We start from the raw sequence: 54,550 nt of genomic DNA on the forward strand, positions 1-54,550 counted from the left end.
TGGCGGCACCCACCCAGCGCCCGCACCCCCGATGAGCACTGACCTGGGGTACGCCCTGACGGGCCGACACCCCGCGGGGTGTCGGCCCTTCGCTTGTCAGTGTGTGCGTCAGTCCCGGGCCGGCGACAGGCCGGCGGCGGTGAGCGAGCGGCGTACCGCGGGTTGGACCCGGGTCAGCCGCAGCGGCACCCCGGTCCGCTCCGCCGCGTCCCGGCCGGCCATCAGCGCGGCGATCCCACCGGCGTCGAAGCCACCCGCGCCGACCAGGTCGACGACCACCTCACTGGGCTGGCCGGTGACCGCCTCCAGCATGGCCCGGCGCAGCTGGTCCGCGCCGTCGCGGTCGATCTCGCCGCCGACCTCGACCACCACCGAGTCGCCGTCCTGCTTGACCGAGATCCGGGTCTTGCCCGGGTCGGGTTCGGCGGCGCCGTTCTGCCACGGCGGCGGCGCGTCGGCGAGCATCGCCTGGCGCAGCCAGGTGAGCGCCCGCGACAGCAGCCGGGACACGTGCATCTGCGAGATGCCGAACCGGGCGGCGATCTCCGCCTGGGTCTGGTTGCCGTAGAAGCGCATCGCGAGGATCCGTCGCTCACGCCAGGGCAGTCGGTGCAGCAGGCCGCTCACCGTCACCCGGTCGTCGACGGACTCCAGCGCATTGTCGGATTCGCCGACAAGGTCCCCGAACTCGGCGGAGCTCTCCCCACCCACCGGCGCGTTCAGCGAGGCCGGGCTGTAGCCGGCTGCCGACTCCAGGGCGGCGAGGATCTCCTCCTCCGGGGTCTCCAGCCGGGCGGACAGCTCGGCCACCGACGGGGCTCGGGACAGCTCGCTGGTGAGCGCGGCGGTGGCCTGCCCCACCTCGAGGATCAGGTCCCGGAGCCGACGGGGCACGTGCACGCCCCAGGTTCGGTCCCGGAAGTGCCGTTTGATCTCGCCAACGATGGTGATGGCGGCGTAGGCGGTGAACGAGCCCCGTTCCGGGTCATAGCGGTCGACGGCGTTGACCAGCCCCAGTCGGGCCACCTGCTCCAGGTCCTCCAGCGGCTCCCCCCGCCCCCGGTACCGGCGGGCCAGCCGACCGGCGAACGGCAGCGCGAAGCGCACCAGGTCGTCCCGGGCCTCCCCGCGCCGCTCCGGCGGCAGCCCGGCGATCCGGGCCGCGTACGCCATCGCCGCCGCGTCGAGATCCTCCAGCCCTCGGTCGTTGGGTGGTGGTGGGGTCGTGGTCGTGGTCGTGCTCGTCTGTCCGAACATCCGCGCCTCCCTCAGGAAGGTCCCCCGCCCGGATCGGGAAACCGGTCGTGCGCGTGGTCGAGCCACGCACCGGGCCGGAAAGTGGGTCAGTGACTGGGATGCCAGCGGGCGACACCGCCTCTACGCAGCGCAATTAGGCCGTCGCAGCCAGCGATGTTCCCGCTCCGTAGGTACTCAATCACGGGACCCCGGGTTCGCGAGGATGTTTCGGCGTCCTCCGTCTCAGGAGACCAACAACCCCTGGTGGCCGCCGCTGTCGCGGAGCACCGCGAGGGCCTCGGCGACAGCCAGCGGGGGCGGCGCGGGCAGGTCGTACGGCTGGGCGCGCAGCACCTCGGTGGCCCGGCGGGTGGGCACCGAGGTCACCGGGTAACCCCGCGCGGTGGTGCGGTCCAACGCCCGACGCCGCCGACCGAACCCGGCGACGGCCAGCCACTGCGGCAGCCCGGCCAGCGCGGGTGAGCGCACCCCGGGCGGCTCGGGCAACACGTCCACCGAGCTGAACGCCTCGCTGCCGGCCAGCCACCACTCGGCCTCGTCGACGCTGCGTCGGGTGGCGTTCTCACACCAGTACGGCACCAGCCCCGCCCGCACCACCTGCCACGGGTCGAGCAGTCGACCGCACTCCACCACCAACCGGTCACCGGTCTTGCCGGCGCGCCGCAGCCATCGCCGGTACAGGTCGGCCACGCCCGCGCTCAGCGCCGACGGCCGGGGCACCAGCACCCGGTGCAGGGGGTGCTGGTGCCGGGTGGACCAGTCCCGCGCGGCCAGCTCGAAGCCCGAGTCGACGCCGTGCTCGGCGTACGCCGACGGCACTGACACCTCCGGCGGCTCCCACCGGGTCGCGTCGCCGCCGACGGAGCGCAGCACCTGCCGCAACGCGTGGCTGTCGGGGTGGAAGTCGACCGGGTCCAGCCCGCTTCCCGGGCAACCGACCTGGAAGCTGTGCGCCGCTCCGCGCTCCAGCACCGGCCAGGTGCGAGCGTCGCTGACCAGCAGCACTGGGGCACCCGGCACCAGCCGGTCGGCCAGGAACCGCGTGTACGCGGCCGGTAGGGCCCTCCACGCGGCGGTCAGCGAGACCGTCGCCCCGGTCAGCGCGCCACGGCTCGCCGGGCAGTGCACCTGGCGCAGGTGCAGGTCGGCGTTGCCGGCGAGCAACCGGGTGGCGAGTGCGGCGCCATGCTCCGCGGCGTCCGCCGGGCGGTCCACCCCGCCGTCGGACCAGTGCACCGTCATCTCGAAGCCCGCCGGTAGCCACGGCACGCCGAGGGCCACCGCGAGGTGAGCGGCCGCGCCGTGCGGAGAGCCGATCAGCACCCCGGGGTAGCGCCGACGGGGGTACTGGTCGACGAACCAGCGGGCCACCCGGGCGGCGTCCACCTCGTCGGTCTGGGCCACGGTGAGCGCGACCCGGCCGGCGGCGCGGGTGACCGCGGCACGGCGTACCGGCTCGGGGGCGCCGGGGAACCGCGACGTCGGCCCGGTCTGCCCGAGGTCGGCGCAGTCGACTCCGCGCAGTGCCCGGGCGGTGGCGGCGACCAGCACCCGGGCGGAGCTGCCCACGGCCACGACCCGGTCGCCGGCGAGACCGGCGCCATCGGCCGTGAGCCCCTTGTGCACCTTGTGCACCGGCCCCACCTTGCCTCGTTCGCTCACCACGCGGCCCGGCTTCCCGTCCCGATGGGGTTCAAACGGGGCATCACCCACCCGGCGGCACATTCTGCTGGTCAGCGGGGTGCCCCGGTCATCACCGGCGTTCGGCGGCTCGGGTTTCGCCAGGGCCAGGACGGGCACTTCCGGGGCCATGCGCACCGACGACACCAGCGAGCCAGCCGCAGCCACGATCACCCCGTACGAGGACGGACCGCTGCTGGTCCGTGGCGACTTCGCGTTGGTCACCCCGGACGGCGAGCGCATCGACGCGCGGCGGGGCACCGTGGCGTTGTGCCGGTGCGGCAAGTCGGCGCTCAAGCCGTTCTGCGACGGCACCCACAAGGCGACCAACTTCCGCGCGGGCACCTCCCGCGAGGGCTGATCCCGCGAGGGCTGATCCCGCGAGGGCTGATCCCGCGAGGGCTGATCCCGCGAGGGCTGATCCCGCTCCTTCGCCACGCCTCGTGACGAAGGAGCGGGGACGAGAGGCCCGTCGCGGCCGTCAGACGACGACGGTCCGAACCGGCGGGGCAACCGCGGCGCACGCGGCCACGGCGAGCGAGACGGTCGGCGGCACGGTCGGCGGGGCCGGCGGGCGCAGCGAGCTGCGGCCGGCGGCCCAGCTGTCCAGCAGGTGCGCGGCGAACAGCCGGTCCACAGCGAGCCCGGCCGCCGCACCGAAGAGCACATCGGAGGCGAGGGCCGGCTCGACGCGGACCAGGCCGCCGCACATGTCGTGCGCGGCGATCTGCTCGTGCACCGCGTCGGCCTCGACGTGCTCGTCGTAGAAGCGGGTGGCCACCTCGTCGAAACCGAGCCGGCGTAACCCGTTGCCGTAGCGACGGTTGGGCAGCGAGGAGGTCATCTCGAACGCCGCCAGGTGCCCGAGCAGCGCGCCGCGCAACCGTCGGTGCAGCCCGAACAGCGACATCAGGTTGTTGGTCGCCAACGTCACCGCCGGCGCCACGTCGATGTGGGCCCCGTAGCCGGTGTCCAGGCCCAGCCGGTCGAGGGTGCCCCGGAACAGCTCGGCGTGCATCCGGTCCAGCCGCCCGTTGCCGTACTCGTCGGTCTGGATCTCCACGAGAGCTGCCTTGGCCGGGCCACCGAGGCGGGGCAGCGCCCAGCTGTGCGGGTCCGCCTCCCGCAGGTGGTAGACGGAGCGGTGGGCGGCGAACTCGCGGAACTGGGTGAGGTCGGCGCGGCGTTGCAGCGTCGCCGCCAGCGCCGGACCGTCGTCGGCCGCGACCAGCTCGGCCAGGCCGGCCGCCACCCCGGCGGCGGGCACCGACGGCACACCGACCAGCCGGCGCAGCGCCGCCTCGAAGACCCGTTCGCAGCGGGCACGCAGCGCCAGTAGCGTCGGCTGCCACTCCCACGACTCGTCCACCCCGGCCCAGCCCCGGTAGTGCAGCTCGTAGCAGAGGAACAGCGTGAGCTGCAGGTCCTCGTCGGTGAACGGGTCCGGCGGGTAGACGTCGACGCCGAGATCGACCGGCAGGTCGTGCGGCGGGTGCCGCAGAGCCTCCACGACCGCTGCGGAGAGCGGACCCCGTGCCGTCGGCAGGGTCGCGGGACCGTAGCGGCGGTCGGCGGGCTCGGACATGGGACCTCCAGCGTCGTCGGGCCGCTACTCATGCCCTGGTCCGGGGTGGCTAAACGAAGTCGTCGGCGTTAGCGCTGACCTCCACCTGCTCGCGGACCTTCCGGGCCGGAGCGCCCTCGGCGTACAGGCCGCGCAGGTCGGCGAAGGCGGGCTCCGGCGGCGCCAGCGACACCGCCGGGTCGACGACCGCCTCCAGTACGCAGGGGCGGTCCGCGGCGAGGGCCTCGTCCCAGGCCGCGCCGACCAGCTCCGGACGGTCCACCCGCACCCCGTGCAGCCCCAGCAGCCGGGCCCACCCGGCGTACGGCACGTCGGGGCGGCGGTGGGTCGGGTCGGACGACGGTTGTCGCCCACCACCCATGCCGTTCTGGTCCCGGTTGTTGAGCACCAGCACCACCAGCCGCGGGTCGCGCCACTGCTGCCAGAGATGCGAGACGGTGATCAGTTCGGCGAGCCCGTTGAGCTGCATCGCCCCGTCTCCGACCAGTGCGACCACCGGCTGGTCGGGGGCGGCGAGCTTGGCCGCCACCGCGTACGGCAGCGCGCAGCCCATCGAGCCGAGGGTGCCGCACAGCTGCGCGTTGACCCCCGGCGGCAGGGTCAGGTGCCGGGCGTACCAGTAGAGGACCGACCCGACGTCGACAGCGACCGCGCCGGTGCCGGGCATCCGGGCGGACAACTCCTGCAGGACGAGCTGCGGGTTGACCGGGTCCGCGGCGGCGGCAGCCCGCTCGGCGGCGACCTCCCGCCAGCGGTCCACCGAGCTCTCGACTGTGGCACGCCACTGCTGTTCGGACCGGCCACGCAACCGGCTCAGCAGCGCCCGCAGCGTCTCGGCGGCATCGCCGACCAGCGGGACGTCGGCCGGGTAGCGGGTGCCGATGCGTCGGCCGTCGATGTCGATCTGCACAGTGCGCGCCTGCTCGGGCATCGGGAAGTAGTCGGTCCACGGGTCGTTGGTGCCGATCATCAGCAGCGTGTCGCAACCACCCATCAGCTCGGCCGCCGCCGGGGTGCCGACCTCGCCGAGCACCCCGGTGTGGAACGGCAACCGCTCGTCGAGCACCGGCTTGCCGAGCAGCGAGGTGGCCACCCCGGCCCCCAGCCGGTCGGCGATCTCGATGATCTCGGCGGCCGCGTCCCGACCACCCTGGCCCACCAGGATCGCGGTCCGCTGGCCGCCGCTGAGCAGCTGCGCGGCGGCGTCCAGGTCCACCTCGTGCGGCAGGACCCGGGCCAGCGGCTCGCCGGGGGTCGCCGTGATCACCCCGGCGCCGTACGACTGCAGGTCGGGCACCAGCGCCTCCTGCAACTGTCGGGGCAGCACCACGCACGTCGGGCTGCGGGTCGCCGCCGCCGTCCGGAACGCCTGGTCCAGCAGCGCCCCCACCTCGTCGGGGCTGCGGCCGTACCTGACGAACTGGTTGCACACGTCCCCGAAGAGCCGGCTCAGCCCGATCTCCTGGTGCGCGCCGCCGAGCGGCCCGGAGATGTCCTCCCCGACGATGGCCACCACCGGCTTGCTGTCCAGCTTGGCGTCGTAGAGGCCGTTGAGCAGCTGGACGGCGCTGGGCCCCTGGGTGGCGAGGCAGACCCCGATGCCGCCGGTGAACTTGGCGTGCCCGGTTGCCATGAACGAGGCGGTCTCCTCGTGCCGGGCCGGGATGAACGCCGGCTCGCCGCCGGTGCGGTCCAGCGCGTCGACCAGTGGAGCGATCGCCTCGCCCGGGAACCCGAAGGCGCGGGGCACCCGCCAGGCCAGCAGTCGTTCCACAACCACGTCCGCGACCGTGCGGTCAACCATTGCCGCGCCCGGGTGTGCTGGGGTCGACGTAGCGCAGTACCGCGCCTACGCCGTCGGCGAGGTCGGGCGCCTCGTCGGGGCCGAGCACGGTCAGGGCCGCGTCGGTGCCGACGAGAGCTCGGACCAGCGCCGCGTCGGCGCGTACCCGCTGCGGGTCGGCCACCGACATCGCGGCCAACTGCCCCGGGTCGACGGCGATCTCGGTGGGTTCCGCCCCGATCCACAATTCACCGTTCGCCGACGGGTCGTCCACGATGATCATCATGTCGACCTGGTTGCGTTGCAGGGCCGAGACGACAGCGTCGAGGCCGCCGCCCACGTCCTCCTGCACGCCGAACTTGTCCAGCGCGGCGCTGATCCGCTGGTCGGCGATCTCCGCGATGGTCTGCACGGTGAGGTCGTCCAGCATCGTCTGGTCGGCGCCGCCGGCCCGCGACCCGGCATCGGTACGGACCACCTGGTCCTGCCAGCGCTCCGGCATCTGGGCGGCAATCATCCCGGTGGCCCGAACGTCACCGGCGACCACCACCACGTCCGCGCCGACCCGGTCGGCCAGCTGCACTGTCGCCGCTGTGACGTCGCCGGCGTTCTGGTGCCACGCCTCCATGGCCGCCCGCTGATAGCGCGACTGGGACCAGCCGCCGGGCTTCGTGCGCCGCAGCGGGTACTCGTCGCGGCCGGCGACGTGCGCACGCCGGGGCACCCCGCCGGCGCTGACCGCCATCGCGTCGGCGCCGAGACGGTCGGCGACCACACGTACCCAGGCCACCTGCTCGCCGCGCTGGGCGAGCAGCGGCATCACGTGCGGCAACGGGCCGACGTTGGCCAGGTCCCGCAGTGGCGGCGCGGACAGGTACTCGGAGAGCACCACCTGGCCGTGACTGGCGAAGAGCGCCAGGCCGTAGTCCCCGACCATCGGATCATGACCTCGGACCACCCGGTCCAGCGCGGCGATGTCCGCCTCGTCCGCCCCCTGTTCGGCCAGGCTGCGTTCCAGGGCACGCCACCGCAGGTCCAGGGCGGGTTTGGCGTCCTCCGTGTCCGCGGAGGCGTCCAGATACACCGAGCACCACGGCCCGAGACGGTCGTAGAGCGGGCGCAGGAAGGACAGCTGCATGCTCGACCCCTTTCCAGCTCGACCCCTCGCTTACCCGGGTCGCGGGGGATGTCACCTCGCGGCCGTGAGCCCGTGACCAGGTTTCATTCACGTCGTTCAACCGAGGACGTCGATACGATCTGTGAACACAAGCGGACTCTCGGTGGTGGAAATGGACAGCGGACTCGACACCCGACGGATCGTGCACCCGACGGAACGAATCGTCACCGGGCGGCTGATCCGCCTGCTCGACGGCTACACCCGTGAGGTACGCATCGGTCAGCCGGTGCTGGTGGCAGTGCTCGCCGCGGCGGCCTTCGCCCGGCTGCCCGCCCTGCTGCTGCGCTCGCTCTTCTCGTTCGGCGGCGGCGGCACCCGCCGTCGCTGGAAGGAGCTGAAGCAGGGTCCGGAATACCTGGTCACCCCGGTGCGGCTACGCAACACCGCCGGTCAGCTCTGTGAGGTGGAGCTGCACGGGCACCTGCCACAGAGCGCCCTGCACCCGGCAGACCAGGTGCAGCTCACCCTGCGCCCGCAACGCGACCCGGAGCTGCCGCCCCGGATCGAGCGGATCGTCAACCTCACCACCGGGCAGCTGTTGACCCCGCGTACGGCGACGCTCTGGTCGCATCTCGGGCCGCCACTGCTGTTGCAGGCGTTTTTGGGCACGCTGCTGCTGGCCGGCATCGCGGCCTGCTCCGCGCTGACCTGATCGACCCGGGCGGGTCGGCGCTTCAGCCGACCGGGGCGGGCTCGCGGGCCGGCTGCCGGTCGACGCCGAGCATGCCCCGGCGGCGGGCCCAGCGCTCGAAGGCCAATGTGGCGAACGGCGGCACCGCGCTGGCCAGGGCCACCGCCGTGGCCAGCAGGCTCCACCGGTGCAGCCGGGCCACGGCCAGCACCAGCAGGACATAGGCGACGAACAGCCCGCCGTGGATCGGCCCGAAGATCTTGACGCCCAGCTCGTTGTCGGGCGGACCGTACTTGACCAGCATGCCGACCAGCAGGGCCAGCCAGGAGCAGGCCTCGGCGATCGCCGCCGCGACGAACAGCCGGGTCACCTTCTCGCGCATCCGCACGCCACCACCTCTCGGGCCGCAATGCTATCGGTCCCGTCTGACTGGGCTAACAGGGCGGGCAGTTGGGTAGGAAAGGGTCCTCGGGTCTTCCCCCGCCCGCCGATCACGTGCGAGGTTAGGGGGACCAGCGGTGACGGGGTGGTGACCATGGGCGAGGACGTCGGCGTACGAACCTTCAGTCGAGAGGATCGGGCCCGCTACCGCGACAAGGTCCGCCGCTGCCTGGATGTCTTCGCCGAGATGCTGCGCGAGTCCCGCTTCGACCTCGACCGGCCGATGACCGGCGTGGAGATCGAGCTGAACCTTGTCGACGAGGCGTCGAATCCGGCGATGCGCAACGCCGACGTGCTGGCGGCGATCGCCGATGAGAGTTTCCAGACCGAGCTGGGCCAGTTCAACGTCGAGATCAACGTGCCGCCGCGCCGGCTGACCGGCACCGGCACCGCCGACTTCGAGGAGTACGTGCGGGCCAGCCTCAACGCCGCCGAGGTGAAGGCCCGGGCGATCGGCGCGCACATGGTCATGATCGGGATCCTGCCGACGCTGCGCCCCGAGCACCTGACCGCCGAGACGCTGTCGGCCAACCCCCGCTACAAGCTGCTCAACGAGCAGATCTTCGCGGCCCGCGGCGAGGACCTGCCGATCGCCATCAGCGGGGTGGAACGTCTGGCGGTCACCGCCGACACGATCACCCCGGAGGCGGCCTGCACCAGCACCCAGTTCCATCTCCAGGTCAGCCCGGCCCAGTTCGCCGACTACTGGAACGCCGCCCAGGCGGTGGCCGGCGTCCAGGTCGCGGTCGGCGCGAACTCGCCGTTGTTCTTCGGCCGGGAGTTGTGGCGCGAAACCCGCATTCCGCTGTTCCAGCAGGCCACCGACACCCGGTCGGAGGAGATAAAAGCCCAGGGGGTACGCCCCCGGGTCTGGTTCGGCGAACGCTGGATCACCAGCGTGTTCGACCTGTTCGAGGAGAACGTGCGCTACTTCCCGGCGCTACTGCCGGTCTGCGACCCGGAGGACCCGGCGCAGGCCCTCGCGGCCGGTGAAGTGCCCAATCTGGCCGAGTTGCGCCTGCACAACGGCACCGTCTACCGGTGGAACCGCCCGGTGTACGACGTGTCACGGGGCCGGCCGCACCTGCGTGTGGAAAATCGGGTGCTGCCCGCCGGCCCGACAGTGCTGGACACCATCGCCAACGGCGCCTTCTACTTCGGGTTGGTGCGCGCCCTCGCCGAGTCGGACCGGCCACTGTGGTCGCAGATGTCGTTCAGCGCCGCAGAGGAAAACTTCACCAGCTGCGCCCGGCACGGCGTCGACGCGCAGGTCTTCTGGCCCGGTCTCGGTTACCTGCCCGTCACCGAGCTGGTGTTGCGCCGGTTGCTGCCGATGGCGCATCACGGCCTGGACCGGTGGGGGCTCGACCCGGCCGAGCGTGACCGGTTGCTCGGCATCATCGAGCAGCGCTGCCTGACGGGCCGCAACGGCGCGACCTGGCAGGTGGAGACGCTGCACCGGTTGGAGTCGGCCGACCACCTGGACCGGCCGGAGGCGCTGCGCGAGGTGGTCCGACACTACGTCGACCTGATGCACAGCAACCGGCCGGTGCACGAGTGGCCGATCCCGTGAGCACACCGGATGGGTAGCCCGATCGGCGCGGGGCTCAGCCTCGCGGGGTGGGAACACCGAAGAGATCGGTGATGCCGCCGGGGAGCTGGGCCAGCAGGTCGTGTCGCTCGTCGTCGTTCAGCGCCTCGGCGACGGTACGCAACACCGCCTGGGCGTGTTGACGCACCTGGTCCGCGTTCGCGACCTGTTCGCGGTCGCCGACGTTCTTCAGGAACTCGCCGACGTCCCACCGGCGGCCCTGCGGGTTGCGGGTGACGGATCCGTTCAGCCGCTCCGGTAGCTGTGCCGCCAGGTTGTCTGCCTCCTGCCCGGCGAGCCGTTCACCGAGCACCGACAGGACGGCCTGTATGGACCGCACGGCCTCGTTCTCACCGAGGCCCGCGCGCTGTCGTACCGTGGCGATCATCTGCTCGTACTCCATGCCCCGCTCCTTCGGTCTCGTCGGCATGCCGGCAGGCCTGCCTGCGGACGAACGGGGCGAGTTCCCCGGCTCCCTGGCGGCAAACGGGGTCACGCGCGAATCCGGACTCCCCGCCATCGGCGGGCGGGGCCGCACAAAACATGCCAGTCACGTCACTCGGGTCGCCGGCTGAGTCGGGTCGGAGGCTCGCCCGCTGACACAGGGCCACCGCGCGTCCGCGCCGACGGATACTGTCCTTTGTGGACCCCCATGGCGATCGAAGTCCGTCGTAGGCTTTGGCAGCTCGCACACATCGTCTGATCACGATGAGGGGACGCACGCCGATGGCCACTTCTGGAACAGACCCAGCCGCGATCCAGGAGCCCACGCGGGTTCCCCTGTCCCGTCGACACATGCTGCGGATGGGAGCGGCGGCGGCCGGTGGCGCGGTGCTCGTCGGCTCGGCGGAGGCAACGTCCGCGCAGGCCGCGCCGGCTGGCCCGAAGCGCGTCCTGCGGGCGCCGGCGCTGGCACCCGGTGACCGGGTCCGGGTGGTCTCGCCCGGCAGCACGCCCGACCCCACGAACATGACTCGCGGCATCGAGATCCTGCGGAGCTGGGGCCTGGAGGTCGAGCTGGGCAGGCACGTCTTCACCAGGTACGGCTACCTGGCCGGCACCGACGCGCAGCGGCTGGCCGACCTGAACGCCGCCCTCACCGACCCGGGCGTCCGGGCCGTCTTCGCCGCCCGCGGTGGTTACGGCACGCAGCGGATCGTCGACCAGATCGACGTGTCTGTTCTGCGCAGGGACCCCCGGGTGGTCGTCGGTTTCAGCGACATCACCAGCATCCACGGCAAGCTCTGGCGCGAGACGGGCCTGGTCACCTTCTACGGCCCCATGGTCAACTGGAGTGACGACCGCACCGGCCCCGACTCGGCCGAGGCGCTGCGCACCGCGGTGATGACCACAGCACCGGTCACGATCTCCCGGGACCCGGCCGAGACAGCCGCTTCCGTGGTGGTGCCGGGGCGGGCTTCGGGGCCTCTGCTCGGCGGTTGCCTGACGTTGATCTCCACCTCGCTCGGCGCGGAGGACTCCCCGAAGTTCGACGGCGCGATCCTCTTCTTCGAGGACGTGGACGAGGCTCCGTACAGCATCGACAGCATGCTGACCGAGCTGCGCCGGGTGGGCGTGCTGCGCAGGGTCGCCGGTGTAGTCATCGGCCAGATCACCAACAGTGTCGGTGAGCCGGGCGAGTGGGACGCGGCATCGGTGCTCAAGGACCGCCTGTACGACCTGGGCGTGCCGGTCCTGGGTGGGCTACGGCTGGGGCATGGCAACGGGCAGCTCACCGTTCCGTTGGGCTCGCGCGCGACGATCGACGCCGCGGCGGGGACCCTGACCGTGGAGCCGGGGGTCCGCCCGCGCTAGCGCTCAGGCCTGCGGCGTCGGGTCCCAGGGTGACGGGTCGTCGCGCAGCCGGCTGTACAGGTAGCCGTCGCGCCACTGGCCAGCCCGAAACTCGCTGGCCCGCACGACGCCCTCAAGCTGGAAGCCGGCCTTTTCCAGCGCCCGTTGCTCGGCGACGTTCTCCGGGTGCGTACCGGCCTGGATGCGCTGGGCAGGGCTGTGGTGGAAGAGGTAGTCGCAGAGCAACGCCTGGGCGCGCCAGCCAATGCCCCTCCCCCGCCACTGCGGCAGCAGGGCGATGCCGATCTCCCAGTACGACGCTCGGCCGGCGTAACGCCCAGCGGTGTAGCTGACGATGCCGGCGGCGGCCTGCTTCTGCTCGACCTCCACGACGAGCCGTCCGTCGTCCTCGCCGAGGTAGCCGTCGACGGCGAACCGCCGCGCCGGCGCCCCGGCGTCCCGGAAGCCGGCCCAGTCCAAACCGATCAGGCCCGGCTCCGTGCAGAACTGCCGGAACATCGCCAGGTCGGGCTCGGCAACCGGCCGTAGCCGGACAGTGAGATCGACCGAGACAGCCACCGAGATACCGCCACTCTCCATGGCGCCACGCTAGCTTGCGCAGAGCCGAAGCTGGGTTCGGCGGCGTGTGCGCACAGAGCGACCGGCGTTGGTAGCCGAGGCTCTGGTCGGCTCCTTTGGAGTTGAATCGTTGACGACATCACCCCGAGCCCGCCCCAGCCCCAGCCTGCCCCAGCCCAGCCCAGCCCACCCCAGCCCACCCGGACCAGCCCAGCCCAGCCGCCGGACTCTCTGGCAGAGGCAGCCAAACCAGCCGGGCTGAATCGTTTGCGACATCAGCTCCAAAGGCAGCGCGCGAAGAACTTCTCCGCCGGCAGACCTCGCCGCCGGTCAGACCTTGAGCAGCACCTTCGTACAGTCGTCCTGCTTCTTCTGGAAGATCTTGTAGCCCTTCGGCGCGTCCCGCAGCGGCATCCGGTGGCTGACGATGAAGCTCGGGTCGATCTCGCCGCGCTGGATGCGCTCCAGTAGCGGCCGGGTGTAGCGCTGGACGTGGCACTGACCGGTCCGCATGACCAGCGAGCGGTTCATGAACGCGCCCATCGGGAACTTGTCGACGAAGCCGCCGTACGCGCCGACGACCGAGACCACCCCGCCGGAGCGGCAGGCGAGGATCGCCTGTCGCAGCGCGAACGGTCGTTCCGTCTCCACCCGCGCGGCCTGCTTGGCCCGGTCGTAGGCGTACATGGCGGCGTTGCCGTGGTGGCCCTCCATGCCCACCGCGTCGATGCACGCGTCGGGGCCCCGGCCGGCGGTCATCTCGTTGAGGGCGTCCAGCACGTCGGTTTCCTCGTAGTTGATCGTCTCGGCGTCGATGTGCTCCTCGGCCAGCCGCAGCCGGTACGGGAACCGGTCGATGACGATCACCCGCTCCGCGCCGAGCAGCCGGGCGCTGGCCGCAGCGAGCAGCCCGACCGGCCCGGCCCCCCAGACGGCGATCACCTGCCCGGGTTTGATGTCGCACATCTCGGCGCCCATGTAGCCGGTCGGGAACACGTCGGCCAGCATCACCGCCTGGTCGTCGCTGATCTCGTCGGGCACCTTGACCGGACCGACGTCGGCGAACGGCACCCGGGCGTACTCGGCCTGGCCACCGGCGTAGCCGCCGAGCAGGTGCGAATAGCCGAAGATACCGGCCGGCGAGTGCCCCATGATCTTCTCGGCGATGCCGGCGTTCGGGTTGGAGTTCTCGCAGACCGAGTAGAGGCCACGCTGGCAGGACGAGCAGTGCCCGCAGGCGATCGGGAAGGGCACCACCACCCGGTCGCCGGGGGCGAGGTTGCGGACCTGCGGGCCCACCTCCACCACCTCGCCCATGAACTCGTGGCCGAGGATGTCGCCCTTGCGCATCGCGGGGATGTAGCCGTGGTAGAGGTGCAGGTCGGAGCCGCAGATCGCGGTGGTGCTGATCCGGACGATCGCGTCCCGGGAGTTCATGATCTTCGGGTCGGGTACGTCGATGACCTTGACGCTGTCGGCGCCCATCCAGGCGGTGGCCTTCATTCTCGGTCCCTTTCGGAGAGCTCGGGCGGTCAGCGGCGGGACGCCGGCAGCGGCTGGGCGGGTCGCTGCATGGCCTGTTGGCGTACGGAGATGCCGTTGGGACTGCCCTCGGAGCGGACGACCTCGCCGGTCTCCAGCACCTGCTTGAAACGGCGCAGGTCGTCACGGACCTGCTGCTCGGGTTCCTCGCCGAAGAGCTTCGCCACCGCTCGGCCGAGCCCGCCGGCCGGTGGCGCGTAGCGCAGCTCCACCCGCACCTCGGTCCCCCGGTCGCCGGGCGCGGGCACGAACCGGACCCGGCCGGCGTTGGGCACTCGGGTCCCCGGCAGCGACCGCCAGGTGATTGACTTGTTCGGCTGGTCGTCGATGATCTCGGCGTCCCACTCGACGCGGTGCCCGGCCGGGCCACTGGCGATCCAGTGCGAACGGCGCAGGTCGTCGGCGCGGACGGACTCCAGGTGCGCCATGAACCGGGGCAGGTTCTCCATGTCCCGCCAGAACCGGTACGCCTCGGCGGGCGACCGGTTCACAGTCACCGCGATCTGCATCCTGATCAGCCGGGCGCGGGCCCGTCCAGCCCGCCCGACGCGTACGGCGGCGAGCACGTCGACAGCGGTGATGCCGGCGATGGCGAGCGTGGTCAGCGCGACTCGGCGGCGGCGTTCGCCGCTGCGGTCGGCGAGGGCCCGCCCGAGCACTGTGAGGTCCATGGCGTCGCCGGCCACCCGGCTCCAGGCCCAGCTGGCCGGACGACGACCGCTGAGCAGGCCGGCGGCGCTGCCCAACTCCCGTAGGCCGATGGCCGGAAGCACGGACCGCGCGGCCGGGGAGTCGTCCACCCCGGTCAGTCGCGCGACGGGTCCGGGCGCGACCAGCGCGCCCACTCCCAGGGCCAGGCTCAGCAGGCCGAGCGCGCTCGGCAGCGTCGCCGGCACCGGCCGGTCCAGCTCCGGCAGGAGCACAGTGTCGACACGACTCATGTCCGGTCCCTTCCGATGGGCGTCGCCGACGGCGGGCCGGCGGAGCGGCGGTGCCGTCACCGAGACGCTATGCCGCATCTGTGAGATGTGCGCATGGTTCGCGGCAGAATGTCCGCTGTTGGCACACGGTGGCGGAGTACGCGGCGGAGCGCCGTGAAGTGCAGGTGTTTCTTTTGCCGCTTCCAGGACAGTAGGCTCAATCCGCATACCTACCGCGATGCGCTCCGGAAATTCCTCGCATTTCTCCGAAGCGCCGGGATCAGCAGATCCGGGGCGCCGATCGGGTGGGCCAATCTGGACGACAGGAGGATTTATGAAGCCGGAAGACCGCCTGCGGGACCCGAACCTCGACGGCATTCAGAAGGTGGGCGCTGCCATCGTGCGCGACGGCAAGGTTCTGGTGGTCCGAAAGAAGGATCAGCCCTCTGCGGAGTACTACATGCCGGGCGGCCGCATGGAAGAAGGCGAAACTCAGCGTGAGACTTTGTTCCGGGAGGTCCGCGAGGAACTCTGCGTTGACATCGATTACTTTGAGTACGTAGGCTCGTTCGAAGATCGGGCGGTGTTCGAAGGAACGCCGATCGTCATCCACGCCTATCTCGTGACAGTCGTCGGCGTGCCCACTGCGGCCAACGAGGTCAGGGAGTACGCGTGGATCGATCAGCATCACGAGCGGCAGGGTCTCGAGGTCAGCTCGATCATGGCGAAGCAGGTGATTCCTGCTCTGGTGAAGGCAGGCCGCCTGTAGTCAACATGCGGAGGTGGGAGTGGAGCACACTCGTCCCGGTGTCGATCGAGCCAAGCTCGAGCAGGCGCAACGGCTGATCGCGGAGGCCTTCGGTGAAGATTCACCGGAGGCTCTGGAATTCTCCGCCAGCCGTTTCGCGCGGTGGCAGGAGGCGGCGCTGTCCGCACCGCGAACCGCATACGAGGCGGACAATGTCCGCCTCTTCGCCGCGCCGGAGACCAACCACGTCGGGCTGGTGACGATCAAGGCCACCGCCTACTCCGCCTGCGAACATCACTACGCGCCGGCATGGCTCAAGGCAACGATCGGTTACGTTCCGGGCGACAACTTCGTCGGATACTCGAAGATCGTAAAAATGTTTCGGAATTTCGCCTGCCGCTACACCATGGATGAGCGCCTCTGCAATGACTTCCTCAATGAGTTCATCGCCCGTGTCTCACCTCGAGGAGTGGGCCTTGTGCTGCGCGGCAAGCACTTCTGCGTGATCTCGCGCGGCGGGCTCGAGAGCGACTTTCCCACTGTTTCGGCGATGTGGGGCGCCGTCAGGGACGACGAGCAGATCAGGAGGGAGTTCTATCAGCACTGCTTCAGTTCCTGGGAGACCGGCTCCTGATCAGTTGCCCTTTCACGGGAGGTAACGCAGGACATAGGTGCCTACCCCGCCCACTGCGCACAGCCGCATGCCGTCCGGGTGCCACGCCACCCAGGAGAGGGGACCACCAACCCGCAGGGCGCACACGCACGTCCCGGTCTTCACCTCCCAGAGCCGGATGGTCTGATCGTTGCTCACCGTCGCCAGCAGTGAGCCGTCCGGCGAGAACGCACACCGGTCCGCCCAACTCGTGTGACCGCTCAGCGCGGCGTACAGCGTGTGGTCGGTGGTCCGCCAGAGTCGGACCGTCCGGTCGCCGCTGACCGTCGCGAGGAGGCTGCCGTCGGGTGAGAAGGCACAGCTGTGAACGCCGCCGGTGTGACCCGTGATGGTCGCGGTGCGGCCGTCCCTCGGCCGCCACAGCCGCACCGCGCCCACTGCCGTCCCCGCCGCCATCCAGGAGCCGTCCGGCGAGAACGCGCAGCTACGGAAGCCGCTCGCGGCGTCGTCGAACCGTGCGCGCGGCTGGGCATCCAGCGCGGACCACAGCCGGACGGACCGGTCGGCGCTCGCCGTGGCCAGCAGGGTGCCGTCCGGCGAGAACATGCAACTACGAACCCAATCGGTGTGACCGGTGAGCGTTGCGTACTCGCTGCCTTCGCCGACGTTCCAGAGCCGCACGTCGCCCTTGCTTGTCGTCGCCAGCAGCCGACCGTCCGGCGAAAACGCGCAACTGATCGCTCGGCTGTCGTGACCGCGCAACACCCCGGTCCGGTGCCCGGTCTCGACGTCGCGCAGCAACACCGCGCCGCTGTAGTCCGTCGTCGCTACGATGCGACCATCTGGCGAGAAGGCGCAGCTGTTTACCTTGCTCGGCCCGCCAGCCAGCACCCGCAGGGTTGCCCTGTCGCTCGTACGCCAAATCCGTGCGGTCTGGTCGTTGCTCGCCGTCGCGAGCATCGTGCCGTCCGGTGAGAACGCACACGCCCACACCGCGCCGGTGTGCCCGCCAAGGACCGTCGGTTCCGGGCCGACGGCTGGACGCCACACCTGGACCATCCCGTAACTGGTCCCGGCGACCTGGGCGTCGTCTGGGGAGAACGCGCAGCTGTCGATCTCGTCACCGCGCCCATGCAGGACCGCGGCCTGCTGCCAGTCCGACGTACGCCACAGCCGGACGAGGCCAGTTGTAGCCGCGGCCAGGAGGCTCCCGTCGTGGGCGAACGCACAATCCCAGACTGGACCGCCCTGATGCGCCAGTACCGCGACGGTGGTTCCGGTGGCACTCCGCCAGACGCGCACGGTTCCGTCGTTGCTGGCAGAGGCCAGCAGGCGTCCGTCCGGGCTGAAGGCGCAGTTACGTACCTCGGCTGTGTGTCCGTGCAGCGTGGCCAGCGGCCGCCAGTCGGCGGCGCCCCAGAGCCGTACCGTCTTGTCGGCGCTCGTGCTCGCCAATAGCGTGCCGTCCGGCGAGAAGGCGCAACTACGGACCCAGTCCGTGTGACCGTAAAGCACCGCTACCGTCTCTCCGGTGGTCACGTTCCAGACTCGTACCGTCCGGTCTGTGCTCGCGGTGGCGAGCAGTGCGGTGTTCGGCGAGAACGCGCAGTCCCAGATCCCTCCCGCGTGTCCCAGGAGCACGTTCTGCTGACTTCCGTCGGCGACCCGCCAGATCCGGACGGTCCCGTCGTCGCTGACCGTAACCAGTAGGGATTGGTCGGAGGAGAAGACGCAGCCGGTGACCCCGCCGCTGTGGCCGGTCTGCGTCGACTGGTCCTCGAACGCGTCGGGCAGCGGCCATGCCGGCTCGAGTCGGGGGCGTGCTAGTCCGGCCCGATAAGGCTCCAGCAGTTCCTCAAGCCCGGTGACCTGGTGGAGTCTGCTGGCTAGCGTGGCGCCCAGCGCGGCTGGCGGCTCGATCGGTCCGAGCAGCGCCGCGGCGCGCCCGAGGTGCCGCTCCAGCAGCTTGGCGACAGGTTGGTCGGTCAGGTCAAGGTCCGCCTGGACGGCTGCCACCGAGCCGAAGCGGCGGGTCTTTTCCTCCACCCAGCGCAGGTCCGTGACGACCCGCAACAGATCGGCCGTCCGGCCGGCGCGATGCAGATGGTAGGGAAGGTAGCGCCAGAGGTAGCGTGCGCCGTCGGGCAGTAGCCACCACGGTGTCACCCCCTCCTCCGCATGCAGTTCGTGGGCGGCCGCGTCGACCAGGCGGCCGTGGGCCACCGACCACTCCCCCGCGCTGCGTCTGCTTTGCAGGAAGGCCCGCATGATGTCGTGCAGGACGAGGCGAGCCTCCGGCGCGTCGAGCCGGTAGTCCGCGACCAGCCCCAGCCCGACCAGGTCCTCGCAGAGCTGATGGACCCGTTTGCCGTCCCACAGGGCCTCCAGCACGGACACGGGAATCTCGACGTCCTCCGGGAACATGCCGAGGTCGAGGTACCGCTGCTGGTCCTCCGCCGTGAGCATCCGAAGGCTCGCGCCGACAGTCGCGCTCACCGCCTGGCTGCGATCGGCGGAGCGCGCCGGATCGAAGGTTGCCGGCCCGTCCCGAAGAAGTTGGTCGATGATGTCACGCGCCGCATCGGGCGGCGACTGCTTGCGCCGCACACGTCGTCGCAGGACACCGTTGATGAGGTTCAGCAGTACCGGCCAGCGTCCGGCGAGGGTGGCGAGGCGCTCGGCGAGATCGGTGGGCACGTTCGGCACACCGTGGACGACCAGGGTGCGGGCCTGCCGCAGAGACATCGCATCCACCACGATGCGGACTGCGCCGGCCGGCAGCAGGTCGGGTACGCGGGTGGTGACGAGGCGGGTGGTACGGCGTCCGCCGAACCGGAACGGCCGAAGCTGGGCGTCGTCCCACACGTCGTCGACGATCAGCAGAATCGGTGGCTGTTCGTCCAGTAGCCTGCCGAGTTCCGCACCGGCGGCTTCCGGATCGGCCAGGGTCGACCGCTCGCCGGTCAGCGCGAAGATCAGGTCATTGACACGTACCGCCAGATCGGCTCCCTCGACCTCCTGGCCAATGACTGTCCACAGCAGGCCGCCGGGGTAACGTTCGTTGATCTCGGGTCGATGGCACACCCAGGTAGCGAGCCTGGTCTTGCCGAACCCGCCGGCACCCTGCAACTCGGTCGTCAGGGCCACCTCGGTCGGTCTCGCCTCGGTCAGGGTGCGGAGTAGCTCGGTTCCCACGTCCGGTCGCTCGATCATGCGGTCGAGGGGTGGTGCCATCCATGGTCGGCGACGCGGAGGCGCCGGCTCGTCATCTCGCAGCCGTCTGGTCTGACGTTGGCCGACGACCGTCAGGACGAGCCCAACCACCGTCGCTGGCAACGCCAGGATGTTCGCCCAGCCGGCGGCGTCGGTGAGATTGCCGTCGGTCAGCGCCCAGAACGGCAGCGCGACGCACAGAACCGCCAGGGCGAACGCGATTGTGCTGGTTCCCAGTCGGGTCAGCCAGGACCGACCGGTACGCGGGGTGGGTCGCCCCGTGGGCGCTGCCCTGAACAGACCAAGCCGCACGCGGATCTCCTAGAACCTGCGCAGTGCCTGCGTGGCGGCGATCGTCGCCTGCTGGAGGGTCCACGCAGGCAGATCGCCCGAGATGATTCCGGCGGCGAACATCCCACACGCCGCGTCACCGGCGCCGGAGGTGTTGACGATCTCCTCGATCGGCAGGGAGATGGCTGGCATCTCGGTTCGATGCCCGTCCCAGGTGGCCACCATGCCGTCGGCGCCCCTGGTCACCAGCGCGTACGGGACGCTGGCCGCGACGCGGTCCAGCAGGCGGTGGATTCGATCATCGCCGGGGCCCAGGTCCGGGTAGAGGGCTTCGTACTCCTGAATGTTGCCGCACAGGCCGACCAGACAGCCGTCGTCGATATAGCGGCGCACCTGCTGGGCCCGGTCGCCGCCGGTCAGGATGGTGTGGTTTCCCAACGACAGAAGAACGGCGTGGCGCTTCGAGGTGATCATCCGGTCGACGTACCGGCCGAATGGATGCGGACCAAGGTTGTAGACATCGGCCAGCACGAGCGTCGGAGCCAGCCCGCCCAGGTCGAAGTCGCCGAGTTCGTCGGCGACTCCGGGAAACATGGCCAGGGTGCGATCCACCTGGGCGTGACTGCTCAACACGAAGACCACCGGGTTGTCACCGACGACGGGGACGGCGTGGTGCGCGATCCCGATCGCCTCGATTGCGGCGCGGAAGAACTGCGACAACGGATCCCACGCGTCGCCCCGAACCCCCACCGTGGACACGAATGTGCGCCGCAGACCATCGCGGGGTGGGATCACCGACAGCGCATTGGCTACCGTGGAGCCGGGTCGGATGACGACGTCCGAGGGCAGGTCCGTCTCGGTGTGCAGCAGGACGTGACTGGCGTCTGCGCCAACTATCACAGTGAGAAGCGCTCGGGCGACGTCCGCGTCGATGCGGCGCCATTCGCCAGGTCTCCGTCCGATGAGGCTGAGGCAGTGCTGCCACGTGTCGGCAGGTAGCCTCGCCACGACGTCGACGATGCTCGGGGCCAGGCCGACGATGTGCTGACCTACCCCGACTCCTTCGGGTGGCGAGGCCATTAGTGGCGAGGACATTACCGGATTGGCCGGCGGCATTGGCGGATCACCATCTGCTGAACTCTAGGCGCTGTGGCCCGGATGGCGAGAAACGGTCAGAGACCCGACAGTGGTTCCACACAATGGCATTGACCGTTTTGGATCAGTTGAATGCCGTTATCGTCGGCCCAACCCGCCACGCCGCCGGAAGGACATCCCTATGACCCGCGCTCTGCTGCGCCAGCTGACCGCCACCATCGCCGTCGTACTGCTCGTCGGGGAGGCCGCCGCGCCGGCTGCCGCGCGTACCCCCGGGTCGCCCGCGCCCGGCGGTGTCCGCACCGTGGTCCGCGACGCGACGACCGGCGCACCGGTCCCCCGGGCCTGCGCCGCGCTCGTCCCGGTGGACGCCGCGGCGTTGGCGGCGGTCACGCTCGGCGAGGACCAGCTCGGACGGTACGGGGGTTGCGCCGACGAGCAGGGAGTCCTGGTGACCGGGGACGTCGCCCCGGGGAGGTACCGGCTGCTGGTGCGCCCCTACGACACGACGGTGCACGGCTGGCAGTGGGTGGGCCGGCACGGTGGCACCGGTGAGCGTGAGCGGGCCCGGGTGGTCCAGGTACGCGCCGGTGCGGTGACCGGCGTGCCGGACATCCGGCTCGACCCGCCCGGCACCGTGGTCGGAGTGGTGACCGACGCGGCGACGGGCGCCCCGGTTCCGCGCGCCCGGGTCATGGTGGTGCCGTACGTGCCGGATCCGAAGTACGGCGACCACGGCCCGACCACCGACGACGACGGCCGCTACACGATCACCGGGCTCGGCCCGTACCACTGGCCCGTGCAGTTTGCCGCCGCCGGCCTGGCGACGGTGTGGTCCGGTGGGGTGGGCAGTCGGCAGCAGGCGCGGCCGGTGCGGGTCCGCAGCCACCAGACGGTGACCCTGAATCAGGCGCTACCCGCCGGGACGCCGCTCAGCGGGGCGGTACGGGTCGACGAGCTGCTCACCTACGCCCAGGTGATCGCGTTCGACCCGGCCACCGGGGACCTGGCCGGCGTCGCGGACGTGGGCAGCGGTTACGCCCTGCGCCTGCTCCCCGGGCAGCGGGTGAAGCTGCGCTGCGACTGCGCGTACACCCCGCCGGTCTGGCACCGCGACGCCGCCGGCTTCGACGCCGCGACCCCGGTGCGGGTCGGGCGGGCGCCGGTCGTGGTGGACTTCGACCTCGGCTGACCCGAATTCTGGCCGGCCACCGGAACCTTCTCCCGGGCCCGTTGGTGGGAATGGTGGAGAAGGGGGGTGACGGTGTCCGACGGCGATCCGATCTCCGAGCTCTACGCCAGCTGTTTCCGACGCCTGGTGGTCCAGCTGTACGCGGTGACCGGCGACCTGACCGAGGCGCAGGAGGCGGTCCAGGAGGCGTTCACCCGTGCGCTGGTGTCGCCAGGGCGGTTCGCCGGGCTGGAGAACCCGGAGGCCTGGTTGCGTCGGGTCGCCGTGAACTGGGCCCGCAGCCGGTACCGCCGCCGTCGGATGCTGGACGGCCTGCTGCGCCGGATCGGCCCGCCGCCGGCCGTCGCCGACCACTCCCCCGAGCACCTCGCCCTGCTCGCCGCGCTGCGCGTGCTACCCGAGGGGCAGCGACACGCGCTGGCCCTGCACTACCTCGTCGACCTGCCGGTGGACGAGGTCGCCGCCACGCTGGGCGTGTCGTCCGGGACGGTGAAGTCCCGGTTGTCACGGGGCAGGGTGGCCCTGGCGGCGCTGCTCGCCGACGCTACGGAAACCGGGAGGATCGATGTCCGGTCGTGAGTTTTCCGGATTCGACGTGGACACCGTCACCGAGGCCGTGTCACCGCCGCCCCTCGACGAGCTGCGCAGCACCGCCCGGTCCCGTCGGCACCGGTCGGTCGCGATGGTGGCGACCGCGCTGGTCGTACTGGCCGGGCTGGCGGTCGTACCGCTGGTGGTCGAGCCGGACCGGGCCGCGCCGGCCGACCCGCCGACACCGTCAGGTGCGCAGTTCAGCGATTTCACGCTGACCGGGCCCGACTCCGGAGTCGACGTGCGGCAGGACGGCTGCGTCCTGCGCTTCTCGTACACCGGCGACGGTGGCCGCAGTTGGTCGGACTGGGACGCGGCGCGCTTCGAGGGCACCAGATGCGCGGCCGGCACCGCGGCCGGGACGCCGGGCAGCGGCACTCACTTCTCCGTCCTCGGTGAGCGGTCCTACCTGGTCACCGACTCGGGGCTGCCCCACCTCTCCACTGACTACGGCCGCACCTGGCGGGACGCGGGTTCCGCGATCGTCGCCGTACCCACGTTTCCGGCGACGGCCCGACCGGTCCTCTGCGGATTCGGCTGCGCGCCGGTGTCGGAGCCGCTGGCGGTGGACCCGTCGAGTGGAACTGTGTACCGCCTCACCGCCAGGGCGCCCACGCAGCGTCCGCTGTTCAGCCTCTACCCGGCGGCGGACGGCAGCCTCTGGGCCACGTACCGGATGTCGAGCGCCCAGGGATCAACCGTCGCGCGCAGCGCCGACCGAGGCGCGACCTGGACCACCTGGGAGGTGGGCGACGGCGGGGACGTGATCGCAGCCGTCGGGCTCGACGACCGGAACGGGTACGCGCTGACCGAACCGTCGACGGCGGGCGGCGGGATGCGGCTGCTGCGGACCACGAACGGCGCGAAGACCTGGACGGACACCGGCGCCGAGCTGCCCGCGCAGGCGCACTACGACCTCACGGTGGGCTCGGACCGGTCCCTGCTGGCGATCACGCCCGGTACGGGCACCGAACCCGACCGTCGCGCACGGCTGCTGGTCAGCCGGGACGACGGGCGGCACTTCACTGTCGCCCGGGAGTACGGCCGGCTCGTCGGTGCGGTCAGTGTCGCGCCCGGCTACGCGTGGCTCTTCGGGCGTGACGACGGGTCGACGGGCGAGCCGGACCACGTCCTCGTCACCACGGACGCGACCACCTGGACCCGCTTCTCGCTCGCACCCTGAACAGGGGGCCGCCCGGCGTTAGGAGTGCGCGGCAGCGGGTAGCCGGCATCCGCTCTTACCAGCGCCCGAGGAGGTGGGATGTCGGCGACCAGCGCCTTCTTCGAGCGGTTGACGGTCGCTGGCCAGGATCCACGGTTCAGCAAGGTCTGTGGCAGCGTGCGATTCGACATCCGCGACGACGACAACCTGGAGCAGTGGCTGCTGGAGATCGATCATGGCCGGATGCGGGTGACCCGAAGCGGTGCCCCCGCTACCACTGTGATCCAGGTGTCCGCGCAGCTCGCTGAGGCGATGGCGCGGGGCGAGGTGAACGGGCTGGCGGCGATCACCCGGGGCGAGATCATGGTCGACGGTGACCTCGCCCTGGCGTTGCGCATCGGGCGGCTGTTCCCGCGAGAGCCCGGGCCGCTTCAGCGCGAGGATCGTGACAGTGGGACGTGACCGATGAGGGACATCGCGGGCACTGCGGCGTGCATCGACGGGAACACCTTCATGGTGTCCGACGCCAGCGGCGACGTCGAGTCGTCCCCGAGCACCCCGGTCGGCCTCTTCGCCGCTGACACGCGCTTCCTGTCCCGCTGGCGGCTCACAGTCAACGGCGAGTGCATGACCGCGTTGTCGGTGGACGACAGCCAGTACTTCGAGGTCACGTTCTTCGTGGTGCCTGGCGCGGCGGTGGACTACGTGGAGGCCGACGTGTCGGCCATTCGGCGCAGGCGCATCGGTCCGGACCTCACCGAGTCGCTGACGATCTTCAATTACGGCGAGCGGGACATGACGCTCGACGTGCGTCTGGAGGTGGCCGCCGACTTCGCCGACATCTTCGAGATCAAGTTCGACGTCGGTGAAAAGAGCGGCGCGCACTACACGCACGTCGGCCAGAACGAGTTGCGCCTGGGCTACCGGCGCGGCACCTACCGACGTGAGGTCGTCGTCTCGGCCAGCGAGCCCGCCGAGTTCGACCCGGGGGGCCTCCGGTTCACCGTCCGGCTGCGCCCCGGCCAGCAGTGGTCGACGCGGTTGCAGGCGGTCATGCTGGCGCTGCGTCCGGACGGCGTCGACCTGCGCTCCGCCCTGCGGGCCCTACGGCCGGACGACTCCACACTGCCCACCAGCGTGCGGGCCTGGGTCGCGGCGGCCCCGACCCTGGACACCGACAACGCAGCCCTTCAGCAGGTCTACCACCGCAGCCTGGTGGACCTGGCGGCGCTGCGCTTCGCCCCGCTCTCGCTTGGCGGCGCCAGCGTGCCCGCAGCCGGCCTGCCCTGGTTCATGACCCTGTTCGGTCGCGACAGCCTGCTGACCTGCCTGCAAACCCTGCCGGTCACCCCGTCACTGACCCCACCGACACTGCGGATCCTCGCGTCGCTCCAGGGCGCCCGGACCGACGACGTGTTGGAGGAGGACCCGGGCCGGATCCTGCACGAGCTGCGCTACGGGGAGTCGGCCGCGTTCGAGGAGCAGCCACACTCCCCCTACTACGGCACTGTGGACGCCTCGCCGCTGTTCGTGGTGCTGCTCGACGAGTACGAGCGGTGGAGCGGCGACACAGCGCTGGTGAGGGAGTTGGAGCAGGAGGCCCGCGCGGCCCTGGCCTGGATCGACAGGTATGCGGATCTGAACTCCACCGGCTACATCTGGTACCAGCGACGCAACCGCGCCACCGGCCTGGACAACCAGTGCTGGAAGGACTCCTGGGACAGCATCTCCTACGCCGACGGCCGGCTGCCGGGCTTCCCGAGGGCCACCTGCGAGACCCAGGGGTACGCCTACGACGCGAAGATGCGGGGGGCACGACTGGCCCGTACGTTCTGGGGTGACCCTGCCTTCGCCGATCGGCTGGAGAGCGAGGCGGCGGCCCTGTACGACAGGTTCAACCGGGACTTCTGGCTTGAGGACCGCGGCTTCTACGCCCTCGCGCTCGACCACGACGGCACCCCCGTGGACAGCCTGTCGTCCAACATCGGGCACCTGTTGTGGAGCGGCATCGTGCCACCGGAGCGGGCGCCGCGGGTGGTCGAACACCTGATGGGGCCGGCGCTCTTCTCCGGTTGGGGGGTGCGGACGTTCGCCGAGGGGCAGCGCCGCTACAACCCGCTCGGCTACCACAACGGCACGGTCTGGCCGTTCGACAACTCGTTCATCGCCTGGGGTCTGCGCCGCTACGGGTTCGGCAACGAGGCGGCCCGCATCGCCGAGGGCATCCTCTCCGCCGCCACCTACTTCGAGGGTCGGCTACCCGAGGCGTTCGGCGGGTTCGACCGCGACACCACCAGGTTTCCGATCCGCTACCCGACCGCCGGCAGTCCGCAGGCGTGGTCCAGCGGAGCCTGCATGCTGCTGATCCGCACCATGCTCGGTATCAACCCGCACGATGACCACCTGGCCGTGGACCCGGCGCTGCCCGCCACCTTCGGGCGGATCGCGCTCCTGGACATCACCGGCCGTTGGGGCAAGCGCGACGCGTTCGCCCGCCAACGCCCCGACCAGCGCTGACGGCACGGTCAGACGACGGCGGGCCCGGTGGCCCGGAAGGTGCGCCGGTACGCGTCCGGGGGCACGCCGACGGTGCGGTGGAAGTGTCGACGCAGCGTCGCGGCGGTGCCCATGCCGGCCGCCTGGGCGATGGCGTCGATGCTGTCGTCGGTCTGCTCCAGCAACTCCTGGGCGCGGCGGATCCGCTGGGTCGACAGCCACAGCAGTGGAGTGGTGCCGGTGGCCGACCGGAAGTGGCGGGCCAGGTTGCGGGAGCTCATGTTCGCCTGCCGGGCCAGGTCCTCGACGGTCAACGGCCGGTCCAGGCGGGCCAGCACCCAGGGGAACAGGGTGGCCAGCGGGTGGTCGTCACGGGCGGGCACCGGGGTGGTGAGGTACTGGGCCTGACCGCCGGCGCGGTGCGGTGGCACGACCAGGCGGCGGGCGACGGCGTTGGCGACGGTCGAGCCGTGGTCGCGGCGGATCAGGTGCAGACACAGGTCGATCGCGGCGGCCTTGCCGGCGGAGGCGAGCACGGTGCCGTTGTCGACGTAGAGCACGTCCGGATCGACCCGCACCCGGGGATGGCGGGCGGCCAGCGCCTCGGTGTGGGCCCAGTGCGTGGTGGCCCGCAGCCCGTCGAGCACCCCGGCGGCGGCCAGCACGAACGCGCCGGTGCACAGCGAGACCATCCGGGCACCCGCCCGGTGGGCCGCGCGGACGGCGTCGAGCAGATCGGGGGGCACGTCCGCGTCGACGTCCTCGACCGACGGGACGATCACGGTGTCGGCTCGGGCGAGGCGGTCCAAGCCGTCGTCGGGCGCCACCAGGAAGCGGCCGACCCGGACCGGGCCGGGGCCGCAGATCGCCACGTCGTACCAGGGGTCGGCCAGGCCGGAGGGGTCGTGGGCGAAGACCTCGCAGGCCAGGGCCAGCTCGAAGTGCAGCATCCCGTCGGTGGCGGCGATCGCGACAAGGGCCATGTCCGAAACTGTACGGGAGTTGGCGTTCCCGACACTGGTCGGCCGCCGACCGCTGCGCGAGGCTGGTCCCAGTCGATCTTTCGAGGGGGCATCCATGGGTTACCACGTGGCGGTGTTCGGGGCGTACGGGCACACCGGACGGTTTGTGATGGCGGAGCTGCGCGAGCGCGGGTTCGGTGCGCTGCCGGTGGGGCGCGACGCACGCAGGCTGGAGGCGTTCGGGGGCGACTACCGGGTGGCGTCGGCCGACGATCCGGCCGCGCTCGACGTGGCGCTGACCGGCGTGGACGCGGTCATCAACTGCGCCGGCCCGTTCGCGTCGACGGCCGCAGGTGTGATCGAGGCCGCGCTGCGCGCCGGGATCCCGTACGTGGACGTGGCGGCCGAGATCGAGGCCAACGTCGACACGTTCACGCACTTCACCGAGCGCGCCCGGGCGGCGGGTGTCGCGGTGGTCCCGGCGATGGCCTTCTTCGGCGGGCTCGGTGATCTGCTCGCGACGACGGCGATGGGCGACTGGACGTCGGCCGACGAGGCGCACGTCGCGTACGGACTGAGCAGCTGGCGCCCGACGGCCGGGACGGTCGCCGCGGGCGTCGTCTCCCGCGAGCGCCGCGCCGGCCGGCGGGTCCGCTACACCGGGGGCCGGTTGGAGTACCACTCCGGCGGGGAGCTGCCGAGGGTGGACTGGGCCTTCCCCGCGCCGCTGGGCCGGCGCACCGTCCTCGGGGAGTTCACCATGGCCGACGTCGTCACCATCCCCCGTCACCTGGATATCCCCGAGGTCCGCACCTACATGACCGTCGACGCCACCACCGACCTCGCCGCCGCGGCGGCGCCGGTCGCGGTCGACGAGCTGGGCCGGTCAGCGCAGACGTTCACTGTCGACGTCGTCGTGCGTCGCGGCGACGTGCGCCGACGCGTCGTGGCCACTGGTCGGGACATCTACGCCGTCAGCGCGCCCCTGGCCGTGGAGGCGGTTCGGCGCGTCCTCGATGGTCGGACGAGGACCAGCGGCGTCGCCTCCGCCGGCGAGATGTTCGACGCTCCTGATTTCCTGCGCGCGCTGTCGCCGGCCATCCGCGTCGAACCGGTCAGCGACTGAGGCCGACAATTCAGCCGTAATTCGGTACTGAAACGGACGGCCCCCATGCTCAGGCGTGGGGGCCGTCCGTCATCACACCCGACCTGATCGGGCCGCGACGGTCAGAGAACCATGCTGACGCCGTGCGTCTTGCACGCGGTGCTGATCTCCTTGCCGGCCTTCTCGAAGACCGGGTTGTCGGCGGCGGTCGCCGGGTCCGCCGCGGCCGCTGCCTTGGCCGCCTCGGCGGCGAACGTCCGCAGGGCGTCGGCCAACTTACCGTCGCCGGTCGAGGCGACGGTGGTCACCTTCTGCTCCAGCCCAGCCAGGATCTTCTTGAAGTCCGCCGCCGACGCGTCGCCAGTCGTGGCGACCTTGACCATCTCGGTCCTCATCTCGTCGCTGGCCTTCTTCACCGCCTCGCAGAGCTGCTTGTCGGTCGCCGCGCCGGCGGCGGGTGGCGAGGCCGGCGTGGCGGCAGCGGAGGTGGCCACGGCGGATGGGGCGGCGGACGTCGGTGCGGACGTGGTGGGTGCGGCGGTCGTCGCCTTGTCACCGTCGCCGCAGGCGGCGAGGGACGTCGAGACGGCAAGGATCAACATGGCGGAGGCAAGACGGGAAGATTTCACGGACGCGGACGATAGCCGATGTTCAAACGATGATCAATTGCGCGCCACCGATCGCTGGAACAGCGGCCACCTATGTGGACCGTGGGCTGGTAGGAAGAGGCATGTTGCCTCACCTCAGGGAGATGATCGTGGCACGTTCCTACCTGTCCCGCCGTTCGCTGCTGACCGCCGGTGGTGCCGCCGCCGTGGCGCTCGGCGGGGCCCTAGCCAGCCCGTCCGCAGGCTCCGCTGCCCCAGCCGACAACCCCGTCGACACGCCGACCGAGGCGCTGCGTCGGCTACAGGCCGGCAATCGGCGGTTCACCTCCGGCCACGGCCGGCACCCGCACCAGGGCCTGACCGACCTGCACCGGCTCGCCTCCGGCCAGCACCCGTTCGCCATCACGGTCGGCTGCGCGGATTCCCGGGTGGCTCCCGAGGTGCTCTTCGACCAGGGGTTGGGTGACCTGTTCGACAACCGGGTGGCCGGCAACATCGTCGATGACCTGCTGCTCGGCAGCGTCGAGTTCGCGGTGGAGGAGTTCGGCAGCCTGCTGATCGTCGTCCTCGGCCACGAGCGCTGCGGCGCGATCACCGCCACCATCGATGCCATCCACACCGGCGGTACGGCGCCCGGGCACATCGGCACCATCGTGGATGCCCTGCGCCCGGTCGTCGAGCCGGTGCTGGAGCAGCCCGGCGACCCCGTGGAGAACGGGGTCCGGGCCAACATCGCCGCCCAGGTGCGGGCGCTCAGCGCACGCAGCACGATCATCGCCGAGAAGGTGCACGAGGGTGCGCTGCGGGTGGTGGGTGCCCGCTACGACCTGGACAACGGGCGGGTTTCCCTGGTGGCCTGAGGCCGTCACCCGATGCTGGACCACCCGGACGGCGACGCTGGTCGGTCATCCACTGCCGCCGATCAGCGCCGCCGCTCGCGTCGCGGCCGACGGGTACGGCGGTAGTAGGACCAACCGGCCAGCGGCAACGCGACCGCCCAGGCCAGCAGGAGCGGGAGACCGATCAGGACGCCGGTCGGGGTGAAGATGTCGTCCGCGCTGGACTCCCCCAGGTCTGCGGCGAACTGCCAGGGCAGAGTCGCCGAGTACCCGATCATCAGGGCGGATCCCAGCACCGTCGGCGTCAGGGGCATCCACTGTGGCACCCGACGTCCGCGCAGCCACGGCACCCACCGGGGGAAGACCAGGCCCCAGTCCTGAATGAGCCCCAGCGCCAGAACGCCGCCGAGCCCGGCGAGGACGCACAGGAGGCCCAGGTAGAACGCGCCGGCCGGCAGGCCCAGGAAGCCGTCGACCGGGTGATCCCCGACCCCGGGTCCGCGACCGTGGTACCACTCGCGGAACGGGTCGGGATTGGCGAACAGCGGAATGCCGAGGAGGGACATCGCCTCCCCCGCCGCGGGGATGGCGTCTTTTCGTCACGACGGTCCGTGTGACGAAAGCACTTCACGCCAGCGGGCCGCGCTCCGGAGGCTGGACACCATGAATGTGACAGGGCTCGACCGACCCGGCGACGGCCACCGACAGCCCTCGCCCGGGGACACCCTCGCCCGCATCGCTGTCGTGGACGCACTGCGCGGAAGCGCGCTGCTGCTCATCCTGCTGGTGAACATCGCGTTCTTCAGCTCCGGCTACGACTTCCACCTGGTGGACGATCCGGCGCACGGCCCCGTCGACCTGCTGATCGTCGGCGCGGTGGAGTTGTTGTTCGCGATGAAGGCGTACCTGCTGTTCGCCTTTCTGTTCGGCTACAGCTTCACCCTGCAACTCGACTCCGCTGCTCGGCGCGCAGTGGCGTTCCGCCCGGCGTTCCTGCGCCGACTCTCCGGGCTGTTCGTGCTCGGCGTGCTGCACGCGGTGCTGCTGTTCCACGGCGACATCCTCACCACGTACGCGCTGCTCGGTCTCGTGCTGCTCGCGGTCCGGCGGATCGAGCCCCGCACCGCGCTCGTCGTGGCGGCGTCCATCATCGGCGGCATCGCCGTCGTGGTCGGGATCGCCGCGGTCCTCGGCGTCACGCTGGTGCCGGACGAGGCCTCCGCACTCAGTGCCGGTGCGCGTTCGACGCTGGCGCTGGGCGGCGACCTCGGCGATGTCGTCCTGGAGCACCTGCGGTCGATGCCGGCGATGATCGGTGGTCTCGCCGTGCAGGGGCCGCTGGCGTTCGCGGCGTTCCTCGTCGGCCTCGCCGCCGGCAAGCACAAGCTGCTCGCCACAGTGCCCGCCCACCAGGACCTGCTGCGCCGATGCGAACGGGTGGGGTACCCGGTCGGTCTGGCCGGCGCCGTCGTGTTCGCAGTCGGTGGTTCCACGGCGAACCTGACCGGACTGATGGTCAGCATCGTCACCGCGCCGTTCCTGGCCGCCGCCTATGCCGCGACCCTGCTGCGCCTGTTCACCCGGCGGCCGCGCCTCGCGGACGCGTTCGCGCCGGCTGGGCGGATGGCCCTGACGAACTACCTGGCCCAGTCGCTCGTGTGTGTGCTCGTCTTCACCGGTGTCGGGTGGGGCCTGGTCGGCCGCACCTCGCCGGCGCAGACACTGCTGATCGCGCTGATGATCTTCGCGGTGCAGCTGGTGGTCAGCTCGTGGTGGCTGCGACGGTTCCGGTACGGCCCCGTTGAATGGGCGCTGCGCGCCTGGACCCACCGGGCGCGCCGCCCCAACTAGGGTGCTGACATGGTCGATCGGCGCCAGGTGATGAACTTCCGGGTCCGGGCCCAGCAGCTGGACCGGGACGAGGGCACACTCGCCGACACCGCCGTCCTGGACCTCGGGGTGCAGAACACCGGTCCGGACGGCGCGCGCTGGGCGCTGGCAGTACGCGGGGTCGACGTGACAGCGTTGTCCGACGCCGATCTGGTCCTGCTGTGGACGGTGCGGGGCGCTCCCCACCTTTACCGCCGGGCCGACGTTGCGAAGGTGGCGGCCGCTGTCGAACCCTTCTCCGAGGCCGACGCGGGCAAGCGCATCTACGATGCCGCGAAACCGTTGAAGGCCGCTGGCATCGACACTCTCGCGGCCCTGGACGAGATCGCCGACCGGATGCGGGCCATCGTCAGGACGCCGACGGTCAAGGGGGACGTGTCCGGCCGCCTGGCCACCATGCTGCCCGAACCGTATCTGCGGTTCTGCCGGCCGTGCGACGCCACGCACCTGTTCGAGATGCCGTTCCGGCTCGCCGCCGTGCGGGCCGGGTTGGAGTTGCAGCTCGACACCTCACCCCCGGTCCTGCGGCGCATCACCGGGTTCAGGAAGGCAGCCGTCGCGGGTGACCGCTTCGACCTCATCCGCGGGTATCTTCGCCTGCTCGGTCCGGCCACCCCGAAACAGGTCGCCGACTACCTCGACGCCCCGGTGAAGGACGTGAAGGCGCGCTGGCCCGACGACGTGATCGAGGTGACGGTCGACCGCGAGGTGCGCTCGCTGCTGGCCGCCGACGAGGAGGCGCTGGAGTCCGCCGACGGCACTGGCACCCGACTGCTCGGCCCGTTCGATCTGTTCCTGCAGGCCAAGGACCGGGCAACGTTGGTGCCGGACGCCGCCCACGTCAAGGAGCTGTGGCCGGTGTTGGGTCGCCCCGGCGCCGTCCTGGTCGACGGCGAGCTGGTCGGCACCTGGCGGCCCCGCAAGTCCGGCAGGACGTTCACTGTCGCCGTCGAGCCGTGGCACCGACTGTCGGACGCGACGCGTAAAGCCATCACCGCGCAGGCCGAACGCCTCGCCGCGTATCGCTCCGTCTCCCTCAGCGGCGTCGACTTCGGCAGCTAGTTTCGAGGACGCTCACTGCACCGCCCACGCGATGGCGGGCGGGCGCACCCGAGCGCAGATGGGCCCACCGGTGGCATCGGTCAACCCGACCCGGCCGACCAGCGTCCCGTCGCCCTCGTGGGCGGCGCGCAGCAGCTCGGTCGGCACGTCGGTGAACATCAGCTTCGCTCGTCGGAACATGGCGAAGCCGTCCTGGGTCACCGCGCCCCAGCTCAGATAGAGAAACCGCGCCCCGGGGCGGCCGTGCACCCAGGGGCCACCGACGTCGAGTGCTCCGTCGATCTCACGGCTGGACACCTCGAAGGACCAGGTGGCGCTTGCCGCGTCGGCCGGCACCTGATCGACGACGTCGGCCTTGCGTTGAACGCCGACGTGCACGTTTCCCACCCGCAGCGCGTCGGCCTCCGCACCGGGGCGCTGACCTGGGAGATCGCTGCCGTCGATCCTGATCCGCATGGCACCGACTCTAGCTAGTCGGCCGGTTGCTCGGCGGTGTCGTCGTTCTCGCCGTACTCGCCGCGGATGGGCAGGTAGTAGGCGGGCAGGAACCCGGCGATGATGGCCACACCGGCGATCGGCACGAACGCGCCGACGAGGATGCCGGAGCCGATCCAGACCAGCGCGAGCGCGAACCGGCGACCGATGGCCCGCGCGCCGAACGGCCCGAGGCCCGGGTCCAGCAGTTTGGCGCGCCGAAGGTACGCCCACACGATGTTGAAGAGGGCCGCCGCCGTCCACAGTGTGCCGCCGTAGACGACGACCGACGCGCGCAGCCCCTGCTCCGCGCGCAACGCTTCGGCGAGCAGTGACGTGGAGAACGGCAGGAAGGCGATGACCATCAGGAGCAACGTGTTGAGGAACAGGACCCCTCGGTCGACGTGCCGGACGCGATCGAACATGACGTGGTGATTCACCCACACCTGCCCGATGAGCAGGAAGCTCAGCGTGTACGCCAGGTACGACGGCCACAGCGCACCGAGCCCCCGGGCGAGGCGCTCGAAGTCGTGGGGCGGTTGGATCTCCAGCACCAGCAGCGTCACAGCGATCGCGAAGACACCGTCGCTGAAGGCCAGCAAGCGGCCCGGGTTACGGGTCAGCCGTGAAGTTTCCCTTTTGGGAGGCACCTCACTGATTATGCTATATGTCGGCTTTCATCATGGGTAGCGCTGGCGACCGTTCTGCGCAGGTAGGTCTCGGCCAACTGACGAAGGCGTGCCCTGTCGAAACTCTCCCCGTGACCGGGATGGACGACGGACACGTCGAGGTCGACGAGGAACTCCATGCTCCGCCGGTACGCGGCCACGTCGGAGTTCGGCAGATCGTCGATCAGGGCACCCTCGTAGATGATGTCGCCCGAGTACAGGGTCCCGGTGTGTTCCTCCAGCAGGGCGATGCTCCCGGGCGTATGGCCCGGAAGATGCAGCACCGTCAGCACCCGCCCGCCCAGGTCGATGCGGTCGCCGTCGTCGAGCAGGCGGTGCAGGGTCATCGGTGCGACGCGGTAGGCAGCCGGGTCGTACCCGGGATCGGGCAGAACATCGATCATGAGCGCCGGGACGGCTTCCCCGGCGGCGTCGATGCCCAGCTTCTCGAAGAGTTCCGCGCCGTACATGCTCGCCGGTACGCCCGCCGCGAGGATCCCCGCCTCGGCGGGGTGGGCGGCCCGGTCCCCGAACTCAGCCGCCCCACCGACGTGATCCAGGTGCGCGTGGGTGAGCACGACAATCGGATCACGCTCGAACAGGCCCGGAATCGCCTGCCGCAGGGCGACGACACCGAGCCCGGCGTCGATCACGATGTCCCGATCGTTGCCCCGCAACCACCAGAAGTTCGCCGACAGCAGCTCGTTGACGTGCGGTTCCGAGATCCGGACGACGCCGCCGTCCACTTCGGCCCGTGCATACCAGTCGACCATGCCCGAGAGTCTGCCAGCGCGACGGTGCCGCTTCTATGCCTGACCGACGGCCTGAGCGATGGCGAGGGTGTGCTGGTACTCGCGCCAGTGAGCCAATTTGCCGTCTCGGGTCCGCAGCACCCCGATGAATGGTGCCGAGGCGGTCAGGCCGGTCCCCGTGTGGGTGCCGACCAGTTCGTATTCGATCACGATCACCTCGGGGTCAGCGGTCTCATGCAGGACCACGTTGCGGCAGTCGTCGAACCGGACCGGGAACATCGCCTGGCCCGCTTGCGTGTACTCAAGGACCCGTTGCTTCCCTTCGATACGCGTAGGGCGGCCGGGTGCGGCGAACGGTGTCTCAAGCACCACGTCGTCGGCGAGCGAGTCGGCCTCGTAGGTGGGCAGGTTCGCGAGCCACCGGGCGCGCATGCTGTCGAAGATCTCGCTTGGTGTCACGTCGTCCTCCTGGATAATGAGTCATGACTCGACTTACCCGTCCGAGAATAATGAGTGGAGACTCACTTTGGTAGAGGGGTCGCCGCTGCGCGCCGACGCGCAGCGCAACAGGGCACGCATCCTCGACGCCGCCGAGGCGACCTTCGCCGAGTTCGGCACCCGCGCGTCCACCGAGGAGGTGGCTCGGAGGGCCGGCGTTGCCATCGGTACGGTCTTTCGGCACTTCCCCACCAAGGACGACCTGCTCGCCGCGATCATGAAGCGACTGCTCGGGCAACTCGTCGAGGAGGCAGGGAAACACGACCTCTTCACGTTCTTCACCCACCTCGTGGCGCAGGCCGCCGGGAAGAAGACCGTCGTCGACCTGCTCGCCGGGTCCGGGGTGGACATCCGGCTTCCCGACGCGGTAGGTCACCTGGAGGAGGCGGTGGGCAGGCTGCTGGAACGCGCGCGGGCCGCCGGAGCCGTCGCCGACTCGGTACGGCTACCCGAGACGATGGCGCTCCTTACCAGCCTGTGCCAGGGCGCTCTGCATGGCGGGTGGGACCAACAGTTGCAAGCTCGTACGCTCGCGGTCGTCTTCGCCGGCCTGAAGCGCGACTGACCGCAGCGGACGGCGGGTTCGCACGACGGACCGGCGGCGAGGCCGGGGAGGGTGAATCCGTCCGCGTCGGCACGCGGGAACGCCCGATCCGCCGGTCCGAACGAGTACGCCATGAAAGACTCGCCCGGCTGGCGGAAGGGGCGGGGATGCAACCAACCTGGCTCGTAGCGCTCTCGTGGGCTTCGCTCGCTGTCGGCGTCGTCAGCTTCGCGGTGGTGCTGGCCGACACCTATCTCCGTGGAAACCGTCAGCCGGTCCGGGTCATGGAGATCGTCTGGCTGGTGACCGTCCTCTACATCGGCCCGGCCGCCGTCCGCCTCTACTGGAACTGGGGCAGGCCCGAGGCGTTCTCTCGACGGCGGCAGGAGGGGCAACCGCACCGGCCGCGCCGGGGCATCGTCGTCACCCACGTGTCCCGCTGCGGCGCCCACTGCGCTCTCGGCTTCGTCATCGCCGAGGTCGCCCTGTACGCCGTGAGATTCGACGCGGGCAAGGACCCACTGTGGGTCGCCTACGCCGGCGACTATCTGATGGCGGTGACGATCGCCGTGCTCTTCCGGTACTTCGCCGGGCCGGGTCGCCGCCTCGCAAAGATCTGGCACGCGCTGTCGAGCGTCGGCAGGATCGAGTTGCTGACCATCACCGCGTTCGAGGTGACGTTGTTCGTGTGGCTGACCCTCGCGCATCGCGTGGTCCTGCCGGAGCCATCCATGCGAGCCGACAGCCCCACGTTCTGGTTCGCCGGCCAGATCGGGCTGATAGCCGGCTTCCTCGCGGCCTGGCCCACCGCCTCCTGGCAGCTCGGCCGAGGACTGAGATTCGAGCCGCGCCGACTCCCCTACGACTGAGCAGGGCCCGGCCACCCCGACAAAAACAAGCGGCAAGGAGATCACTCTCCCTGCCACTTCTAACGTATACCGCACCTGGGGGCTTGCCGCAAGACCCCGGTCGTGGCGCAGAATCGGCGGCCGGACCAGCACAAACGAGGTAACGGGGGCGAGACGTGGGTGTGTTGTCGAGGGACGAGGACCGCGCCGACCGGGCACAGCTGTTGGATCTTCGAGAGGTCGACGAGACGCAGGTGTCGGTCGTCGGCGGCAAGGCCGCGCACCTGGGCGCGCTGTCCCGGATCGACGGCATCCGGGTGCCGGCGGGGTTCTGCGTGCCGACTGCCGCCTTCCGGCGGATCATGGCGCAGACGCCGTCGATGGACGATCGGCTCGATCAGCTGTCGCGCCTGAGCGCGGACGAGCGGGAGGCGATTCGCACGCTCAGCGCGGAGATCCGCCGCAGCGTCGAGGAGACCCCGATTCCGGGCGACCTGGCCGCCGCGATCACCGGCGCGCTCGACCGGTTCGGCGAGCAGGCCGCCTACGCCGTGCGGTCCAGCGCGACGGCGGAGGACACGCCCACGGCGTCCTTCGCCGGCCAGCAGGACACCTACCTGAACGTGGTGGGGCCGGAGGCGATCCTGCGGCACGTCAGCCGGTGCTGGGCGTCACTGTTCACCGAGCGGGCCGTCATCTACCGCCTTCGCAACGGCATCGACCACCGCACGGTTCAGATGGCTGTCGTCGTACAGCAGATGGTTTTTTCGGATGCCGCAGGCATCCTGTTCACGGCGGACCCGGTGACTGGCAACCGGACTGTCGCAACTGTGGACGCCAGCTTCGGCCTCGGCGAGGCCCTGGTGTCCGGCCTGGTGAACCCGGACGTCTTCAGGGTGCGCGACGGCGAGGTCGTCACCGGCACTGTCGCCGCCAAGCAACGCGCCGTCACCGCGCTGCCCGGCGGCGGAACGCGGGAGGTGGCGATCGAGGCGCAGCGGCAGGAGCAGCCGGCGCTGACGCAGGCGCAGGTCCTACGGCTGGTGCAGCTCGGGCGACGGATCGAGGCGCACTTCGGCCGCCCGCAGGACATCGAGTGGTGCCTGGTGGACGACGACTTCCAGATCGTGCAGAGCCGGCCGATCACCACCCTGTTCCCCATCCCGGCGGCCGACGACCAGGAGAACCACGTCTACCTCTCGGTCGGTCACCAGCAGATGATGACCGACGCCATGCGGCCGCTGGGTCTCTCGATGTGGCAGTTGACGGCCATCGCCGTGATGCTGAAGGCCGGCGGGAGGTTGTTCGTCGACGCCACCCGGCTGCTGGCCTCGCCCACGAGCCGCGCCGGCTTCCTGGAGATGGTCGGGAAGTCCGATCCCCTGATGCGCGACGCGTTGCAGACGCTCCTCGACCGCCCCGACTTCATTCCGACGCTTCCGGACGGGGGTGGTCCCGCCAGGCTGACGACCGGCGGCGCGTCCACCTCGATCGAAACCGACCCGGCGATCGTCACCGAGCTGATCGAGCGCAGCAGGGCATCCATAGCCGCCCTGCGCCGCGACATCGCGACGGTGACCGGTACGGCGCTGTTCGACTTCCTGCTGGAGGCGTTCAAGGAGCACAAGCGGGTCCTCGGCGATCCGCTGAACATGCAGGCGATCATGGCCGGCATGGAGGCCACCTGGTGGCTCAACGACCGGCTGCACGAGTGGCTGGGTGAGAAGAACGCCGCCGACACCCTCACCCTCTCCGCGCCCGGCAACGTCACGTCGGAGATGGGGCTGGCGCTGCTCGACGTCGCCGACGTGATCCGCCCCTACCCGGAGGTGGTGGCGTTCCTTCAGGACGTCGCGCACGACGACTTCCTCGACGAGCTGCCGAAGGTCGCGGGCGGGGCCGAGGCGCGCGCCGCCATCAAGGCGTACCTCGACCGCTACGGCATGCGGTGCGTCGGCGAGATCGACATCACCAGGCCGCGGTGGAGCGAACGCCCCAGCACGCTGGTGCCGGTGCTGCTGGACAACGTCAAGCTCTTCGAGCCGGGCGCGGCCCGGCGGCGCTTCGAGCAGGGCCAGCAGCGGGCACGGCAGCAGGCGCAGGAGGTGTTGACGCGCCTGCGGGCGCTGCCGGACGGGCAAGAGAAGGCCGACGAGACCGCGCGGATGATCGACCGGGTGCGGGCCTTCATCGGCTACCGGGAGTACCCGAAGTACGACATCGTCAGCCGCTACTTCATCTACAAGCAGGCACTGCTGGCAGAGGCCGAGCGCCTGGTACGCGCCGGCGTGCTCGCCGAGACCGAAGACGTCTTCTACCTCACGTTCCAGGAGTTCCACGAGGTGGTGCGCACGCACCGGGTGGATGACGAGCTGATCCGGCGGCGTCGGGAGGAGTTCCTGTCGTACCAGCCGCTCACCCCGCCCCGGGTGCTGACCTCCGACGGCGAGGCGATCACCGGGGCGTACCGACGCGACGACCTGCCGGCCGGCGCCCTGGCCGGGATGCCGGTGTCCGCCGGGACTGTCGAAGGACGCGCCCGCGTCATCCTGGACATGGCGCAGGCCGACCTCGAAGCGGGTGACATCCTCGTCACCGCCCACACTGACCCGAGCTGGACGCCGCTGTTCGTCGGCATTGCCGGCCTGGTGACAGAGGTCGGCGGGTTGATGACGCACGGCGCGGTGATCGCGAGGGAGTATGGCCTGCCGGCCGTCGTCAGCGTGCTCGACGCGACCCGGCTGATCCGCGACGGGCAGCGGATCCGCGTGCACGGCAGCGACGGGTACGTGGAGATCCTTTCCTGACCGACGGCACCTCAGGAGGAACGACAGTGGCGGTTTCGGTCCGACGGCTGGCGATCATGGTGGCCACGGCGTCGACACTGGTGTCGGTGGCGGGGTGCAGCAGCGGCGGCGGCGACGCCACCGAGGCGTTGACGACGCCGAGCCCGCAGGTGACGCTCGCCCCGTCGCCGGCCGCCGATCAGGAGTTCCGCCGGCTGGAGGAGCAGTTCGGGGCGCGGCTGGGGATCTACGCCGTCGACACGGGCGCCGGCCGCACTGTGGAGTACCGCGCCGACGAGCGGTTCGCGTACGCCTCGACGTGGAAGGCCCTCGCCGCCGCCGAGGTGCTCGACGGCACCACAGACGCCCAACTGGATCGGGTGGTGCGGTACTCGGCGGGGGACCTGGTGGCGCACTCCCCCATCACCGAGAAGCACGTCGGCGAGGGCATGAGCCTGCGGGCCCTCGCCGACGCCGCAGTGCGCTACAGCGACAACACGGCCGGCAACCTGCTGCTGCGCCACCTCGGCGGGCCGGCGGGGTTCGAGTCGAAGCTGCGCGCGCTGGGCGACACTGTCACCGACGCGGCCCGCTACGAGACAGCGCTGAACGAGGGAACACCTGGCGACAGGCGGGACACCAGCACCGCGCGGGCCCTGGCCGGCGACCTCCGGGCGTACACGGTGGGGGTTGCCCTGGAACCGGCGGACCGCGACGTGCTGCTCGGCTGGCTGCGGGGCAACACCACCGGCGCGGCGCTGGTCCGCGCCGGGGTGCCGGCCGGCTGGGTGGTCGGGGACAAGACCGGGACCGGTGGGTACGGCACCCGCAACGACATCGCGGTGATCTGGCCGCCCGACCGGGCCCCGATCGTGCTCGCCGTGCTGTCCAGCCGCGACAGGAAGGACGCCAGCCCGGACGACAGCCTCATCGCCCAGGCCACCCGGGTGGTCGTCGCCCACCTGCGAGCATGAGTCCGTCAGGTCGCGGCACGGCTGTCGAACGCCGTCTGGTGGCGACGGATCTCGGCGTGGTGGTCGGCGGACCAGGCCGCCAGGGCCAGAACGGTGGAGAGCAGTGACCTGCCCAGCTCGGTGAGGGCGTACTCGACGCGGGGTGGCACCTCCGGGTACGACGTCCTGGTGATGAGGCCGGTGCGCTGGAGGTGTTTCAGGGTCAGCGTGAGCATGCGCTGGGAGATGCCGGGGATCGCGTCACCCAGGTCCGAGTAACGGACGGGGCCGTCGGCGAGCGTGCCGATGATCAGCACGCTCCATTTGTCGCCGACGAGGTCCAGGACCTCCCGGATGAAGTCGGCGTCCTCGTCGTTCCAATGGGCGCAGGGCCCCGGAGCGGCCCGGACGTTCCCCCGGACGTTGGTGCGCCTGCGCCGGAGTTCTCCTGCGCTCATCCCCGCCGCCCCTCCGCGCAGTCCGCGCTACGCACATGAATGTACCTTTTGTGGCCCTCCAATTCTGATGCATCATGGCGTTACGAACAAGAAGTGAGAATCAGTGAGGAGCGCCATGAAGATCGAGTTCTGGTCGGACATCGTCTGCCCGTACTGCGGGCTGATGGACCACCGGCTCCACCGGGCAGTGGACCGGCTCCCGTACGGCGACCAGGTCCAGGTGATCCACAGGTCGTTCCAGCTGCATCCCGACCTGCCCCGTGGGGGTGTCAGTCAACGGGAGCTGATCACGATGGCGGGGGCTCCCGCGACGACAGTCGACAGGGTTCTGCGGCCCATCGAGCGGGCGGCCGAGGCGGAGGGTTTGACGCCCTACCACGCGGTGGACCGCACGCTCGGGCCGACGGATCTCGCCCACGAACTGCTCGCGTACGCGACCGACCAGGGTCGCGGCCCCGAGATCTGGACGGCGATGTTCCGCGCGCACTTCGGGCAGGCCCGCAAGCTGTGGACCGCCGAGGAGGTCCTCGACTTCGCCGCCGAGGTGGGTCTGGACAGCGCCGGGGCCGCCGACGCCCTGCGAAGCCGCCGCTACCGGGCCCGGGTGGCGGCCGACCAGCGTGAGGCAGAGCGCCTCGGGGCCCGCGGCGCGCCGTTCCTCGTCTTCGACGGCCGCTTCGCCGTGCCCGGGGCGATCGGCCTCGACGACCTGCTCGCGGTCATCGACAAGGCGTGGGCCGAGAGCCACCCGACGCCGCAGCCACTGCCGGTGGTCGGTGTCGCCGAGGGCATGTGCGCCCCGGATGGCTGCGCGCTACCCGACCGCACCGCCTGAACTCGTCAGGCGGGGCGGTACTTCAGGAGGACGACCCCGGAGGCGAAGGGTTCGACGGAGACCAACTCCAGTCGTGCCGGGGGTTGATCACCGTCGAACAGCGCCTTGCCCCGACGCAGGTACAGGGGATGCACCAGGAGGTGAAACTCGTCGATGAGCCGCAAGATGGCAAGGGACCGGATCAGTGTGAGGCTGCCGTAGACCACGATGTCGCCGCCGGGATCACGCTTCAGCTGGGTGATCTCGTCGGGTTCGATGTGAGTGAGCCGGCGGCTGTCACCCCAGGTCGCGGTGTCGCCCGAGGCGGAGACGACGATCTTTTCCAGCGCGTCGAGCCGCTGGGCATAACCCCGTACATCGTCGGGCTGGTCGGGATCCTGGGCGACCAGCGGCCAGTGTCCGGCGAAGTCGGCGTGCGTGACCCGGCCCAGCATGAGGCTTCCGGCCTTGTCCACCAGGTCCCGCTCGTACTTTTGCAGATGGTCGTCGAGCAGCAGCCAGTCCATCTCGTCGTCGGGGCCGGCGACGAACCCGTCGAGGGTGGTCCACATCGACACGACAATCTTGCGCAACGTCGTCCTCCGTCATGGTGCGGTACGCCCCGGGGCTCCGGGACCTCGGCGGTGCCGACTACTGGCCGCCGCTGAGCGCGGCTCGGACGGGTTCCGGTGTCCGGCCCGGGAACCTCTGCTGGAAGTCGACGACTCCGACCCAGGTGGGGCGCAGGCCGATCCGGACCATCCGCAGGCCCGGCTGATCTATCGCCGCCAGGTAGGCGTCGCCCATCTCGTCGCCCATCCCCGCGCGCTGGATGGTGGCGTACTCCGGCAGGACGCCCTCGACCTCGGCCAGTGTGACCCTCCCGCGCAGCATGAGCACCTCCGGAAGACCGTCCGCGGTGTCGATGCAGACCGCCACGTCGGGGCGGGCGCTCAGGTCGCGGATCTTGTAGGTGCCGGCGAACGCGCCGACGACCAACTCCTCGCCGGTCCACAGGAAGTTCACCGGGATCAGCCGCGGCGTTCCGTCCCGGCTGGTGTAGGCGAGGCGCGCCACCGGGGACGTGGCGAGCAACCGCTGCGCCAACGGCGTGTCCAGCAACGTCACGTCACCTTGCGGCGGCAGGTCCATGCCACTCACGCTAGGGGGTCAACTCCTACAGAACAAGTGATACTCCTAAAAAAGGATCCGGGTACGCTGATGGTCATGGTCGGCATGCGTAGCTATGGGGATCCGTGCGGTGTCGCACGTGGACTGGACATCATCGGCGAGCGGTGGGCGCTGCTGGTGGTACGCGACCTACTGCTCGGCCCGAGGCGGTTCAACGATCTGCTCGGCGGCCTACCCGGGGTGAGCCCGAACGTGCTGAGCCAGCGACTGCGCCAGTTGACCGAGTACGGCGTCGTCCGGCGGCGGGACCTGGGCCCGCCGACGCGCGTGCACCTCTACGAGCTGACCGAATGGGGCCACGCCCTGGAGCCGATCCTGCTGCAGTTCGGGCGCTGGGGAAGCCAGTCCCCCCAACTTCCCGACGGCCCCCTCGGCGTCGACTCCCTGCTGCTCAGCATCAAGGCGGCCTTCGATCCGGCGCGCGCCTCGGACCTCGCCGGCAGCTACGCGTTCCACATCGACGCCGACACGTACCTCGCCGACGTCGCCAACGAGACGGTGCGGCTCCGGCGCGGCACGGCGACCGACCCCGACGCGACGCTCAGCACCGACATCGACACCCTTCGAGCCGTCTGTGGCCATGAGATCACCATGGCGGCGGCGGTTGATTCCGGCGTGGTGCGGATGAGCGGTGACGAGGATGCCCGGCGGCGCCTCACCGATCTGCTCCTTGCGCCGTTCACCCCCGCACCCCAGCCCGCCACGCCCTGACGACCGGCGATCCGCCCCCGACTCGGGTTTCGTGAAATCGGGGCGTCCTTGGCGGCGGGACACCCCGACTTCCGTGAACCCGAGTGGATCGTGCTGACAGCGGGACGCGGCACTGTCACGCCGTCGCGGCTGCCCGACCCACCGGGAATCGCACGCCGGTGAGGTCTTCCGAGACAGCCCAGAGGCGTTGCTGCACGCTCACGTCGTACGACTCGGGGCTGGAGGTGACCAGCCTCGGGTAGCCGCGCACCTCACCCAGGCCGTCGGGGCCGTAGTACTGCCCGCCGAGGACTGACGGGTCGGTGGCGGCCCGCAGGGTGGGCAGCGCGCCCGCCGTCGCGGGCTGGGTGATCACCGGGGCGAGCCACGTGATCGGCGCGCGGACGACCGCCGGGGCGTTGCGGACCAGTTCGGTGTTGGAGACGCCGGGGTGCGCGGCCACCGCGACGGTGGTGCCGTGCGGAGCGAGCCGGCGCTGCAACTCGTAGGTGAACATCAGATTGGCGAGCTTCGACTGGCCGTAGGCGGCGACCCGGCCGTAGGAACGCTCCCACTGAAGGTCGTCGAAGTGGATGGCGGCGCGGATGCGATGGCCGGCGCTGCTGACCGTGACCACCCGGGAGCCGGGCACGGGCAGCAGCAGGTCGAGCAGCAGGCCGGTGAACGCGAAGTGGCCCAGGTGGTTGGTGCCGAACTGCATCTCGAAGCCGTCGCGGGTGGCCTGCTTCGGTGTGTACATCACGCCCGCGTTGTTGATCAGCAGGTCGATCCGCTGGTGGGTGGCGCGCAGGTCGGCCGCGGCGGCGCGCACCGATTCCAGCGAGGTCAGATCCAACTCCTGTACGGAGACGTCGCCGTTGATCCGGGCGGCGGCCAGCTTGCCCTTCGCCGTGTCACGAACGGCCAGCACGACCGACGCCCCCCGCTCGGCGAGCCGCCGGGCGGTCTCGAAGCCCAGCCCGGTGTTGGCGCCGGTGACCACTGCCACCCGGCCGTCCTGGCGCGGAATCTGCTGCTCGGTCCACTTCATCTCAGGCTCCCCAATGTACCGCCGGTAACTTATGCTCGAAACGGTAATGTACCGCCGGTACCCTGTCAAGGGACCGCCGGTACCTAAGCTAGGGTTGGCGTCATGACGTTCCAGCGGGCGCGCAGCGAGGAGCAGCGTGCGGTCCGGCGCCGGGCGATCCTGGAGACGACCTCGGCGATGCTCGACGAAATGCCGGTGGCCGAGGTGACCCTCAACGAGCTGAGTCGTCGGGTCGGCCTGGCCAAGACGGCGGTGCTGCGCTATTTCGAGTCCCGCGAGGCGGTGCTGCTCGACCTGCTGGACGACCGGACGACGACCTGGCTGGCCGAGCTGGACCAGGAGTTGGCCCACGGTGTCAACCTGAGCCGGCCCGCAGCGGAACGGGCGGAACAGACGGCCGACGTGCTCAGCCGCTCGCTCGCCGCCCACACGGTGCTCTGTGACCTCTTCGGCGCGCAGGGCGGGGTGCTCGAACACAACGTCTCCGTCGAGGCGGTCCGCCGGCACAAACGGGCCGCACTGGGCAACCTCGCGGTGATGGCCGACCTCGTCCGGCGGCACCTGCCGGAGCTCGGCGACAACGCCGAACTGTTCTGCCTGAACGCCCTGATGATGGCTGGCGCACTGTCCGCCTACACCTCGCCGCCGCCGAGCCTGCTCGCCGTCTACGAGTCCGAACCGGCGCTCGCCGTCCATCACGTCGACCTGCGGACAGCCCTGCGGGTCGCGATCATCACGTCGCTCGTGGGCATGCTGCCGCGCCCCTGATTCGTTGCGGGAAACTCGGTGGCCATAAGGCTGGGTGCGGTCTACCGTGGCCCGCCATGCTCTCAAACGAACAGATCATCGGACAGGCCCTGGACCGGATCGAGGCCGGGTACGTCTTCCCCGAGAAGGTCGCGGACATCGACGCCGCGATCCGCCGTCGTCTCGCGGCAGGTGAGTACGACGACCTGGACGGGCCGGCGCTCTGCGAGACGGTGACCGCCCACCTTCAGCAGGCGTGTCCGGACAAACATCTGCGGCTGCTGTGGTCGGACCAACCGCAGTCGCTGGATCCCGCCGACGAGGACGGCGGACGCGCCGCGTTCCTCGCGCTCCTCAGGACGGAGAACCAGGGAATCCGCCGGGTCGAGCACCTGGACAGCAACGTCGGACTCATCGACGTGCGGCGCATCGCGTACGCCGACGAAGGCGCCGCCGCGATCGGCGCGGCCATGCAACTGGTCGCCCTCAGCTCCGCGCTCATCCTGGACCTGCGCGCCTGCTCCGGCGGAACACCGGAGGGCGCCGCGATGTGGTGCAGCTACTTCTTCCGCGACGACCAGGTGCACCTCAACGACTTCTACGAGCGGTCCACCGGCGCCACCCGCCAGTTCTGGACGACCGCGCACCTGCCCGCGCCGCGCTACGCGGACCGCCCGGTCCACGTGCTCACCAGCGCTATGACGTTCTCCGGGGGCGAGGACGTGGCGTACACCCTTCAGGCGCACGGCCGGGCCGTGGTCGTCGGTGAGACGACGCGTGGCGGCGCGCATCCGACGGCCCGTCACCCGGTCACCGCACACATCCTCGTGACAGTGCCGACCGCCCGGACCATCAACAGCGTCACCGGCACCAACTGGGAGGGCGTCGGAGTGGTCCCGGACGTACCCGTCCCGGCAGACCAGGCACTCGACACGGCGCTCAAGGCCATCTCGGGCACCTAGGCACACCCGGCGGCGGCCGTCCACCCGAGAACGGCACGACGACACACCCCCGGGACGTCGCCGCGGCTCGCTGCCCGGACGTCGCCGCGGCTCGTTGCCGGGACGTCGCCGCGGCTCGCTGCCGGCCCGGCGTGATCAACTCGGGTTCCGTGAAACCGGGGTGTCCGCCGAGCCCGGACACCCCGGTTTCCGTGAACGCGAGTGGATCACCCGCAGCGCCTGGAGTCGGAATTAAGAAAGTTAAGGTCTCACTCTTGGAAGTTGAGGATTCTTAAGCTACAACTTTAGGTATGACAGAACAGCCGATGGACTGGCAGGAGCTGACCAGCCTGACTCGGGGGCAACCGTTGGTCGTCGAGCGGGTGCGCCTGGCGAGCAACGGCGTCGCGATCGAGGGCGAGTTCGAGCTGCCGCAGCTGGCTCAGCTCAACGTCGAGGACCAGGTCTTCGTCACGGCGTTCGTGCGCAGCCACGGTTCGATCAAGGAGATGGAACGCATCTTCGGGGTGAGCTACCCGACGATCAAGTCACGTCTCAACCGGATCACACAGATGCTCGACTTCGTCGAGACCGACCCGGCGCCGTCGCGGGCCGACATCATCGACCGGTTACGCCGCGGTGAGATCACCGCACAGCAGGCGTTGACCGAGCTGGGCGGCCAGCCGTGATGCCGCAGCTGGTGACGATCAAGGTCAACCGCCCGGACCGCCGACCCATCCGCGTCTGGGTTCCGGTGCTCCCGGTGGCGCTCCTGCTCTTTCCGGTCGTGGTCCTGGTCGCGCTCGCGGCGATCGTGGCCCGCCTGGTGTTCCACATCGGTGTGGTGCGGGCACTCGGCGCTGGTTGGCGCGTCATCTCCGCGCTGCGCGGCGCCCGCTTCGACATCGAGCAGGGCCATACGGCCGTGTTCGTGGCTATCCGATAGGAGAGGTTCGCATGACCGAACAACGCAAGGACATCCTCGACATGCTGGCCGCCGGCACGATCACCGCGGAGGAGGCGGAGCAGCTCATCGCCGCCCTCGAACGGGACCAGGCACCGGCGGTGGCAGGCCACGACGCCAAGCCGAAGGGCAAGGTGAAATACCTGCGGGTGGTGGTGGACGCCACCGACAACGGCGAGCCGTCGCGGGTCAACGTGCGGGTGCCACTGCAACTGCTGCGAGCCGGCGTACGGCTGGCGGCGCTGGTCCCGCCGCAGGCCCTGGTCAAGGCCAACGCCTCACTCAGCGACTCGGGTGTGCCGATCGACCTGACGCAGCTCAAGCCCGAGCAGTTGGAGGCGCTCGTGGAGCACCTCGACGACGTGACGGTGGAGGTGGACTCCCCCGATGCCACAGTGCGGGTCTTCTGCGAATAGGCGTCGTCCGATGGGACGGCCCCTCGAGAGGGTGCTGGAACACCCTCCCGAGGCTGCGCCCGCCGCAGCAGAGCACAGGTGAACTGCCAACCTGAAGTCTAGCCACTGACCGGCAACCAGCGGAGGTACCACTCGGACGGGTGGTCCCTCCGCTGGTTGCCGTGAGACACCCCCGATGGTGCGCGGATCGTGGTGCGTGAAGACGCGGATCAGCCAGGCGGGGGCGGGCACTCCAGGACCGCGATCGAGTTGCCGACGAACAGCCCCAGGTGCGGGTGCCCGGAGAAGATCTGTACAGCCTCGTCGTGCGAGCCCGCTTCGACAATGGTGTAGCCGGTCAGAGCGTCGGTGAAGTCCTCGACACCCTGCGCGGTGACCAGCTTCTTCGCGTTCAGTGGAGCGCCGGGGTCGACGATGGCCTTCTCGTTGGCCTGCGCCCACGACGCCCAGGCGTTGATGAACTCGGTCTGCTGCTGTTCGGTGAGTTCGGCCTTGCCGACCTCATCAGCCGCGCCGTTGAAGAGCGCAAGAAACCTGCCCATTCCCGCATCCTAACGGCGGCCTGGCCAGGCCGCCCCGAGCCACGATCTCAGGTTGCCCGCCGATGGCATCATCGATCCGATGAACGTTCGTCGCCTGGCGGCCATCGACATGTACGGCAGCCGAGGAACCACGCGCCGACGGCGGATCATTCTGGCCGAGTTCCTCGTCGGCGTGGTGCTGATGGTGACGTGGGGCTGCTGGCTGCTGGCGTCAGCGAACGGTTTCGGCACCCGAGCATTCGGCTTGTGGTTGGTCGGCGCGGGTCTCAACTACGCGCCACTGTCCCTGTACGCGCTCGCGCTGATGCGGCCCGGTGCCCTCGACGTCGAACTTGCTGGCGTCGACACCGACCGGGAACTGCGCCGGTACACAGTGCTTCAGCTCTGGGTCTTCGTGCCGTTCGCCCTCGTCGTGTTCGCCATCCGCGACGCACTCGCCCGGCGTAGGGCGCGGACGACAGCTTCCTGACCACCGTACAAACCGGTGGACTACCTGACATGGTTCGGCTGGTCAGCTCTTGGCCTGGCTGCGACGGACCCGCCGACGGGGCTTGTCGTCACCGCCGGCTAGCCGGGTGAAGGTGAGCATGTTCGCCAGCGCCACGGCGATGATCGCGAGGCCGACCTGGATCGCGAGCACCACCCAGTCCCAGCGCAGCACCCACACCTGGACGCCGGCTCCGTCGTCGATGCCGAGCGCCCTGGCGACCACTGTGCCCAGCACCGCCGAGCCGACGCCGATGACGAACGTGGCGACGACACCGATCCGTTGCCTTCCCGGCAGGATGAGTCGTCCGAGCAGGCCGACGAGGGCGCCGATGAGCACCGCGCCGAGATAACCAGTTACCAGCATTGCCGTCTCCCCTCCAGCAGTGCCCAGATACATGCCCGAATCTCACGTTCCCGGAAACCCCGTCCCGGTCGCGGTCCGCTTCAGGGCCTGCCGGCGGATGGTCGCTCGCGCGCAGCACACCGACGATCAGGGCCGCGGGAATGTCGCTCTGATCCACTACGCTGCCGGAGCTTTGACACCTGAGCGGAGGACGCACATGGCCCGCCCCTACAAACCCGGCCCGAAGCAGTTCGTCTTCGCCGTCGGTGACGGCAACGATCACCATGTCTCGGTGGGCGATCCTCAGGAGGCCTACGTGGTGTTCTCCGCGTTCTTCCGGGGCCGGGAGTCCGACACCTACACCGTCACCGACGAAGCGGCGAGGCAGAGTTTGGTCCTCATGCCCAGCCTGGGAGTGATTTCCCGGATCACTGACGCGGACCACCCTCGGTCGGAACACCTCCGGGTCGACAGACCCAACCGCTACCTTCCGAGCGCGATGCTGTTCTTCGAGAACGGGTACGCCGGCCTCGACCACTTCGGCCAGTGGTTCTCCGACCTCGCCGACCTCGACGCGGCACCGGAGATCCGGGGTGCCGCCCGCGCCGCCACCTTCACGACGGAGGCGGCGGCGATCGACGAGGTGGGCCGGATCTGGGCGGATTCCGGCTACGTCGACCCGACCGACCAGTACTACATCTTCTTCGACTCGCATGACATCGACGACGACCGGGCCGAACAAGCCGAACTGCTCACGTTGATCGAGTTCCTCGGTCTCGAACGGGTCGACGCCCCGGCCGATGCCGCCGGGGGCGAGGTCTGGGTGCGCAGCGACCCACGCCTCGACGCCGAATGCGAACGGTGGTCGTGATCGCATGAGGGACGTCGTCTTCTCGCGTCGCAGCGGCTGGCTGTCGGATTCGCCGAGTTCGAGCGCGCGCGTCGTCGGCGCGACGCCCGGTGGGTCAAGGCCCCCCGATGGCCTGCCGCCAGTTCGTCAGGCACCTGATCGGCAAGCACGTCGGCTCCTGACCTGGGCACGTGGGCGCGACGCCGGCGGCCGTCAGCGGGTGAGGCCGACCAGCGTCGCCAGTCGCGCCACACCGGCCGGCGCCGGCCGCCCGCGGGCAACATCGGCGATCACCGTACGCGCCAACAGCCGGCACCGAACCTCAGCCGGCGCGACACTGTCCGCGTCGACCAACGCGCGTGCCGCCCCACGCAGGTCACCCACCTGGAGGTACGCCCGAGCGACGTCGACCAAATACGCTCCCCGATACTCGGCCGGCAACCGCCGCCACCCCTCCCGCCGCACCACTGTCGAGTGCCTTCGCAACGCCTCGGCGGCGTCACCTCGCTGTGCCGCCACGAGCACCCGCGCCAGCTCAACGGCGACCGGCCCGAAGCTGGTGCGGTGCGTGTCGTCGTACCCCCTCAGGCTGGCGGCGATGCTTGCGGCCCGGTCGGGCAGCTCGTCGGCGCGGCGGTGCTCGCCACAGCCGGCGGCAGCGAGCGCGGCCTGCACCAGCAACGTCCCACCCACCGCCCTCCCCCGGTGCTCGCCCTGCCCATCACCCCCGCTCCCGCTCCCGCTCCCGCTCCCGTGATCAAGAGGTTTCGGGCAATTTTGATCGCCAAAGAGCCCGCAAACCTCTTGATCACCGGGGTTGGCTAACTGTGGGAGGACGCGGTTGGCGGTGGGGAGCAGCGCGGTTAGGGCCAGGCGGTCGCGGTTTTGCGCGCGGAGCGCCTGGGCTACCTCGATGGTTGCTGCCGCCGCGAGGAGCCTGTCGTCGCCGGAGGCGGTCATCGCCCGGTCGGCGGCCAGCCAGGCGAGATCGGCCTCGCCGAGCTTGACCAGCAGCGATGAGGTGATCCGGTACGCCTGCACCAGCAAGTCGGGTGACCGCGCCCCCTGGGCGGCGTCGAGCAGACCCGGCAGCAGACGCACCAACTGCCCGTAGTGCGCGTGCTGATAGGTCAACCAGGCATGCCCGACCTGCCGTCTCAGCTCGTCCGTCTGCGGTGGAGCCTGCGGAATGTCATAGCGGGCGAGCGCGGCCCGGATGTCGTCCACCCCGACCGGCGTGCCCGCCGGGGTGCTCCGCGGCTGGCCGAGCAGCACCACCGGGTCCACCCGCAGGACGTGGGCCAACTCCTGGATCACCGAGTACCGGTCCAGGGGGCGGGCACCCCGCTCGACCTTGTCCACCCAACTCTTCGACCTGCGCAGCCGATCGGCCAGCATCTGCTGCGTCATCGACCGCCGCACCCGCCAGCTCGCCACCCGGCGACCGATCGGCACGTCATCGTTGGTCACGCCGCCACCGCCGGTCCGGGACCGCGCAGGTCGTGTCGTTAACGGGTACGCGCTCCGCCTCGGCCTGGGCCAGGAGCCGCCGTTTGGCAGCCTCCCGCTCGGCCGCCTCAGTGTTGTTCTCCGGAGCGTTGTCGTCCCGACCGCTCATCCCCGCCTCCTCCGATGAAGGCCCAGCAGCTCAGGATCGACCCGTTGCTGCGCTGGACCATCAGGACGTGCTCACGTCCCAAACCGGACAGTAAGGGCGGGTTAGTGATGCGGTGATTACTGGCAGTTATGCGGCCAGGTTGATGCCGATGCGGCCGGCGAGCAGGCGCAACTCGTCGGGGATGGCTCGGCGCTGGGCGCGCTGGGCCAGGGTCACCACGGCGTCGCGGGCGAGGGGGTTGATGGCGAACGGGATGGGTGCCGCCCTTTCGGCCTGCACGAACGCGGCGAGAGCTTCGGCGTCCCGACGGCCGCCGTCCGCCAGCGCTCGTCCGATGTCGAGCCAGTAGGACAGTTGGCGGTTCGATGCCTTGAGCACCTGCGGTCGGATCGTCCGGGACAGCTCGATCACCTTGCCGGACTCGCCCTGCTCTGCCGCGATGGACATCTTCCAAAGTCCGACGTTGGTCGGCCCGAAGCAGCACCCGTTGAAGCCGCCTCCGTCGGCTGGATCTCCCAGGCTCTCGGCTTCGCGAGCGGCCTCTGCAAGGTGATCCTGGGCCGCATCGGAACGTCCATCCACGGTAGAGGCGAGCGCAGCCATGAGGTGGAGCTGGCCGAGCATCTGGCGCACCCGGATGTCGGAGGCATCTCCCTGTAGCTCCACTAGTGACCGGTCAACGGATGCGGCCGCTAAGCGCGCGGATTCGATCGGCAGGCTCTGCGCGTACACGAACCGAGATGCGCCGAGCCACGCTCGATCTTCGACGTCCTCAGCAGCGGCCACGGATACCCGAGCGGCGTTGAGGGCCAGGTGGCGGTAGCCGAGGTGTCGAATGCAGGTAGAGGCAAGGTAGGCGACCTGAGCGAGCGTCGTCCCGCCCACGGCGGCGGCTTCGAGCAGCAGGCCCGGAAGCGCCCGCGCCATAGCCGGGTAGTTACACGAATTGCGGAGCTGATCGGCTCGTGCGATCTCGGCCGTCAGGCGTTCCGTTGTGTAGGTCGACGGGCGGCGCTCGCCGTCCTCGATCTCGATCAGGGCCGACCAGATCGCCGGCACGCACTCGGCGGCGCTCTCACGGGCCGGGTCGCCGGACTCGGTGCCCTGGCCAAGCAGGTCGGCGACCGTGACCTGGAGCGCGGCAGCGAGAGCAACCAGAGTGGAACGCCGGTCAATGGTCTTCCGACCAGACTCGACCTGCGACACGTACGACTGGGTGACACCAGCGAGGCCGGCGAGGACGGCCAGCGTCATGCCGCCCCGGCGCATCCGCCAGTACCGGATCCTGGCCCCAATGGTGTCCGGCTTCGTCACCATGCCTACACCCACCCCCAGGTAGAGGACCAGGTCAGCGGCCACGCCATGCTATCCCGCACGTTTGGACGGTACACCGACAGCAGCCAAGTGATGCCGCTGAATGCCCCGAGAGGCGTCGCAGGCTCATCTGCACTTGGCCCAACTCAATTGTCAGAGTTGGCTAGGGTTTGCCGGATGACCTGAACGAGCCAGCCGAGTGCCTAGTACCGGTGCCCGCACGGCCCCCGAATCCGCCGATGACCGGCATCCGATCATCACCACGGAAGGTTGCTCGTCGTCGTTCGCAGGCAATACACCACGCGCCTCGACAAGCGCTGTCATTTGAATGAGAAATCGCTCGAGCGCTGCTCCGCTTGATGGTTCAGCGCGCTCGCCCCTGGTGCCGGCCTTCTCAGCAGTCGGTCCAACTCGCTGGGCGCAGTCGAGAATCGGTGGTGGAGCCCACGACGAGGCCGTTGTCGGCGATTGCCCACGACACTCATAGCGACGCAGAACCTCGATGACGGTGATCCCGGGAAGGACCACCTTCATACGGGGTTCTGCGGGCAACGAATCCGGGCGCGTCCGGACCGCTGATCGAGCCAGCTACTCCAAGCCACTACTCGGAAAGGCCCAGTGGAGGATCAGCAGGGGGTCAGCTGCCAAGTCACCTTCGTCACGTTGACCGGTATATACAGGTCGCCCCCGGTCCCGCCGGCAGGAGCGCAGTTCTTGAAGGGAATCGACGAGCCGAGCATGAACCCGGATATCACGGCGTCGCGGCCTGTGCCGTTGTAGAAGTTGAATCCCTGGATGCTGCCGGTCCACTCGCTGTTGGTCGTCAGAGACGGCGTCTCCACGGGACCCTGCGGCGGGTGATTCCAGTTGGGCCAGATGCAGAGCATGCCCTGCGGGCAGTTCCCGGACCCCGCGCCTTGTACCGACACTCCGGGTGCTGCCGCCGAGGCGGGGGCGGTGGCCAGCGCGCCTGCGACGGACGCGGTGATGGCGATGGCGGTGGCGGTGGCGATGGATTTCAACAGCACGGTTCACCTGCTCTTAGATAGATGTCTGTCGTTGTGGATTTAAACTACCGGTGGAAAATTGACAGGTCAACCACCTGAAACGACGTAGTCCGGGCGGGTCACTCGGAAGCTGGCGTCCACCTGAGTCTGATGACGATTGAGGTAGTTTCAGAGTGATATCCGTCGGATGGCACCACGGCCTGCCCGCATCCGATCACCGCCCACAGTGGAGCCGACCGTGCTCTCACCCGACGGCGCCCCGCTCGATCTTGTCCACCAGCTCTTCGACCTGCGCAACCGGTCGGCAAGCATCTGCTGCGTCATCGACCGCCGAACCCGCCAGCTCGCCACCCGGCGGCCAATCGGGACGTCATCGTTGGTCACGCCGCCACCGCCGGTCCGGGACCGCGCGGGTCGTGTCCTCCACGGGTACGCGCTCCGCCTCGGCCTGCGCCAGGAGCCGCTGCTTGGCAGCCTCCCGCTCGGCCGCCTCACTGTTGTTTTCCGGAGCGTTGTCGTCCCGACCGCTCAATCCCCGCCTCCTCCGATGGAGGCCCAGCAGCTCAGGATCGATCGTTGCCGCGCTGGACCATCAGGACGCGTTCACGTCCCAAACCGGACAGTAGGGTCGATTGGTGATGCCGTGATTACTTGCAGTTATGCGGCCAGGTTAATGCCGATACGGCCGGCGAGCAGGCGCAACTCGTCGGGGATGGCTCGGCGCTGGGCGCGCTGAGCGAGGGTC

Annotated in this window: 59 protein-coding genes (1 of these 59 cut by a window edge); 28 read left to right on the forward strand and 31 right to left on the reverse strand. The window is 70.3% G+C overall.

The window, feature by feature from the left end; genetic code table 11:
• Positions 1-108: 108 nt before the first annotated feature.
• Together AB0B98_RS22180 and AB0B98_RS22185 are read right to left on the reverse strand one after the other, a co-directional pair.
• The gene (locus AB0B98_RS22180) at positions 109-1,257 is read right to left on the reverse strand and encodes a SigB/SigF/SigG family RNA polymerase sigma factor (protein WP_238672131.1); all 1,149 of its coding nucleotides are present in this window, start codon (positions 1,255-1,257) and stop codon (positions 109-111) included.
• 222 nt (positions 1,258-1,479) lie between these two features.
• Positions 1,480-2,922 (reverse strand): hypothetical protein, encoded by a 1,443-nt coding sequence (locus tag AB0B98_RS22185; protein WP_357364928.1) that lies wholly within the window; start codon positions 2,920-2,922, stop codon positions 1,480-1,482.
• A 145-nt stretch (positions 2,923-3,067) separates the two neighbouring features.
• Between AB0B98_RS22185 and AB0B98_RS22190 the strand changes: the two genes are divergently transcribed.
• Positions 3,068-3,298 (forward strand): CDGSH iron-sulfur domain-containing protein, encoded by a 231-nt coding sequence (locus tag AB0B98_RS22190; protein WP_357364929.1) that lies wholly within the window; start codon positions 3,068-3,070, stop codon positions 3,296-3,298.
• Positions 3,299-3,418: 120 nt separating this feature from the next.
• Here AB0B98_RS22190 and AB0B98_RS22195 read toward each other — a convergent pair whose 3' ends face one another.
• From AB0B98_RS22195 to AB0B98_RS22205, 3 genes are read right to left on the reverse strand one after another with little or no spacing between them, the layout of a single operon-like run.
• The gene (locus AB0B98_RS22195) at positions 3,419-4,522 is read right to left on the reverse strand and encodes an iron-containing redox enzyme family protein (protein WP_357364931.1); all 1,104 of its coding nucleotides are present in this window, start codon (positions 4,520-4,522) and stop codon (positions 3,419-3,421) included.
• A 49-nt stretch (positions 4,523-4,571) separates the two neighbouring features.
• Complete coding sequence (locus AB0B98_RS22200; protein WP_357364932.1) at positions 4,572-6,302, reverse strand: thiamine pyrophosphate-binding protein; 1,731 nt, start codon at positions 6,300-6,302, stop codon at positions 4,572-4,574.
• 16 nt (positions 6,303-6,318) lie between these two features.
• Positions 6,319-7,443 carry a Vms1/Ankzf1 family peptidyl-tRNA hydrolase gene (locus AB0B98_RS22205; protein ID WP_357364934.1) on the reverse strand — a complete coding sequence of 375 codons (1,125 nt, stop codon included), beginning with the start codon at positions 7,441-7,443 and terminating at the stop codon, positions 6,319-6,321.
• A 142-nt stretch (positions 7,444-7,585) separates the two neighbouring features.
• On the opposite strand from AB0B98_RS22205, the gene AB0B98_RS22210 reads away from it, so the two are divergent.
• Positions 7,586-8,134: a hypothetical protein gene (locus tag AB0B98_RS22210; RefSeq protein WP_357273836.1), complete on the forward strand. Its 549-nt coding sequence runs from the start codon at positions 7,586-7,588 to the stop codon at positions 8,132-8,134.
• A gap of 22 nt (positions 8,135-8,156) precedes the next feature.
• Here the strand turns inward: AB0B98_RS22210 and AB0B98_RS22215 are convergent, their stop codons facing one another.
• The gene (locus AB0B98_RS22215) at positions 8,157-8,495 is read right to left on the reverse strand and encodes a DUF3817 domain-containing protein (RefSeq protein ID WP_112602008.1); all 339 of its coding nucleotides are present in this window, start codon (positions 8,493-8,495) and stop codon (positions 8,157-8,159) included.
• A gap of 153 nt (positions 8,496-8,648) precedes the next feature.
• Between AB0B98_RS22215 and AB0B98_RS22220 the strand changes: the two genes are divergently transcribed.
• Positions 8,649-10,127, forward strand: coding sequence for a glutamate--cysteine ligase (locus tag AB0B98_RS22220; RefSeq protein WP_238672125.1), 1,479 nt, complete (start codon positions 8,649-8,651; stop codon positions 10,125-10,127).
• A 34-nt stretch (positions 10,128-10,161) separates the two neighbouring features.
• Here the strand turns inward: AB0B98_RS22220 and AB0B98_RS22225 are convergent, their stop codons facing one another.
• Complete coding sequence (locus tag AB0B98_RS22225) at positions 10,162-10,548, reverse strand: DUF2267 domain-containing protein (protein ID WP_238672124.1); 387 nt, start codon at positions 10,546-10,548, stop codon at positions 10,162-10,164.
• Between the two features lie 392 nt (positions 10,549-10,940).
• Here AB0B98_RS22225 and AB0B98_RS22230 point away from each other — a divergent pair, with 392 nt between their 5' ends.
• A complete protein-coding gene (locus AB0B98_RS22230; RefSeq protein WP_357364937.1) occupies positions 10,941-11,960 on the forward strand; it encodes an LD-carboxypeptidase in 1,020 nt (339 codons plus the stop codon).
• A 3-nt stretch (positions 11,961-11,963) separates the two neighbouring features.
• Here AB0B98_RS22230 and AB0B98_RS22235 read toward each other — a convergent pair whose 3' ends face one another.
• The 3 genes from AB0B98_RS22235 to AB0B98_RS22245 form a co-directional block, all read right to left on the reverse strand.
• Positions 11,964-12,539: a GNAT family protein gene (locus AB0B98_RS22235; RefSeq protein ID WP_357364939.1), complete on the reverse strand. Its 576-nt coding sequence runs from the start codon at positions 12,537-12,539 to the stop codon at positions 11,964-11,966.
• A gap of 309 nt (positions 12,540-12,848) precedes the next feature.
• Positions 12,849-14,021: a zinc-dependent alcohol dehydrogenase gene (locus AB0B98_RS22240; RefSeq protein WP_357364941.1), complete on the reverse strand. Its 1,173-nt coding sequence runs from the start codon at positions 14,019-14,021 to the stop codon at positions 12,849-12,851.
• Positions 14,022-14,050: 29 nt separating this feature from the next.
• Entirely contained in the window at positions 14,051-15,001 is a 951-nt protein-coding gene (locus AB0B98_RS22245) for an SRPBCC family protein (RefSeq protein ID WP_357364943.1), read from the reverse strand.
• Between the two features lie 313 nt (positions 15,002-15,314).
• On the opposite strand from AB0B98_RS22245, the gene AB0B98_RS22250 reads away from it, so the two are divergent.
• Both AB0B98_RS22250 and AB0B98_RS22255 read left to right on the forward strand, forming a co-directional pair.
• Positions 15,315-15,749 carry an NUDIX domain-containing protein gene (locus AB0B98_RS22250; RefSeq protein WP_357271554.1) on the forward strand — a complete coding sequence of 145 codons (435 nt, stop codon included), beginning with the start codon at positions 15,315-15,317 and terminating at the stop codon, positions 15,747-15,749.
• Between the two features lie 13 nt (positions 15,750-15,762).
• Entirely contained in the window at positions 15,763-16,362 is a 600-nt protein-coding gene (locus tag AB0B98_RS22255) for a GTP cyclohydrolase I (RefSeq protein WP_357271551.1), read from the forward strand.
• Between the two features lie 12 nt (positions 16,363-16,374).
• On the opposite strand, the gene AB0B98_RS22260 is transcribed toward AB0B98_RS22255, so the two are convergent.
• Together AB0B98_RS22260 and AB0B98_RS22265 are read right to left on the reverse strand one after the other, a co-directional pair.
• Positions 16,375-19,866: an NB-ARC domain-containing protein gene (locus AB0B98_RS22260; RefSeq protein ID WP_357364945.1), complete on the reverse strand. Its 3,492-nt coding sequence runs from the start codon at positions 19,864-19,866 to the stop codon at positions 16,375-16,377.
• Between the two features lie 9 nt (positions 19,867-19,875).
• A complete protein-coding gene (locus tag AB0B98_RS22265) occupies positions 19,876-20,961 on the reverse strand; it encodes a carbohydrate kinase family protein (RefSeq protein WP_357364947.1) in 1,086 nt (361 codons plus the stop codon).
• Between the two features lie 160 nt (positions 20,962-21,121).
• On the opposite strand from AB0B98_RS22265, the gene AB0B98_RS22270 reads away from it, so the two are divergent.
• The 5 genes from AB0B98_RS22270 to AB0B98_RS22290 all read left to right on the forward strand — a co-directional run bounded on the left by AB0B98_RS22270 (position 21,122) and on the right by AB0B98_RS22290 (position 26,402).
• On the forward strand, positions 21,122-22,132 hold the full coding sequence (locus tag AB0B98_RS22270) for a carboxypeptidase-like regulatory domain-containing protein (RefSeq protein WP_357364949.1): 1,011 nt from the start codon (positions 21,122-21,124) through the stop codon (positions 22,130-22,132).
• Positions 22,133-22,198: 66 nt separating this feature from the next.
• Entirely contained in the window at positions 22,199-22,711 is a 513-nt protein-coding gene (locus tag AB0B98_RS22275) for a sigma-70 family RNA polymerase sigma factor (RefSeq protein ID WP_357364951.1), read from the forward strand.
• The gene (locus AB0B98_RS22280; RefSeq protein ID WP_357364953.1) at positions 22,698-23,906 is read left to right on the forward strand and encodes a hypothetical protein; all 1,209 of its coding nucleotides are present in this window, start codon (positions 22,698-22,700) and stop codon (positions 23,904-23,906) included. Before AB0B98_RS22275 ends, AB0B98_RS22280 begins: the two co-directional genes overlap by 14 nt.
• Positions 23,907-23,984: 78 nt before the next feature.
• On the forward strand, positions 23,985-24,347 hold the full coding sequence (locus tag AB0B98_RS22285) for an SCP2 sterol-binding domain-containing protein (RefSeq protein WP_357364955.1): 363 nt from the start codon (positions 23,985-23,987) through the stop codon (positions 24,345-24,347).
• A gap of 3 nt (positions 24,348-24,350) precedes the next feature.
• On the forward strand, positions 24,351-26,402 hold the full coding sequence (locus AB0B98_RS22290) for a glycogen debranching N-terminal domain-containing protein (protein ID WP_357364957.1): 2,052 nt from the start codon (positions 24,351-24,353) through the stop codon (positions 26,400-26,402).
• An 8-nt stretch (positions 26,403-26,410) separates the two neighbouring features.
• Here the strand turns inward: AB0B98_RS22290 and AB0B98_RS22295 are convergent, their stop codons facing one another.
• Positions 26,411-27,364, reverse strand: coding sequence for a helix-turn-helix domain-containing protein (locus AB0B98_RS22295; RefSeq protein ID WP_357364959.1), 954 nt, complete (start codon positions 27,362-27,364; stop codon positions 26,411-26,413).
• A gap of 94 nt (positions 27,365-27,458) precedes the next feature.
• On the opposite strand from AB0B98_RS22295, the gene AB0B98_RS22300 reads away from it, so the two are divergent.
• Entirely contained in the window at positions 27,459-28,469 is a 1,011-nt protein-coding gene (locus AB0B98_RS22300; protein ID WP_357364961.1) for a saccharopine dehydrogenase NADP-binding domain-containing protein, read from the forward strand.
• A gap of 101 nt (positions 28,470-28,570) precedes the next feature.
• Here the strand turns inward: AB0B98_RS22300 and AB0B98_RS22305 are convergent, their stop codons facing one another.
• A complete protein-coding gene (locus AB0B98_RS22305) occupies positions 28,571-29,077 on the reverse strand; it encodes a hypothetical protein (RefSeq protein ID WP_357364963.1) in 507 nt (168 codons plus the stop codon).
• A gap of 122 nt (positions 29,078-29,199) precedes the next feature.
• Between AB0B98_RS22305 and AB0B98_RS22310 the strand changes: the two genes are divergently transcribed.
• Positions 29,200-29,916: a carbonic anhydrase gene (locus AB0B98_RS22310; protein WP_357364965.1), complete on the forward strand. Its 717-nt coding sequence runs from the start codon at positions 29,200-29,202 to the stop codon at positions 29,914-29,916.
• Between the two features lie 62 nt (positions 29,917-29,978).
• Here AB0B98_RS22310 and AB0B98_RS22315 read toward each other — a convergent pair whose 3' ends face one another.
• Entirely contained in the window at positions 29,979-30,461 is a 483-nt protein-coding gene (locus AB0B98_RS22315; RefSeq protein ID WP_357364967.1) for a hypothetical protein, read from the reverse strand.
• 97 nt (positions 30,462-30,558) lie between these two features.
• On the opposite strand from AB0B98_RS22315, the gene AB0B98_RS22320 reads away from it, so the two are divergent.
• Together AB0B98_RS22320 and AB0B98_RS22325 are read left to right on the forward strand one after the other, a co-directional pair.
• The gene (locus tag AB0B98_RS22320) at positions 30,559-31,746 is read left to right on the forward strand and encodes a DUF418 domain-containing protein (RefSeq protein ID WP_357364969.1); all 1,188 of its coding nucleotides are present in this window, start codon (positions 30,559-30,561) and stop codon (positions 31,744-31,746) included.
• Between the two features lie 9 nt (positions 31,747-31,755).
• Positions 31,756-32,847: a winged helix DNA-binding domain-containing protein gene (locus tag AB0B98_RS22325; protein WP_357364971.1), complete on the forward strand. Its 1,092-nt coding sequence runs from the start codon at positions 31,756-31,758 to the stop codon at positions 32,845-32,847.
• 12 nt (positions 32,848-32,859) lie between these two features.
• On the opposite strand, the gene AB0B98_RS22330 is transcribed toward AB0B98_RS22325, so the two are convergent.
• From AB0B98_RS22330 to AB0B98_RS22345, 4 genes are read right to left on the reverse strand one after another with little or no spacing between them, the layout of a single operon-like run.
• The gene (locus tag AB0B98_RS22330) at positions 32,860-33,303 is read right to left on the reverse strand and encodes a DUF5990 family protein (RefSeq protein ID WP_357364973.1); all 444 of its coding nucleotides are present in this window, start codon (positions 33,301-33,303) and stop codon (positions 32,860-32,862) included.
• A gap of 14 nt (positions 33,304-33,317) precedes the next feature.
• Positions 33,318-33,971 carry a TMEM175 family protein gene (locus AB0B98_RS22335; protein ID WP_357364975.1) on the reverse strand — a complete coding sequence of 218 codons (654 nt, stop codon included), beginning with the start codon at positions 33,969-33,971 and terminating at the stop codon, positions 33,318-33,320.
• An 8-nt stretch (positions 33,972-33,979) separates the two neighbouring features.
• Positions 33,980-34,762, reverse strand: a complete 783-nt coding sequence (locus AB0B98_RS22340) for an MBL fold metallo-hydrolase (RefSeq protein ID WP_357364976.1) — start codon at positions 34,760-34,762, stop codon at positions 33,980-33,982.
• 33 nt (positions 34,763-34,795) lie between these two features.
• Positions 34,796-35,200, reverse strand: coding sequence for a nuclear transport factor 2 family protein (locus tag AB0B98_RS22345; RefSeq protein ID WP_357364978.1), 405 nt, complete (start codon positions 35,198-35,200; stop codon positions 34,796-34,798).
• 67 nt (positions 35,201-35,267) lie between these two features.
• Here AB0B98_RS22345 and AB0B98_RS22350 point away from each other — a divergent pair, with 67 nt between their 5' ends.
• The 4 genes from AB0B98_RS22350 (at position 35,268) to bla (ending at position 40,391) form a co-directional block, all read left to right on the forward strand.
• Positions 35,268-35,804, forward strand: coding sequence for a helix-turn-helix domain-containing protein (locus tag AB0B98_RS22350; protein WP_357364980.1), 537 nt, complete (start codon positions 35,268-35,270; stop codon positions 35,802-35,804).
• Between the two features lie 146 nt (positions 35,805-35,950).
• Positions 35,951-36,652 (forward strand): DUF4396 domain-containing protein, encoded by a 702-nt coding sequence (locus AB0B98_RS22355; protein WP_357364982.1) that lies wholly within the window; start codon positions 35,951-35,953, stop codon positions 36,650-36,652.
• A 164-nt stretch (positions 36,653-36,816) separates the two neighbouring features.
• Positions 36,817-39,438: a rifamycin-inactivating phosphotransferase gene (rph, locus tag AB0B98_RS22360; protein WP_357364984.1), complete on the forward strand. Its 2,622-nt coding sequence runs from the start codon at positions 36,817-36,819 to the stop codon at positions 39,436-39,438.
• A gap of 26 nt (positions 39,439-39,464) precedes the next feature.
• On the forward strand, positions 39,465-40,391 hold the full coding sequence (bla, locus tag AB0B98_RS22365; RefSeq protein WP_357364986.1) for a class A beta-lactamase: 927 nt from the start codon (positions 39,465-39,467) through the stop codon (positions 40,389-40,391).
• Positions 40,392-40,396: 5 nt separating this feature from the next.
• Here bla and AB0B98_RS22370 read toward each other — a convergent pair whose 3' ends face one another.
• Positions 40,397-40,828 carry a helix-turn-helix domain-containing protein gene (locus tag AB0B98_RS22370; RefSeq protein WP_357364988.1) on the reverse strand — a complete coding sequence of 144 codons (432 nt, stop codon included), beginning with the start codon at positions 40,826-40,828 and terminating at the stop codon, positions 40,397-40,399.
• A 115-nt stretch (positions 40,829-40,943) separates the two neighbouring features.
• Here AB0B98_RS22370 and AB0B98_RS22375 point away from each other — a divergent pair, with 115 nt between their 5' ends.
• The gene (locus AB0B98_RS22375; RefSeq protein ID WP_357364990.1) at positions 40,944-41,663 is read left to right on the forward strand and encodes a DsbA family oxidoreductase; all 720 of its coding nucleotides are present in this window, start codon (positions 40,944-40,946) and stop codon (positions 41,661-41,663) included.
• A 5-nt stretch (positions 41,664-41,668) separates the two neighbouring features.
• Here the strand turns inward: AB0B98_RS22375 and AB0B98_RS22380 are convergent, their stop codons facing one another.
• Both AB0B98_RS22380 and AB0B98_RS22385 read right to left on the reverse strand, forming a co-directional pair.
• Positions 41,669-42,235, reverse strand: a complete 567-nt coding sequence (locus AB0B98_RS22380) for a dihydrofolate reductase family protein (protein WP_357364991.1) — start codon at positions 42,233-42,235, stop codon at positions 41,669-41,671.
• A gap of 58 nt (positions 42,236-42,293) precedes the next feature.
• Positions 42,294-42,794, reverse strand: a complete 501-nt coding sequence (locus AB0B98_RS22385; protein ID WP_357364993.1) for a pyridoxamine 5'-phosphate oxidase family protein — start codon at positions 42,792-42,794, stop codon at positions 42,294-42,296.
• Between the two features lie 75 nt (positions 42,795-42,869).
• On the opposite strand from AB0B98_RS22385, the gene AB0B98_RS22390 reads away from it, so the two are divergent.
• On the forward strand, positions 42,870-43,544 hold the full coding sequence (locus AB0B98_RS22390) for a winged helix-turn-helix transcriptional regulator (RefSeq protein WP_357364995.1): 675 nt from the start codon (positions 42,870-42,872) through the stop codon (positions 43,542-43,544).
• A gap of 115 nt (positions 43,545-43,659) precedes the next feature.
• Here the strand turns inward: AB0B98_RS22390 and AB0B98_RS22395 are convergent, their stop codons facing one another.
• Positions 43,660-44,574 (reverse strand): SDR family NAD(P)-dependent oxidoreductase, encoded by a 915-nt coding sequence (locus AB0B98_RS22395; protein ID WP_357364997.1) that lies wholly within the window; start codon positions 44,572-44,574, stop codon positions 43,660-43,662.
• 102 nt (positions 44,575-44,676) lie between these two features.
• Between AB0B98_RS22395 and AB0B98_RS22400 the strand changes: the two genes are divergently transcribed.
• The 5 genes from AB0B98_RS22400 (at position 44,677) to AB0B98_RS22420 (ending at position 47,642) form a co-directional block, all read left to right on the forward strand.
• Positions 44,677-45,342 (forward strand): TetR family transcriptional regulator, encoded by a 666-nt coding sequence (locus tag AB0B98_RS22400; RefSeq protein ID WP_357364999.1) that lies wholly within the window; start codon positions 44,677-44,679, stop codon positions 45,340-45,342.
• A gap of 56 nt (positions 45,343-45,398) precedes the next feature.
• Complete coding sequence (locus AB0B98_RS22405) at positions 45,399-46,283, forward strand: S41 family peptidase (protein WP_357365000.1); 885 nt, start codon at positions 45,399-45,401, stop codon at positions 46,281-46,283.
• A gap of 290 nt (positions 46,284-46,573) precedes the next feature.
• Positions 46,574-46,951 carry a DUF2089 domain-containing protein gene (locus AB0B98_RS22410; protein ID WP_357365001.1) on the forward strand — a complete coding sequence of 126 codons (378 nt, stop codon included), beginning with the start codon at positions 46,574-46,576 and terminating at the stop codon, positions 46,949-46,951.
• Positions 46,951-47,208 (forward strand): hypothetical protein, encoded by a 258-nt coding sequence (locus tag AB0B98_RS22415; RefSeq protein WP_357365003.1) that lies wholly within the window; start codon positions 46,951-46,953, stop codon positions 47,206-47,208. Before AB0B98_RS22410 ends, AB0B98_RS22415 begins: the two co-directional genes overlap by 1 nt.
• A gap of 11 nt (positions 47,209-47,219) precedes the next feature.
• On the forward strand, positions 47,220-47,642 hold the full coding sequence (locus AB0B98_RS22420; protein WP_357365005.1) for a hypothetical protein: 423 nt from the start codon (positions 47,220-47,222) through the stop codon (positions 47,640-47,642).
• A 209-nt stretch (positions 47,643-47,851) separates the two neighbouring features.
• Here AB0B98_RS22420 and AB0B98_RS22425 read toward each other — a convergent pair whose 3' ends face one another.
• Positions 47,852-48,184, reverse strand: coding sequence for a hypothetical protein (locus AB0B98_RS22425; RefSeq protein ID WP_357365007.1), 333 nt, complete (start codon positions 48,182-48,184; stop codon positions 47,852-47,854).
• Between the two features lie 79 nt (positions 48,185-48,263).
• Between AB0B98_RS22425 and AB0B98_RS22430 the strand changes: the two genes are divergently transcribed.
• Complete coding sequence (locus tag AB0B98_RS22430) at positions 48,264-48,653, forward strand: hypothetical protein (RefSeq protein ID WP_357365010.1); 390 nt, start codon at positions 48,264-48,266, stop codon at positions 48,651-48,653.
• Between the two features lie 42 nt (positions 48,654-48,695).
• Here AB0B98_RS22430 and AB0B98_RS22435 read toward each other — a convergent pair whose 3' ends face one another.
• On the reverse strand, positions 48,696-49,037 hold the full coding sequence (locus AB0B98_RS22435; protein WP_357365012.1) for a GlsB/YeaQ/YmgE family stress response membrane protein: 342 nt from the start codon (positions 49,035-49,037) through the stop codon (positions 48,696-48,698).
• 196 nt (positions 49,038-49,233) lie between these two features.
• On the opposite strand from AB0B98_RS22435, the gene AB0B98_RS22440 reads away from it, so the two are divergent.
• Complete coding sequence (locus AB0B98_RS22440) at positions 49,234-49,887, forward strand: hypothetical protein (RefSeq protein ID WP_357365014.1); 654 nt, start codon at positions 49,234-49,236, stop codon at positions 49,885-49,887.
• Positions 49,888-50,079: 192 nt separating this feature from the next.
• Here AB0B98_RS22440 and AB0B98_RS22445 read toward each other — a convergent pair whose 3' ends face one another.
• The 6 genes from AB0B98_RS22445 to AB0B98_RS22470 all read right to left on the reverse strand — a co-directional run.
• Positions 50,080-51,336, reverse strand: a complete 1,257-nt coding sequence (locus AB0B98_RS22445) for a helix-turn-helix domain-containing protein (protein WP_357365016.1) — start codon at positions 51,334-51,336, stop codon at positions 50,080-50,082.
• Entirely contained in the window at positions 51,323-51,484 is a 162-nt protein-coding gene (locus tag AB0B98_RS22450; protein ID WP_357365017.1) for a hypothetical protein, read from the reverse strand. The genes AB0B98_RS22445 and AB0B98_RS22450 overlap by 14 nt, the downstream gene beginning before the upstream one ends.
• A 126-nt stretch (positions 51,485-51,610) precedes the next feature.
• Positions 51,611-52,801 carry a helix-turn-helix domain-containing protein gene (locus AB0B98_RS22455; protein WP_357365196.1) on the reverse strand — a complete coding sequence of 397 codons (1,191 nt, stop codon included), beginning with the start codon at positions 52,799-52,801 and terminating at the stop codon, positions 51,611-51,613.
• Between the two features lie 623 nt (positions 52,802-53,424).
• Positions 53,425-53,826 (reverse strand): hypothetical protein, encoded by a 402-nt coding sequence (locus AB0B98_RS22460; RefSeq protein ID WP_357365019.1) that lies wholly within the window; start codon positions 53,824-53,826, stop codon positions 53,425-53,427.
• Positions 53,827-54,175: 349 nt separating this feature from the next.
• On the reverse strand, positions 54,176-54,337 hold the full coding sequence (locus AB0B98_RS22465; RefSeq protein ID WP_357365021.1) for a hypothetical protein: 162 nt from the start codon (positions 54,335-54,337) through the stop codon (positions 54,176-54,178).
• 125 nt (positions 54,338-54,462) lie between these two features.
• On the reverse strand, positions 54,463-54,550 hold the 3' end of the coding sequence (locus AB0B98_RS22470) for a helix-turn-helix domain-containing protein (RefSeq protein ID WP_357365023.1). It continues 1,103 nt past the right edge of the window; only the last 88 of its 1,191 coding nucleotides appear in the window; its start codon lies off the right edge, out of view; the stop codon is at positions 54,463-54,465.

Origin of the sequence: Micromonospora sp. NPDC048947, from assembly GCF_040649495.1 — a bacterium.
Taxonomy (GTDB): domain Bacteria; phylum Actinomycetota; class Actinomycetes; order Mycobacteriales; family Micromonosporaceae; genus Micromonospora; species Micromonospora alfalfae.

Excerpts from the sequence above, each read along its gene's own strand:
- AB0B98_RS22400 (WP_357364999.1), top strand. The coding sequence starts at position 44,677 with ATGACGTTCCAGCGGGCGCGCAGCGAGGAGCAGCGTGCGGTCCGGCGC.
- AB0B98_RS22265 (WP_357364947.1), bottom strand. The coding sequence starts at position 20,961 with ATGCCGCCGGCCAATCCGGTAATGTCCTCGCCACTAATGGCCTCGCCA.
- AB0B98_RS22450 (WP_357365017.1), bottom strand. The coding sequence starts at position 51,484 with ATGAGCGGTCGGGACGACAACGCTCCGGAGAACAACACTGAGGCGGCC.
- AB0B98_RS22420 (WP_357365005.1), top strand. The coding sequence starts at position 47,220 with ATGACCGAACAACGCAAGGACATCCTCGACATGCTGGCCGCCGGCACG.
- AB0B98_RS22280 (WP_357364953.1), top strand. The coding sequence starts at position 22,698 with ATGTCCGGTCGTGAGTTTTCCGGATTCGACGTGGACACCGTCACCGAG.
- AB0B98_RS22215 (WP_112602008.1), bottom strand. The coding sequence starts at position 8,495 with ATGCGCGAGAAGGTGACCCGGCTGTTCGTCGCGGCGGCGATCGCCGAG.
- AB0B98_RS22190 (WP_357364929.1), top strand. The coding sequence starts at position 3,068 with ATGCGCACCGACGACACCAGCGAGCCAGCCGCAGCCACGATCACCCCG.
- AB0B98_RS22245 (WP_357364943.1), bottom strand. The coding sequence starts at position 15,001 with ATGAGTCGTGTCGACACTGTGCTCCTGCCGGAGCTGGACCGGCCGGTG.
- AB0B98_RS22355 (WP_357364982.1), top strand. The coding sequence starts at position 35,951 with ATGCAACCAACCTGGCTCGTAGCGCTCTCGTGGGCTTCGCTCGCTGTC.
- AB0B98_RS22430 (WP_357365010.1), top strand. The coding sequence starts at position 48,264 with ATGAACGTTCGTCGCCTGGCGGCCATCGACATGTACGGCAGCCGAGGA.
- AB0B98_RS22205 (WP_357364934.1), bottom strand. The coding sequence starts at position 7,443 with ATGCAGCTGTCCTTCCTGCGCCCGCTCTACGACCGTCTCGGGCCGTGG.
- AB0B98_RS22425 (WP_357365007.1), bottom strand. The coding sequence starts at position 48,184 with ATGGGCAGGTTTCTTGCGCTCTTCAACGGCGCGGCTGATGAGGTCGGC.
- AB0B98_RS22330 (WP_357364973.1), bottom strand. The coding sequence starts at position 33,303 with ATGCGGATCAGGATCGACGGCAGCGATCTCCCAGGTCAGCGCCCCGGT.
- AB0B98_RS22290 (WP_357364957.1), top strand. The coding sequence starts at position 24,351 with ATGAGGGACATCGCGGGCACTGCGGCGTGCATCGACGGGAACACCTTC.
- AB0B98_RS22395 (WP_357364997.1), bottom strand. The coding sequence starts at position 44,574 with ATGAAGTGGACCGAGCAGCAGATTCCGCGCCAGGACGGCCGGGTGGCA.
- AB0B98_RS22320 (WP_357364969.1), top strand. The coding sequence starts at position 30,559 with ATGAATGTGACAGGGCTCGACCGACCCGGCGACGGCCACCGACAGCCC.
- AB0B98_RS22250 (WP_357271554.1), top strand. The coding sequence starts at position 15,315 with ATGAAGCCGGAAGACCGCCTGCGGGACCCGAACCTCGACGGCATTCAG.
- AB0B98_RS22315 (WP_357364967.1), bottom strand. The coding sequence starts at position 30,461 with ATGTCCCTCCTCGGCATTCCGCTGTTCGCCAATCCCGACCCGTTCCGC.
- AB0B98_RS22375 (WP_357364990.1), top strand. The coding sequence starts at position 40,944 with ATGAAGATCGAGTTCTGGTCGGACATCGTCTGCCCGTACTGCGGGCTG.
- AB0B98_RS22410 (WP_357365001.1), top strand. The coding sequence starts at position 46,574 with ATGACAGAACAGCCGATGGACTGGCAGGAGCTGACCAGCCTGACTCGG.
- AB0B98_RS22180 (WP_238672131.1), bottom strand. The coding sequence starts at position 1,257 with ATGTTCGGACAGACGAGCACGACCACGACCACGACCCCACCACCACCC.
- AB0B98_RS22440 (WP_357365014.1), top strand. The coding sequence starts at position 49,234 with ATGGCCCGCCCCTACAAACCCGGCCCGAAGCAGTTCGTCTTCGCCGTC.
- AB0B98_RS22325 (WP_357364971.1), top strand. The coding sequence starts at position 31,756 with ATGGTCGATCGGCGCCAGGTGATGAACTTCCGGGTCCGGGCCCAGCAG.
- AB0B98_RS22195 (WP_357364931.1), bottom strand. The coding sequence starts at position 4,522 with ATGTCCGAGCCCGCCGACCGCCGCTACGGTCCCGCGACCCTGCCGACG.
- AB0B98_RS22240 (WP_357364941.1), bottom strand. The coding sequence starts at position 14,021 with ATGAAGGCCACCGCCTGGATGGGCGCCGACAGCGTCAAGGTCATCGAC.
- AB0B98_RS22230 (WP_357364937.1), top strand. The coding sequence starts at position 10,941 with ATGCTGCGGATGGGAGCGGCGGCGGCCGGTGGCGCGGTGCTCGTCGGC.
- AB0B98_RS22390 (WP_357364995.1), top strand. The coding sequence starts at position 42,870 with ATGGTCGGCATGCGTAGCTATGGGGATCCGTGCGGTGTCGCACGTGGA.
- AB0B98_RS22220 (WP_238672125.1), top strand. The coding sequence starts at position 8,649 with ATGGGCGAGGACGTCGGCGTACGAACCTTCAGTCGAGAGGATCGGGCC.
- AB0B98_RS22435 (WP_357365012.1), bottom strand. The coding sequence starts at position 49,037 with ATGCTGGTAACTGGTTATCTCGGCGCGGTGCTCATCGGCGCCCTCGTC.
- AB0B98_RS22295 (WP_357364959.1), bottom strand. The coding sequence starts at position 27,364 with ATGGCCCTTGTCGCGATCGCCGCCACCGACGGGATGCTGCACTTCGAG.
- AB0B98_RS22285 (WP_357364955.1), top strand. The coding sequence starts at position 23,985 with ATGTCGGCGACCAGCGCCTTCTTCGAGCGGTTGACGGTCGCTGGCCAG.
- AB0B98_RS22235 (WP_357364939.1), bottom strand. The coding sequence starts at position 12,539 with ATGGAGAGTGGCGGTATCTCGGTGGCTGTCTCGGTCGATCTCACTGTC.
- AB0B98_RS22405 (WP_357365000.1), top strand. The coding sequence starts at position 45,399 with ATGCTCTCAAACGAACAGATCATCGGACAGGCCCTGGACCGGATCGAG.
- AB0B98_RS22340 (WP_357364976.1), bottom strand. The coding sequence starts at position 34,762 with ATGGTCGACTGGTATGCACGGGCCGAAGTGGACGGCGGCGTCGTCCGG.
- AB0B98_RS22385 (WP_357364993.1), bottom strand. The coding sequence starts at position 42,794 with ATGGACCTGCCGCCGCAAGGTGACGTGACGTTGCTGGACACGCCGTTG.
- AB0B98_RS22415 (WP_357365003.1), top strand. The coding sequence starts at position 46,951 with ATGCCGCAGCTGGTGACGATCAAGGTCAACCGCCCGGACCGCCGACCC.
- AB0B98_RS22310 (WP_357364965.1), top strand. The coding sequence starts at position 29,200 with ATGATCGTGGCACGTTCCTACCTGTCCCGCCGTTCGCTGCTGACCGCC.
- AB0B98_RS22370 (WP_357364988.1), bottom strand. The coding sequence starts at position 40,828 with ATGAGCGCAGGAGAACTCCGGCGCAGGCGCACCAACGTCCGGGGGAAC.
- AB0B98_RS22300 (WP_357364961.1), top strand. The coding sequence starts at position 27,459 with ATGGGTTACCACGTGGCGGTGTTCGGGGCGTACGGGCACACCGGACGG.
- AB0B98_RS22225 (WP_238672124.1), bottom strand. The coding sequence starts at position 10,548 with ATGGAGTACGAGCAGATGATCGCCACGGTACGACAGCGCGCGGGCCTC.
- AB0B98_RS22455 (WP_357365196.1), bottom strand. The coding sequence starts at position 52,801 with ATGGTGACGAAGCCGGACACCATTGGGGCCAGGATCCGGTACTGGCGG.
- AB0B98_RS22270 (WP_357364949.1), top strand. The coding sequence starts at position 21,122 with ATGACCCGCGCTCTGCTGCGCCAGCTGACCGCCACCATCGCCGTCGTA.